The sequence below is a fragment of the Cedecea sp. Ae19-4 genome (assembly GCF_059801165.1).
This window is the reverse complement of record NZ_JBCHWG010000003.1, coordinates 113,816-171,486: the sequence shown is the minus strand read 5'-3', so window position 1 is coordinate 171,486 and position 57,671 is coordinate 113,816. Positions and strand designations below refer to the sequence as shown.

Sequence of the window (57,671 nt, the reverse complement as noted above, 5' to 3'; positions counted from 1 at the left end):
AGCAGGAGCAGGAGCAGGAGCAGGAGCAGGAGCAGGTACGGGCATAGAAGCAGGAAGAGCTTCCTTCGTCTGTATACCCTTTCGCAGAACTTCTAAGTGGCCGGGCTTGCAGTTGAGTCGGTTACTAAGATTTGCCCAACTGTAGCTCTTACCCAATTGCGAAGCTTTGAAAGCTATTCCTGTGTATTCGAAAGAAAAGCCGTTCATTTTACCAGTAGAGGCAATATTGGCCTTCCAGGATACTTCAGCTTCTTCCAGTCGTTTTGTGAAGGTTAAAAGGTCAGGTGTATCTGCCAAACTTTTATCAAGTATCTGTTGGAGAGCTTCTTTGGGGGAAGGAAGGCCAGTCCGTTCTGAAAGCATCTGTTCATTGCGGGAAACCTTTCTTTGCTTCGGTTGCTTTGGTGCTGTCCTGGTCACTGTCAGGTTATGAGTGATTTCAAGTTCACTGATGATCCGGGTGCTGATGAGGTTTTCGTTCCTACCTAAGTAGAGCTTCCCACCGGCCATGTCGATTCTGCTGACGATAATGTGTATGTGCTGACCAGCCGGATCGTCATGAAGCACATAGCAACGGAGATGGGTATCACTGAACCCCATCATCTTCATGTAGTCGTCAGCTATGTTTACCCATTGGTCATTCGATAATGTTTCTCCGTCAGGCAATCGTAGCGAGTTGTGCCAAACTGGTTTTGCGACATCCTGGCGAAGATGCTTGGTGCTGTCGAATTCAGCGATTAGTTCAAGGGCTGAATCACCTAACATGTTCCCGCCAATGACGACTGGATCACTTTTGTGGTGTGCTCCTGGTTTCAATGCATATTGAACAACACCTGCGAAGCATTTCCCCCTTTTAATCTTCTGCATTCCTTTCATGCGAAATACTACCTTACGGACGGATCAGAACCTGTAAGACATGAGCGAAGCTCTTTAATCTGCTTTTTAACAGCGAAGATCTCTGTTTTCGTCAGTTCACTATTACTGCTTTTAGTATCAAGGTGGATTATTAGACGGTTTAGCTTTTGAGATATATCAGACAATGATTGCCAAACTTCTAAATTGATTGCAGGAATGGTCGGAGGAAGCTTTTGAAGTGATGCCATGCGAAGCCATTCACCTTTGCGTTTATCACCACGGCTTGCATTGAGAAGCTCTAACTCTTCTTTATTTAATCGTACACTTACACAGTGTATTCGCAATGATTGAGATTTATTATCGTTAATAGGTTTAAAATTATTTGTATACGACAATGTTATTATTTTACCCATATAAACTCCTTTTTATATGTTTATTCGCTTTAAAGTGAGCAATTCCTTTGCAACACATTATATTTTTATAGTGGAAATGCAATTCATGTCAATGAGTTAGGTTAGACTTTGACTTTCTTTTTCAACCGAAGGGCGAAAAACAAGGGAACTCAAAGAAGCGGAGCTTCGATGAGTTAGCCCTTGCTTGGGAATAAAATTACTTCTTAGAACAAAATTTATTTGCATTGTTTTTTACAAATTCATTTTCGGGAGGGAGATAATCTGTGAGCCTACTTTTTTCTTCAGATATAGATTCCATTTTCATTTGTTTCTTTAAACTATCAATAGTATTTGTAATATATTGCACCTCAGTGCTTTGATATGTATACACTGAATACTCTTTAGTTAACAAATCGCAGAGATCATATAAACATGAATCAAGTAGAGTCTTGGTCTCGGTGTTGTTATAGTCATTTATTTTCTCTTTATTAAGTACCAAGAAGATTTTAAGGGTTTTGCTAATTTTATCTTTCTTAATGCCTAATGGAGAGCTAATCTTTTGGGAAGAGTACGATTCTAGTTCAGGGTATTTTTGAGTTAAACGATTTATTTCCTTTTTTGCATACTCAAATGTGAAGCAAGCAATATTCTTTTCAACTTTTTCCCTATCAATGATAATAAAGATTGGGAAATGATTTTTGGGACATTCCGACTGAACTAACAACTCTTTTTTTAGATATGGAGATATAAAAACTAAGGACTCTGGGACGCAAATTCTAACAATATAAAATCGTTGATTTGACATGATGATATCTCTTGACAAAAAATCGCACCTGTAATTCTTATAATAACATCCCGCAAAGCTATTGACAAATGGAATTTATATATTATTAGATTTACTAAAAGGATAATATATGAGCGAGGAAAACATAAAGGCTAAGATTAATCATTTATGCAAAAAAAGCAAAAAAGAATTTGCATTCCCTAAAATATATATAGATGAAGACAATGACCTGCACTATAACTCTCTAAATAACATATTCATATCGAGTTGTTATATTGAGAGAAACGGTTTATTTTATAACAATAATGAGGTGTTAAAAGATATAGTTGCGTATAAAAAAGAATTAGATATTAGCGATCTATATTTAGAGTTTGATGGCCGGGATTTATCAGTTGTTATATCACCTGAGTATAACAGCATAAGCGAAGATTATTTTAAGGAACTTTGTGCAATGTCATTTACTATCGGTATGATAAATAAGGTTCAACGCGAAACTGATCAGTTAGTTCGTTGTCAAACTACGTTAAACTATTTGAAGCTATTAGATGTTAAGAAAGCATTTATATTAATTCAGTATATTATATTTCACAACTTGATGACAATTTCTGAAGTATTGAATATTTTTAAATTATACCTTTGTTATCTTGATGAAGTATCTGAGTTTTCGAATGTAAATAACATTATGTTTTTGCAAAAAGCTTTATTTTGTCAATTTTCAATCAATGATATATATTTCTTTAGCCCAATAACACAATGAAACTTACTCATATCCTATAACTGTTCAAGCAATCATTGTCTTGATGTTACCTTTGGATTGTGATAACTGCCCGGTTACTGTAAAATTAGTTGTAAGAACACGATTGTTTATAAGAGTGAAGGATAAATTGAACAAAATCAAGGCCATAGATCTTTTTTCAGGTGCGGGAGGCTTTTCGTTAGCCGCTCTGGATCTGGGTATTGAAATTTTAGCTGCAATAGAACTTGATAAAGATGCTTGTGATACGTACAGCAAAAATTTAATTCATAAAAGAGAAAATAGCATAAAATTACTAAACAAAGATATTATGACTATTTCACCTGATGAGTTAATGGATAGCTTACAACTGAAAGAAAAAGAGTTGGATCTAATCATTGGTGGACCACCTTGCCAAGGTTTTTCATCACATAGAATAAAAAATGCTGGTGTTAATGATCCAAGAAACGAATTACTTATTCGCTATTATGATTTTGTTAAAATTTTTCAGCCTAAGATGTTTCTTGTTGAAAATGTGCCAGGTTTGCTTTGGGAAAAACATAAAGACTATTTAAACAACTTTAAAAGGCTTGCCGCTAATAGTGGATATAATATCTTGGGTCCATTAAAGTTGAATGCAAAAGATTATGGAGTTCCTCAAAACAGAAACCGGGTATTTATCTTAGGTCTCAGAGATGATATTTCTATCAGCGAAGGTGATTGGCCACCTTCCCCAACTCATTTCAAAGATAAAAAACCTTATTGGGTTAATGCTTCTGAAATCTTTGAAAAACCTACACCTTCTATTATTGAAAAAATCACTGCTGTTTTAGGGCAAGATGTCGCACAGAAATTAAAATTTAAAAATACGCTTAAAGAAAATAAAAGTGATCCAAATAATATTCATATGAATCATGCTGATTATATGATTGAAAGATTTAGTTTGACACCAATTAATGGCAGTCGGGAAGATGTTGATTTTAGATTGCCTTGTCATTCGAATGGCTATGTTGGTCATAAAGATGTTTATGGCCGGATAAGGCTATCATTACCTGGCCCAACAATAACGACTGGTTGTTTTAATCCTTCAAAGGGCCGTTTCCTACATCCGTGGGATAACCATGGAATTACTGTAAGGCAGGCGGCTAGATTTCAAACATTCCCCGATGATTACATTTTTTCTGGAGGCATCATTAGCCAAGGGAAACAGGTGGGAAATGCTGTTCCTGTAAATCTGGGGAAAATTCTTCTGAAATCTTGTGTTGAAATAATAATCAATAACTCTCAAAGGGATGATAAAAATGCAGATGAGATCTCTTAGCTTCAAAGCGAGAGCAAGGACAATTGAACATCTCGGTAAGGGGCAGATTGCAGATTGCCCAACTGCTGTAAGCGAGCTTTGGAAAAATGCATATGATGCTTATGCAAGAGATGTGGCATTATACACAATAGATGGCGATTACCCTTGCGGAGCCCTTATAGATAACGGTTGCGGAATGTCCTTGCAACAAATTATTGATAATTGGCTTGTTGTTGGCACCGAATCAAAAACGAGAAAGAACACATTAGAAGAAAATGAGCGGTTCGGATTAGGTATCCGAAAAACTCAAGGAGAAAAAGGGATTGGGCGATTATCTGCTGCTTTTCTATCTCCCGTAACTTTTCTTGTTACTAAGAAAATAGATAATAATTATGTTGCCTTACTAATTGATTGGAGGCTTTTCGAAAACCCGTATCTCTCATTTGACGATGTCACTGTTCCATTCAGAGAGTTTGAAAAAATAGATTCTCTCTCTGATGTTTTATCTGGTTTGCTCATTGAACTTAAGAAGAATGTATCCTTTCCCAGCAAAGATGAAGATGAAGATGAAGATGAAGTTCGTCATTTTAATCATCTTCTCACAAAAGCAGCTTGGGAAAAATTCTCAGAAGACGAGAAAGCTGTAAATGAAAAAAGTGACTTTATTACTACTCAAGATAAAATAATTAATTTTTGTGATCAATTTAAAATTGATCCTAGTGTCTTCGTTCCTTGGGAAGAAATCTTAATCAAAGTTGAAAAGATAGACGGTGGTAAACATGGTACCGCTCTCTTTTTATTGGAGCTTGGACGAGATTTGTCATTATTAACCAATGCAGGGGATTTAGCTAAGGATAATGCAGAGTTATCTGATGTTGAACAAAGCTTGGTTGACACTTTAAGGGCATTTGTAAATCCTTATATTTTAGAGGATCTATCATTTTCTTATGAGATATATACAGTTAAGGCCAATGGTTACCATCGTCAAATATTAAAGCAATCGGATGTATTTAGTAAAAGCGATTTTGATGCTTTAGAGCACACTGTTGTAGGCTATGTTGATGAGAAAGGTTGGTTTAGAGGTCGCGTAAAAGCTTTTGGTGAGGATAAGGGCGAAGTAGTTATTCCTGCCAGCATAAGTGTTAATTCTGATTCTGGAGTCGGACCATTTGAAATTCAAATTGGGACATTAGAATTTCTGCCGCAAAATACCTCGCACACCGAGCGAGAGCATACACACTTTGACCTCAAGGCAAAAAAATATGCTGGGCTTATGGTGTTTCGGGATAATTTAAGAGTGTTGCCATATGGACGAGTAGATAATGATTTCTTCCAGATCGAGGAAAGACGTTCATGGAATGCTGGGCGGTACTATTGGTCTAACCGAAGAATTTTCGGATTTATCAGTATCACACAATCAAATAATAAAGAACTAAAGGATAAATCTGGAAGGGAAGGCTTCATTCGAAACCAAGCTGCTAGAGAATTGAAAACATTAGTTTCAGATTTATTAACATCATTAGCGGATAGATTTTTTGGTAGAAATTCCGAAGATCGTAAAGAACTTCTTGAGCAAGTTAAACGTGAAAAGGAATTACGAAAATCAGCACAGCAACAAGCTCGTAAATCTACACAAAAGAGTTTCTCTGAGGCACTAAAAACGCAAACTCCCGTTTTAGATGCTTCGCTTGAAGCTGTAAAAAAATTGAAGACTAAATTAGATAGTAATCAAAACAAGCATGATTATAATTATATAAAAGAAATAGATGCTGACCTTGCTAATTTAGAATCATTGAGAACAGAAATAAAAACTCCAACTAAGCCACCTAAAATTGGTGTATATGAGGAGAGATATAGAAATTATCGTGATAAATACAATGAATTCTCTGCGTATATATTAGAGATGAAATTAATAGTTAATAAATTAGATTCTGAATTAAATAAGTTAGAACCTTCGTTAGTAGGTAAAAATCATCTTGATAAAAATCAAGGGATCATAAATGCCAGATTAACAAAGTTTAGTAATAACATTGATGAAAAAACAAATGCTCTCTTAAAAAAATGGGGAGAAGAAATTAAAAGTGATAGAGCTATATATTACTCTAAAGCTATATCAATAGTTGACTCAATTAACAATAATACTGAGATCGAGAATGTTTTAAATTTACTCGATAGTATTTATATTGAAACAATTGACTCACTAACATTCAAATATCAATCAATAAATAAAGGATTGGAAAGGTTATTTGAAGGAGTAAATTTAGACTCTGCTTTTTCGCTATCAGAAGAAGAGAGAGAGTATTTTGAGGATAAAGCTAAGAGTCTAAATGCTCTGGCTCAGTTAGGTATCAGTGTCGAAATACTCTCACACGAGCTTGAAGAAATGGACTCTATGGTTACACGAGGACTGAATTCTTTGCCTTCAACCGCGAAGGAACATCCCGGTTTCACATTAGCACTGAACGCACATAGATCATTAACACAACAAATAAGATTTTTATCACCTTTGAAAATATCTGGATATCAGTCAAGGCAAAAAATTACCGGGAAAAATATAATGGATTATATCCTGAAATTTTTTGGTGACCGTTTTGAAAGACAACGTATTACCATTGAATTCGGTGATGATTTCAAAAACATATCTATCAATGATATACCTTCACGAATATACCCAGTTTTCACTAATATCATAAATAATGCAATGTATTGGGTTAGTTTGTCCGATAATCGTCTTATCAAAATAGATTTCGTTAATTCTTTGGTTATAATAGCAAATACGGGTCCTGCGATAGATCCAGATGATATCCCTCGTTTATTTGAATTATTTTATAGCAAAAGAGCTAATGGTCATGGTGTTGGGCTTTATTTATGCAGGGAGAATTTAGCTGTAGCACACCACAAGATTTGGTACTCTGACCCAAATGTTGAAGATGACTATTTAATTAAAGATGGTGCTAATTTCGTAATTAAGTTCAATGGAGTGGAGTCATAACATGGCTATAACAACTTATAATTCCCTTGTGCAGAAAACTTTTTGTGATAATGCTATTCGTTCAGTCGTAATGATAGATGACGATTTTATTACTTATTCTGACTCTATTAAAGCACTTAACAGTGAGATGAAACTAGACCCAGCAAAAATTGATTCCTCAAAGCGTGCTGCTACTCTCGAAGAATATTTTCAAGCCAAGAATATGATCTGTGATATTGATAACGGTTCGGTAAACTTTGATGTTGACCGCATCCGTAAGTCAGATTTGGTTATAATGGACTATCATTTAGATAACAATGCACCAGATAAAACTATTACAATTTTAAAAGAATTAAAAAATTCAGATCATTTGAATATGATTGTTATTTATACAAGAGAGGAACTCAAAACTGTTTGGATGCAAATTACTTCTTCTCTGAGAGGGATCGAAAATTGTAATGACAAAATACTTGCAACAGAAAACGATGATTTAATTGAATACTGGCAGAGTATTATTTTACCTGATTTAATTCACAAAGGAGATAGGGCATTAACGAGGGATGAAACTGTACTATATATCCAAGATGACTGCCTATGTAAGCGCATTAAGAGAGTAATACGAAATGATGGAACCCTTACAGAGCAAAATGATATTAATTTTATTGCTAAGATGATTTCTGAATATTCAGTCGCTGAAAATGCCGTCATTCCAGATTATGATACAAAAAGTATGGTTGTAGGGGATACTGCCGGTATTAAATGGATTCAAAGTGGTAACATATTTATCAGTGTTTTCCATAAGGATAAAGATGACCATGAAAATGATGGTGAGAGAATTTGGCAAACACTAAATGAATCATTAATTGAATGGAACCCATCTTATTATCAAATCATCAAATCAGAGATTCAAAATACTATTGAAGCAGAAGCACTTTCTTTCAATAACCATTTGGCTAATGATGGTTATGGGCAGGCTGGATGGTTGAATCAAATATTAAATTCCTCGTCTGACGAAATTAAAAGGAAAAATATTGAGTTTGTTTTTAGTAATTTATCTGAAGAACTTTATGAAAGATTGAAGGGAAATAAATCTTTAGTAGGCTTCATTAATGATGTTTTTGAAACTTATACAACTGATTTTAAAAGCAGTGGAGAAGCGAAATCGTTAGAATATTGTTCAAAACAAATGAATTTACCTGCAAATGCAAGCTCATTTAATGAGATGTATCATGCTTTAAACATGAATCTGTCTTCTAAAAACTTTGAAGAAGGACATATTTCGACAGGTACAATTTTCTTCGATACTGAATCTGAAAAATGGTATTTATGTGTTTCTGCTGCTTGCGATCTTGTCCCTACTCAGGGTAATGATCCACACCATAAAAGATTAAGTCCTCATCGTTTAATTAAGGTGTTAGAACTTTTCAATGCTAACCAGAACAAAGCATTACCTAATGCAGAACAATCCAAATATATTTATGTGATCCATAAGAACACCAGAAAGTATTTATCTATATTCGAAGGCGATAAAACTTTACCAGTAGTTGATTATATGGTTGTTTTAAATCATGGGCGATCTGTTCCTGGGGAAGAAAAAAATATACTCTCGGCGGTATTCTTGAGTAGCATGGATGACAACGTACAAAATGTACCTGTTAAACTGAAATTAAAATCCCAGCTTCGAAGCGGTTATGCTGAACGATACCAAGCTATTGCATCGCAATACAGTTCTAGAATTGGTGTGGATTATGTATCTATGATGCCTTAACACATGAATAGCCGATATGATATAGGGGGAAGTCATATCGGCATTTTTACAGTACCAAGTTATTTCCAATACCCTCCAGAATTTTAATTCTTATCTCTGCTTTAATCTCCTAAGTTTCATTGACTCAAGAGAAAATAGCAATAAGGCTGTGCTATAGATAAATCCTGAGTTAGTCAGTAACCTGAGATTTAAAGCATCGGGCTGCTCACTTAAAAAATGAAATGCATATACTAAATAAATGGCTAATGCTGCCGTTCCAATTGTAGGGCCTATATCACCTCGATCATGGGGTTCCAGTGTGACATTGAACCTAAATATAAGCCATTCAAATCCCCATGTTAAAAAGGCAACCATTAACATTGCAGATAAAAGATATAATATATTTTCTATATTAGGATTTTTTAAAGCTGATTTGTCTTGGAAAAACTCACATGCTGATAGGCCAAAAAATATATAATAAAGTGGCCTGGAACTGAATTTCTCAAAAATCTTAAATATTGTTTCCATATTAATTTATCTCCATTATGATATAAATGGTAGGGCGACTTAGGCTGCAATAGATTTAAATCTTTGAGTTTGAATATAATCACTCCACCACTGCATTAGTATATATCTCTCTTTTAAGTATTCTGCACGATTATAAGCGGCAATTATTTCATCCTTCTTTGAGTGTGCAAGAGCAGCTTCGAGGACATCTGTTCTGAACTTACCGGACTCCTCTGCGGCCGTTCGTGCAATAGATCTCATTCCATGAGCTACAAGCTCACCTCCGAAGCCCATACGGATTATGGCTGCATTAGCTGTTTGTTCATGCATGTGATTGAGTGGAGCCTTTATGCTTGGAAACACCCATTCACGATGTCCACTTATCGCTTTCATTGAATCCAAGACTCGCAAAGCTTCTTTGCTTAGTGGAACTTTGTGAGGCTTCTTCATTTTCATAAACTCAGCAGGGATGTTCCACATTGAGTTGTCAGTATCTATATCAACCCATCTCGCACGAACCGCTTCACCAGGGCGAACCCATGTGAGAAGTTGCCACTCAATCAGTAGCCTTGTTTCTAAACGGATAGAAGCATTGGTTAGAACAACCAGGAAGCGGGGGAGTTCGGAAGGGGGTAATGCTGGCATATTCTGTTTTTTAGGCTTACTGAACCGTTGCCCAAGGTTGTCAGCCGGATTGAATTCGATAAGTTCCTCAGTAGCTGCATAACGGAAAATTTCATTTAATCGGGAAATGATTCGCCGTAAAGTTTCGAGGACTCCTCGTTGCTCAATAGGATCAAGATGTTGCTTTAAGAGTTTGGGGCGGATCTCATTGACAGGAACATGACCTAAGCCGGGAAAGATATTTCTCTCTAGACTTCGCCAGATGTCTTCTGCATGGTCTTGTGAGATACCAGAGGTCTTTACCTTCTCATCTAACCATTTCCTTGCCACGGTTTGGAGAGTGTGTTCAGTAGCATTCTTTAAGGCATTAGCTTTATTGTTGTTATGGACTTGAGGATCAATGCCATTGGCAAGCAAGGAAAGATATTCATCTCGTAAGGCTCTTGCTCTTGCTAGTGTGAGGTGAGGGTAGGTCCCAAGGCTCATTTTGGTTCTTTTCTTACTCACCGGCACAGCATACCTGAAATACCAATTCTTCTTCCCTCCTTTCGAGAGGGGAGCGATTCGTAGGATCAAACCATCACCGTCAAACAAGTTGATTTCTTTGTCGGCTGGCTTGGTGCTTTTGATTTCAGTGTCAGTGAGCTTCTTAGCGATTTTTGCCATTTTGGGACCCTCGGTTTTTGGACCCTTCGTTGTGGGTCCCATTCAGGGTGCCATAAGTGATAGTTCTCAGCAATTCTCACTAGACTACAATAGACGTAAAAAAGCCCGCAAGGCTGGTTCCATGCGGGCTTAGTAGACTTCATTGTACTTTAAACAACTAAAAATTGGTGGAGCTGGCGGGAGTTGAACCCGCGTCCGAAATTTCTACATCCTCGGTACTACATGCTTAGTCAGTCTTTACATTCGCCGGGCAACTGCGGACAGACACGCCATTACCAGACTATCCTGATTAGTTTTAATGCTTCAACCCCAGGCAAGGCATCCACACGATCTCTTTTGGGTTTGACCTCTCTTTGATCCCCGTCTTAAGAGCGGAAGCTAGGGAGAGAGGGCTCAGAGCAGGTTATTAAGCTGCTAAAGCGTAGTTTTCGTCGTTTGCGACTATTTTTTTGCGGCTTTTTACGAGGCCAACCGCCCCTCGGCATGCACCTTGGGTTTCGCAAATCCCGTCGAATCCAGAATCAGCCCCAATGTGTACCGGCGAGTATAACAGATTTATTACGCGCGTGACCAGCCGTCTAAAGAGAAACCCCGCTGAGTGCTAATCGTACAAAATTCCTTCAGCACCAGCGGGATAGATGGTTAATTAACGTTCGCGCAGCGCCTCGCGGGCGCGGTTGAACGGCTTGATCAGGTATTCAACAATGGTTTTCTGCCCGGTTTTAATGTCCACGGTCGCCACCATCCCCGGTGAGATGGAGAAATGGTGGCCGACTTTGTTCACCAGGTAGTCCTGGTTGGTGCGGATAAACACCCGGTAGTAGACGATTTCCGGCTTCACTTTGTCCTGAATGGTGTCCGGGGAGATGGTTTCCACGGTGCCTTCCAGCCCGCCGTAAATAGCGTAATCGTAGGCGGTAATTTTCACCAGCGCGCGCTGGCCGGGGTGGATAAAGGCGATGTCGCGAGGGGAGAGTCGGGCCTCAATCAGCAGGTGATCGTCCACCGGCACAATCTCCATCATTTCGCCGTTCGGCGGAATAACGCCGCCGATGGTGGTCACCTGAATGTTCTTCACGATGCCGCGCACCGGGGAGCGCACGGTCATGCGGTTCACCGAATCCTCACGGCCTTTGATGATGGCGTCCAGCATGTCCACTTCGGCATTGGCCTTCGACAGCGCCTCGCGCGCCTGCACGTAATACTGCGAGCGCAGGTCGGTGATCCTCAGGCCCAGGTCGCTTTTCTGCCGCTGCAGGCGCAGTACTTCCACGTGGCTCGCCGCGCCGCTTTTTACCAGCCGCTGGGTGATATCCAGTTCCTTGTTGACCGACGTCAGCGCGTCCCGCAGCTCGGCTTCGGAGTCATTCAGCTGTGCCCGGCGGGTTTTATACAGCCGGGTTTCGGAGGCGAGGAGGTCCGGGAATGCTTTGAGCGAGTCCGGGAACTTCAGCGGCTGGTCGTTCACTTCCGCGTAAAGCCGGGCGCTGGAAGCCAGAGAGGCGCGGTAGCGAGCCGTGCTTTCGCCGACGTTGGATTCGGAGCGGGTCGGGTCGAGGCGGGCGACAATTTGCCCGGCCTGCACTTTGTCGCCCTCGTGCACCAGCAGCTCTGTGACTATCCCGCCGTCCAGCGACTGCAAAATCTGCTCGCGGGAACTCGGCACTACTTTTCCGGTGCCGGTGGAGACTTCGTCCAGCGTGCCGAACCACGCCCAGACGCCGAACAGAACAAACAGCAGCGTGATGAGCAGGATAATACGGCTCGCCCCGGAGAATTCGCTTTCGCGCTGGATGTCCGGGTCATCCATGGTGACGTCATGCTGACTGGTTTTCATTGTTCCACTCCCGCGGTGGTGTCTGGCCGGCGGCCGGGGCCTGAGCCTGTACCGGTCTTGCGGCGCCGAGCGCCTGCGCCTTCGGTGCATCCATTACAAGCTGGCCGTCTTTCAGCACCAGCACGCGTTCGACCAGTTCGAGCACCGGCACGCGGTGGGTGGCGACGACCAGCGTGCGGTGGCCGAGCCACTGATTCAGCCGCTGAATAAATTCCCGTTCGGTATGGTCGTCCAGCGAGGCGGTGGGCTCATCGAGCAGCACGATGTTGGGCGAGCGCAGCAGCATGCGCGCCAGCAGGATCGACTGACGCTGCCCGCCGGAAAGCCCGCTGCCGCCTTCCATGATCGGGTGATCCAGGCCTTTGGGCAGGTGCTTCACGAAGTTGCTCGCGCCGCTCACGTCCAGCGCCTCGAAGATAGCCTCGTCGCTGGCGTGCGGGGCACCGAGGGTGAGGTTTTCCCGCAGCGTGCCGTAGAACAGCCGCGCGTTCTGGCTCAGGAAGCCGATGTTGCGGCGCAGATCTGCCATGTCGATTTGCGACATCGCGAGATCGTCGAGCCGGGCTTCGCCGCTGGCGAGATCGACCCCACCGGCAAGCGCCTGCAGCAGCGTGGATTTCCCCGCGCCGTTGCGCCCGAGCACGGCAATGCGCTCGCCGCGCTGGATCTCAAGGCGGGCAATGCGCAGCGGAATGCGCGGATCTTCGCTGTGGTATTTGAACTGGGCGCTTTCAAACAGGTAGTGGCCGTGGAGGATGTCCTTGTGGATGAGGTTTTCATCGCGCTGGGTTTCCACCGGCAGCTGCATGATGCTGTCCAGCCCCTGTTTGGCGGCTTTGACCTGCTGCCAGCGGGCGAGCACGCCGCACAGGTTGGCCATCGGGGCAATCATCCTTGAGGCCAGCATGGAGGCGGCGACCATGGCCCCGGTGGTCATTTCACCTTCAATCACCAGCGGGGCACCGAACAGCACCACCACCACAAACACCAGGCTCTGGATGGTGATCCCCCAGCTGATTAAGCCCTGGGTCAGTTCGCGGGTTTTCAGGCCAGACTCGGCGGTAATGCGGATGTAGCTGTTCCACTGCTGGAGGAAGCGGTTTTCCGCCTGCATCAGCTTGATGTCCTCCAGCCCCTGCACGCTTTCCACCAGCACGGCGTTGCGCAGGGTGGATTCGTGGGCGGCCTGGTTGGCCAGCGTGGCGAGCTTTTTCTGCAGCAGCAGGCCAGGCAGCACCATCACGATGGCGGCGACCGGAGCGATCCACGCCAGCTGCGGGGCGATGATCGCCAGCACCCCAACAAACAAGATAAAGAACGGCAGATCGACGATCGTCGAGATGGTCGAGGAAGTGATCATCTCGCGGATTTGCTCCAGCTCGCGCAGCTGAGAAATAAAGCTGCCGGTGGAGCGGGGCACGGCGCTGTTGCGCAGCCTCAGGGCGTGGCTAAAGACGCGATCCGAAATACGCATATCGGCCCGCTTGCCCAGCACGTCCATGATGTTGCTGCGTGTGACTTTCAGAATGAAGCCGAACACCACGGCGATCAGCACCCCGGTTGCCAGCACGTAGAGCGTCGGGTATGACTGAGCCGGGATCACCCGGTCGTATACCTGCATCGAGAACAGGATCCCGGCCAGCGACAGCACGTTCACCCAGAAGGCCGCCAGCATTACCGGGCCGTAAGGGCGAATGTCCAGCATGATCAGCTCTTTCATCCAGTCCGGGCTGAAGCGTGAGATATAGGCGTCGACTCGGCTGTCTTTCAGCGCCGAGAGCGGGCGCAGGGCGGCCACAAAGCGGATCTCCGGCAGCAGCTTGCTGAGCGACTGGCGGTTGGTGTGGCGTTCGTCGTCGAAGTAGCAAATATCCACGGTGTCTTCGCCGTCAAACTGCTCGATCACCGCGATCTGGCCGTTGGCTAAGTCCACCACCACCGGCAGCCGCCACTGGGATATCGCTTTTTCGGTGTTGCCGAGCATATGGAAAGAGAGCCCGGCCTGGCGCGAAAGCTGGGTCAGCGCGGCGACTTTAGTTTTGTCTTTGAACCATGGGGCGTTGGCCTGAATGGTGCCGGGGGAGCAAACCACGCGGTAGTGCCCGGCGACGTGACTGATGGCGTGGGCCCATTGGGTCAGGGCCTGTTCGCTTAAAAACTCCTCATTGGGAGAGGCTGTCTGGCTCATGGCTGAATCTCCAGGGACTGGATGTTGCGGTGTTCCAGACCAAATGCGGTGCGTAATTTGCCGGTGTTATACAGGCAGTTAAGCTGCAGTTGATGGAGCTGGCTCAGCGTTTGTTGTTGGGCGAAGCGCGCCTGGAAGACTTCCTGCTCGGCGTTGAGCACGTCCAGCAGCGGGCGGGAGCCCAGGTCGAGATACTGCTGTTGGTACAGCTCGCGGGTGCGGGCGCTCAGCTGTTCCTGACGCTGCAGCACCTGGAGCGCGGTGGCGAGGCTAATGGCCTGGCTGCGGGATTCCAGCAGCTTCTGGCGCACGTCCAGGCGAACCCGGTCTATACCGGACTGCGCCGCTTCCAGCGCATGGCTGGCGGCGTTGCGGCGTGCCGTCAGGCCACCGCCCTGGTAAATCGGCATTTCGACGCGGATATACGCCGAGTATTGCGTGCGGTTCAGTACTTCGCTGCCGGAATAGTTGTTGTTCAGGTAGTGCTGCACGGACGGCTCCAGCGAGATGGTCGGCGTCATCTGCGAGTTGGCGTAGTCGAGGTTAGCCTGCGCCACGTTGGCCTGCGCCCAGGCGGCAAGGACAGCGGGCACCAGGCGGTCGTCCGGCTTCGCCACGTTACAGCTGTTATTCAGCTTCTGCGGAAAATCAGGGCTGACTTTGTTGAGGCTGGTCCAGCCAAGCTGACTCATCAGCGTCGCCTGGGTGCTGTCGAGGTTGGATTCGTACTGGATCAGCTGCGAGCGGGCGGATTCGATACGCGCGTCGGTTTGCACCACGTCGGACATCGAGGTTGCGCCCTGGTCGTTCCGCTCCTGAGTCAGGCGGCCAATGGCGGTCAGCGCGTCCAGCTGTTCTTTGGCGATGTCGACCATTTGCTGCCAGAGCTGCACCTGCACCATCGCCGAGGCGGTGTCGTGCCCGACGGTGTCAATGCTCACCAGCACGTTGGCCTGGGCCTGGGCTTCCCCTGCGGTTTCCGCGCGGACCTGGCTTGCGACTTTGCCGAAGTCATAGAGCATCTGGGACAGAGAAAGCACCAGCGACGGGCTGTAGCCGCTGTTGGTGTAAGTATTGGTGTAGCCGTTGTTCATCCCGGCGCTGATCTGCGGGTAGTACTTAGATTTGGCGACGTTGATCTGTTCGGACTGGCCGTAAAGTTTGCCTATAGCTTCACGAATACTGGGGTGCCAGGTCACAGAGCGGTTGACCGCGTCGTTAAGCGTTAAGATTCCGGGCGCAGGGGCATTGAGCGGGAGGGCGGTTGGGCCGTCGAGTGAGGGCAGCTCTTGTTGTTGAGCCAGACCCTGAGTCGTAATAGAAACAGGCGTGTCGTCGGCCGAGGCCTGGAGTGAAAACAGACCGTAAGCCAGCCATAACGCAACAGGCTGTAATTTTCCCATATTTTTTCCCTAATAAATGGCACTGCGTTTTTGTCTTATTCCCCGGGCGTCTGTGCGCCCGGGGATTTTTCGCTACAACTATCAGGCAACAATGTGGTTGTTCTGGATCAGCTCATCGAGTGTGGTGTGCACGTTCTCCAAAGTGACAAGAGTGGTTGAGTGGAATGCGCCGGCGGTGCCGTCACGGTCGATGGAGATGACCGTGTTGTTGCCGACGGTAGCCACGCTCAGGTAGTTACCCAATGTTGAGGTCTGCCCATTCCAGCCGACCAGCAGGTCGTGAATGTTGATCTGGTCCCCCTGCGCGAGCGAGAAGTTGTTCCAGACGTCCGATCCATTGCCGCCGGTGCCGTCGTTCGCCCCACCGGCAAGGACGTGGTACACCAGCGTATCGGCGTAGGCCGAAGAACCGTTGATGATGTCCCCGTAGGCAGTACTGACGAACTGCGGGTTCATGTTGATGGTCAACGTGGCGGAGTCTGAATGCCCGTTCTGATCGTTCAGGATGTAGGTAAAGACCTCTTTATTGGTGATGGAGCCCGGTGCCACACCCGCGTTCAGGGTGTAGGTGTAGTTCCCACCGACATCGATAGTCAGGGTGCCGTACTGGCCCTGAATCGTTGCCACCGCGTCGCTGTTGGTCATCGGGTTCAGCGTGGCCGAGCTGCCGTTAGCGCCGGTAATTGTCATCAGCGTATGCACGCTGCCGAGCTGGTCAGCCGCGCCGGCGGAGTCGGTGCCGTCATACAGGTTGCCGTGTACGACGGTACTTTGCGCCGTGAAGCTATCCAGCAGGTTCGAGGTCCCTGTGATGTTCGGCGTGATGGTGATGGTCCCTAGCCCCAGCGGCCCCATGTTCCCAACATAGCTCAGCGTCCAGGTGCCTGAGTGCAGATCTGTGACTGGAATGGTTGCCGTGCCGCCCAGCAGGGCGCTGCCGCTAAAGGTGCCGGTATAGGTGTGACCCAGCCCGTCGCTCAGCGTCCAGCTGACGGACAGTCCACCCAATACCAGACCGGAAGCCACTTTGAACACAATATTGGCCCCGCTAAGCACGGTGTTATCCGCAATGGTGAAGGTACCGCTGCCGTTGCCGTGGGTAGAGGCCAGCAGCGCCGTGTTCCAGGAGGTTTGACCGACCGTAGCGCTCGCGTAAGCCGCGGTGTTCTGCGTCGACGTGATGGCCATAATCGAGCTGACGTCGTTCACGGCATCCACGATATGCGGCGTGGAGGTGATGTTCAGCGACGCGGTACCGGTATCACCGTTTGGCGCGGTGACGGTGTACACGAAGCTGTCTGGCGTATTGATGCTGTCGGCACCCTGGCCGCTGTTCAGCGTATAGGTGTAGTTGCCGTGGGCATCAATAGTCAACGTCCCGAACTTGCCGACGATAGTGGTGGTGCCGGTCGCGGAAACTGCCACGCCGTTCACCGCCGTCAGCAGACTGCCTGCCGGGGCGATATCATCCTGCATCACGTTCCCGGTGGTTGATGCCGCCAGACTGTCGACCGCGTAGGTGTGATCCTGGAGGATATTCAGCGTGTAGCTGGTCAGCAGTGAGACACCGCTCGCGTTCATCAGCAGGAACAGGTAGTCCCCGCCGCCCAGGGTGACGGTCAACTGGCCTGAGGTGCCGCCCAACAGCGGAGCCGTTAGCCAGGTTTTCTGCACCTGGAACTGCTCGTATTGCTGGGTCGCCACGTTGAACTTGTAGATGTACAGGTCGAAGGTGGAGAGCAGCGCCACCCCGCCCACGCTGGCCTGCAGCGTCATGGTGCGCGTCGATCCGTCTGCGACATCAAACAGGATCGGGTTGCTCATGTTAGCCAGCAGGTTGAGGTTGACCACATTCCCCAGACCGACGCTCAGCACCGACAGACCCGTTTGCTGTGAAGCCCCGTGGTCAACGGCGACAACATCGGTGCCGAAGGTCAGCGAACCGGTGTTATCCGTGGCGGTGACCGTACTGGCCGGGGCACCGTTGCCCAGGGTGACAATCAGCTGCGCAGAGTCGCTGATGCCATTTTGGGTAATGGTGTAGGTAAAGTTCTCGGTACGGCCCAGCACCGCGGCTGAGGTGTTGGTTAAGGTGTAGGTATAGCTGCCGTCCTGGTTGATATGCAGGGTGCCGTATTTACCCTGAATATCCAGTCCGCCAGCGCCAACCGTATGGGAGACGCCCTGGCCATCGGTAATAGCCGTGACCACGGTGCCGGTAGGGGCGTTGTCCACAGCCCCACCAGGACCCGGATCGGTAATGACGTTCCCGCTTGAGGTGGTGGTTCCGCTGACCACGCCGGCGCTGGTCTGCTCGACGGTCACCGCAAGGTTGGTCGCTGCACCTGTTGCCAGCAGGCTGGTGTTGTAGCCCAGCACGCGGTATTGCCCTTCGCCCAGTCCGTCAAGGTTCAGGGTAACGCCGGTAGCGCCCAGGGTCAGCAGGTTCAGGAACTGCGGCAGTGAAGAGTCGACAACCGTCGTCCAGGAGTTAGTGGTCGCGTCAAATTTCTGAATAGCGATTTCCAGCGTATTCAGCAATGACAGTACCACGCCGGTGGCGGCGGCATTAATGGTGATATACCCCGTTGCTCCGCTGCCGATGGTAAAGCCGACCTGGGCGGTATTGCTGCCCAGAACCGACGCCACGTTCCCCAGCGCGCCAATCAGTAGGTTGCCATAGCCACTGTAGTGCGAGGTGGTAATGTCTGCGTTGCTGGTCAGCGCCAGATCGACCACGTTGCTGCTGGCCGAAAGTGGCAGAATCGGCGCGGTGATCGAGAGCGATGGAGAGACGTTACCCGCCGCATCCGCGGCAGATATTGACAGCGACTGCCCTTCAATCTGGCGAGTCGGCAGGGTGATGCTGAACGCGCCGGACGCATTCGCCGTGCCGGTGACGGTGATCCCGCCCGGCAGCGTGATGGTCACGGTGCTGTTAGCTTCCGCGACGCCAGTGATCGTCGACCCGTCGGCGCTGATAACCCCGGTTGGGATCAGCGGTGGAATAGTATCGACAATCACCGAGGTCGGCAGAGACGCCCCGCCTGTCCCGTTGGCGTTGGTTGCCGTGGCGGTAAAGGCGTGTACGCCATCACCCAGCGCACCGGTTGGGGTAAACGTCCAGACGCCGCTCGCGTTGGCGGTGACCGTCCCCAGCAGCGCACCGTTGTCGTAGATCTTGACGGTGGCGTTGGCTTCGGCGGTGCCGTTGATCGTCGGCTGGGTGTCATTGGTGCTCTGCCCGTTGCCCACCACGCCGGTTTTCGGCAGAACATCGTCCACGATGCTGGTGATCACCGGCAGCCCTGGCACACCGGTAAACGGCGCGGTGAAGCTGGCGGAAACGCCGATATTTCCGGCGGCATCCTGAGCGAAGGCCAGCAGCGGCTGGGCGCTGGTTTGCGCAGGGGTAAGCGTAATGCTGAAGTTCCCGTTGCCGTCAGCCTGAGCCGTACCCAGAACGGTACCCGTCGCCGAGGTAACGGTCACTTTGCTGTTGGCTTCCGCAACGCCGGTAACAACTGTACCAGTGGCGTTGACCGTCAGACCTGTTGGCGCCAGCGGCGGGACGGTATCGACAATAATACCGGCTGGTACGGACGGAACGCTGACGTTACCCGCCGCATCCGTTGCGGTGACGGTGAACGAGTGGTTGCCCTGAAGCAGAGGCAGCGTTGGCGTGAACGTCCAGACGCCGCTGCCGTTTGCCGTTGTGGTACCCAGCAGCACGCCGTTATCAAAGATATTGACCGTGGCGTTGGCTTCGGCGGTCCCGTTCAGGGTTGGGCGCGTATCGTCCGTTGGCTGGTTGTTGCCTACCGGGCCAGTGATCGGGCCGACATCATCTACCACAGAGGTTATCGCAGGCTGGTTAGGCGCCACGGTATCCACCACGATGGTGAAACCTGCCGTTGGGCTACTGACTACGCCCGCACCGTTGGTCGCGGTGATGGTAAAGGTATGCGAGCCGTTTGCCAGTGCGGTCGGCGGGGTAAAGACCCAAACGCCCAGGGCGTTAGCCGACACGGTGCCAATCAGGTTGCCGCCATCGTAAATCTTGATGGTGCTGTTGGCATCTGCCGTTCCGTTCAGGGTTGGGCGTGCATCGTTAGTGGCCTGGCCGCTGGTTAATGGCCCGACCGTGCCACCGGCGACGTCGTCCACCACAGAGGTCAGCACCGGCGTATTCGACACGCCGCTGGCGATGGTCAGGGTAAAGCCAGCCGAAGGTACGCTGGTGTTGCCTGCCGCATCGGTCGCGGTGACGGTGAAGACGTGCTGGCCGAGAGGCAGCGCCGTCCCAGGCGTGAAGGTCCATGCTCCCAGGGCACTGGCCGTTACGGTGCCAATCAGGTTGCCATTATCGTAAATATTAATAGTGGAGTTAGCTTCCGCCGTTCCGCTGAGTGCAGGCTGGGTATCGTCCGTCGTCTGGCCACTCACCAATGGCCCCTGAACCGGACCAACGTCATCGAAGGCCTGAACCACAATCGGCTGAGTCGGCGCAATGGTATCCACCACCACGTTAAACGCGGCGGATGGCAGGCTGACGTTACCCGCGGCATCCGTCGCGGTCACGGTCAGCGCATGGCCGCCGTTAATCAGTGCGGTGCCAGGCCTGAAGCTCCACGCCCCGCCAGCATCTGCCTGGACGGTGCCAAGCAGAACGCCGTTGTCGTAGACGCTGACGGTGGCATTGCCTTCGGCAGTCCCGGTGAGGACCGGCCGACTATCATCCGTGACCTGGCCGTTGGTCAGATTGCCGGTGATTGGGCCGACGGCATCCGCCACGGTGCTGATGACCGGCGCGTTCGGCGCAATGGTGTCGACGGTCAACGAGAAGCCGTTCGACGGATTACTGACGTTGCCAGCCGCATCGGTCGCGGTCACGGTTAAGGTATGCGCCCCGTTGCCGAGTGCGGCCACAGGGGTCAGCGTCCACGCGCCAGATCCGTTGGCAATAGTGGTGCCGATCAGGTTGCCGTCGCTGTAAACCTTAATGGTGGCACCGGCTTCCGCCGTCCCGCTCAGAGAAGGGCGGGTTTCGTTGGTGGCCTGGCCGTTGGTGATTGGCCCCAGCACCGGCGCGGTATTGTCCAGCACGGTGACGATCACCGGTGGGTTCGGGGCGACAGAGTCAATATTCACGCCAAACGAAGCCGCGTTACTCACGTTGCCAGCGGCATCCGTCGCCGTGACGTTCAGGGTGTGTGTCCCCTGGCCCAGCGGTGCGGACGGGGTGAATGTCCAGGCGCCCAGCGCATCCGCCTGGGTGGTTCCCAGCACGTTATTGCCATCTTTCACCGTGATGGTGGCGTTGGCTTCCGCCGTACCGCTCAGGGTTGGCTGAGTGTCCTTCGTCAACTGGCCGTTGATCAGCGGCAGGTTAGTGCCCGGCTGAGTCTGGTCGTCGATGACCGAAAGAATGACTGGCACTACAGGCGGCACGGTATCGACCACCACGTTGAACCCTGTGCTTGGGCCGCTGACGTTGCCTGCCGCATCCGTGGCGGTCACGGTGATGTTATGGCTGCCATCCAGTAGCGGAACCGTTGGGGTAAAGCTCCAGTTCCCACCCACCGGTACCGTTACGGTGCCGATCACGACGTTTCCGTCCTTGAAGGTCAGCGTGGTCCCGGCCTCGGCTGTACCGCTGAAGGTTGGCGTATTGTCGTTAGTCGGCTGGCCGGACGTTATCGGCTGGGAAGTGATGTCGTTGGTGACGGAGACGACCAGCGGGGCGGCCGGGGCCAGCGTATCGACGTTCACCACAAAGCCGGTGGACGGCAGGCTGACGTTCCCGGCGGCGTCTGTCGCCGTGACGGTCAGGGTGTGAGAACCCTCGCCAAGGTTAGTGCCTGGCGTAAAGGTCCAGATGCCGAGGGCATTCGCGGTGACGGTACCGATGATGGTGCCGTTATCGAGAATGTTCACCGTGCTGCCAGCTTCCGCCGTGCCGCTCAGGGTTGGCGTTGGGTCGTTCGTGGCCTGGCCATTGGTCAACGGTCCGACTACGCCGCCTATTACATCGTCTACCACGGAGACAATCACCGGCTGGGCTGGTGGCGTGGTGTCGACAATGATGGTGTAGAGCGGAGACAGGCCGCTCGTCTCAAGACCGACGGTCTGGCTGACGGCAAAGGTATGCGGGCCTTGAGTCAGCGGGGTGGTGAGCTGATACGTCCATGTGCCGCCGGCGCCGACGGGCACAGAAGTGAACAGCACGCCATCAATGTAAACATGCACCACACCGCCCGCGGAGGCACCAGAACCACTCAGGGTAGGTAAAGTATCATCGGTCGATTTCCCGTTGCCGACGTTACCAGTTATGGCGCCCACGTTATCGTCTACCAGATCGATGGTTGGCGGATGCGGCAGGATGGAGTTGGTTGCGGTGAAGTTAATGCCCGCGCTTTGGTTACCCGCTGGATCCTGAGCAATAGCCGTCAGGGTTGCGCCGGTGGTTTGAGCCGGGGACATCGTAACGGTCCAGGTACCCAAAATCGGGTCAGCCACGCCGGTGCCCAGCACGTTGCCGCTGGAGTCTTTGATGATAACCGTTGCCCCCGGTTCAGCGGTACCGGCTACAAGCGTACCGGTAGGGTCGGTGATCGGCAGCACCACAGGGTTTGGTGGCGGAGTGGTATCGACGTTAATCACAATCGGCGCAGAAGGCCCCACGCTGTTGCCTACGTCATCCACCGCTTTGATGGTAATGCTGTGTGCACCTTCCGGCAGCACGGAAGTGGTGATACTCCATGTGCCATTGGCGGCCACGACACCGGTACCCAGAATCGTGGTGCCATTGGTGTCGTACAGCGTGATTGTGCTGCCGACTTTGCCGGTACCGGTAAAGGTTGGCGTGGTGTCATCGGTGAAGCTGCCGTTGACCAGCGGGGTCTGGATCGGGCCCACGTTATCAATGATTTCCACGACGACCGGCGCGGTGAGCGGCACGGTATCGACGGTCAGTACATAATCGGTGGATGGCCCGCTGACGTTCCCGGCTTTATCGGTTTGTTCGGCGGTGATGGTATTCACGCCGTTGTTGAGCGCGGTATTCGGCGTAATGGTCCAGTTACCCGAGCCATCCACTACCGCAGAGCCTATCGCCGTGCTGCCGTTGTAAAGCGTGACGGTCGCGCCGATTTCACCCGTGCCGTGGAACACCGGCTTCGTGTCATCGGTAATGCCGTTGGTAATTGGCCCGGTCACCGGACCCACGCCGTCATCTACGGTGCCGATAGTCGGCGCTGCCGGCGGCGTTGTGTCTACGGTGATCGCGATCGGGGCTGACGGCAGGCTGATGTTGCCCGCCGGATCGGTCACCTGGACGGTAATGTTATAGGTCGTTTCGGTAAACGGCGTTGACGGGGTCACGCTCCAGGTCCCGTCGGAGCGCACGGTGGCGGTGCCGATCAGGTCGTTCCCGTTGTTGTAGACGTTGATGGTTGAGCCCGCGATGCCGGTCCCGCTAAAGGTTGGCGTGGTGTCATTGGTACTGCCGCCCGGAGCGACGGGACCGACCACCGGAGGCACATTATCGGTCACGACTGGTGCCGATGGCTGAGCCGGAGGCGTCGCGTAAACCGAGAGCGTGAAGCCAGAAGAAGGCATCCCCGTGTTGCCCGCCGGATCCGTTGCCACGGTAGTGAACACGTGCGTCCCGCTGCCCAGCGGTGAGGTTGGGGTGATTGTCCAGCTCCCGGTCGCGTCTACGGTGGCCGTGCCAATTGGCGTTGTCCCCCCGTCGACGTACAGGGTAATAGTGGCCCCAATTTCACCTTTGCCTGAGAACACAGGTTCCGTACTTTGGGTACTGCCGCCGTTAATCAGCGGAGTCTGCGTGTTTGCGACGTTACCCAGCGCCCCGTCGATGGAAGGCGCTCCCGGCGGAGTCGTGTCGATAATAACAATCTGGGTTGCGGCATTACTGGTATTCCCGGCGGCATCGGTCACGTAGACATTGATGGTGTGCGAACCTTCGCTTAGCGGCTGGGTTGGCGTAAACGTCCATGCGCCGCTGCCGTTTGCCGTCACGGTGCCGATCAGCGTGTTGCCATCGTAAATATTCACGACTGCGTTAGCCCCGGCGGTGCCGCTGATAACCGGTTTGGTATCGTCGGTAGAGGTGCCCGGCAGGACTGGCCCGGTGACGCTCCCGACGGTATCCAGAATTTCGCCAATCACCGGCGTGGCCGGCAGCGTAGTAATCAGATTGATGTCCCACGCCGGGGAATGTGCGGTGACGTTGCCTGCGGCATCCGAAGCCGTGACCGTAAAGGAATGTGGCCCGTCCAGCAGCGGCGTGGTTGGCGTAAATGTCCAGGTGCCGTTGCCGTTAACGGTGGTGGTGCCCAGGACGTCCAGTCCGTCGTAAACCGTGATGGTGGAGCCCGGTTCCCCGCTGCCGCTCAGGGTTGGCGTTGGGTCGTTGGTGGCGCCGTTATTGCTGACCGGCCCGGTCACGGTGCCCACATCGTCATACACCTGGGTAATCGTTGGGGCGGTAGGGGCGATGGAGTCTACGTTGATGTTAAAGGCGGCGCTCGGCTGGCTGACGTTGCCTGCGGCATCGGTGGCGGTCACCGTCAGGCTATGCAGGCCCTGGCCAATAGAGGTGGTCGGCGTAAAGGTCCAGGCTCCGCTGCCGTTGGCGTTGACCGTGCCGATCAGCGTCCCGTTGTCGTAGATCTTCACGGTTGAGTTAGCTTCAGCCGTACCGGAGATCGTCGGTTTATCGTCGTTAGTCAGATCGCCGTTGTTCAGGTTACCGGTATGCTCAGGCACATTGTCGACCACGGAACCGATGATCGGCATATTCGGTGGGGTGATATCCGGGGCGGTGACCGGCGCATTCGGGCCGATATTCCCGGCGGCATCCGTGGCGTTCACTTCCACCAGCTGGCCGTTCGCCTGCGGGGTTGTCAGGGTGATGCTAAAGCTGCCGTCCGGTCCGGCAACGGCCTGGCCCAACGGATTGCCCAGCGCGTCGGTCACTTTCACCGTGCTGCCAGCCTCGGCTTTACCGGTCAGTACCGAGCCGTCTTCATTGAAGGTGAGGTTGGTCGGCAGCGCAGGCGGCGTATGATCCTGGGCAATGACGGCGGCAGGCGTACTGACGTTGTTCGCGGCGTCCGTCGCAGTGACCATCAGCGTCTGGCCGTTTAGCTGCGGTGGCGTGAGCGGGGAAATATCAAATGTGCCCGTGCCGCTGGCGATACCAACGCCAATCACATTGCCGTTACCGTCCCAGACGGTGACGGTACTGTCCGGTTCGGCGGTACCGGTCACATGCAGGCCATCAGCGCTCACGGCCAGCCCGGTTGGGGCATTCGGTGGCGTGTGATCCGGGGCAGGAATAGCGGCACCTGGTCCGGTATTACCCGCCGCGTCGGTCGCTTTGGCGGTTAAGATCTCCCCGTTAAGCTGAGGTGGGTTCAGCGTCACGCTGAAGTGGCCGGTACCGTCCGCCGTGGCCGTACCGAGCACGGTGCCGCTGGCGTTTGTGATGGTGACCTTGCTGTTGGCTTCTGCTGTCCCGGTGAGCGTTGTCCCGTCGTTAGAGACGGCCAGCCCGGTAGGCAGTATCGGAGGCGTGGTATCCACGACGACGCTAAAGCCTGAGGATGTTCCGCTGGTGCCGCTGCCGTTGGTGGCAGTAAAGGTGAAGTTGTGCGGGCCATCAATCAGCGGGAGCAGCGGTGTAAATGTCCACGTGCCGCTGGCGTCAGTTGTTGCGATGCCGATAGGCAGGCCGTTATCAAAGACAGTAACGGTGGAGCCCACCTCTGCGGTACCGCTCAGCGTTGGGCGGTTGTCATCCGTTGGTTGACCGTTCGTCAGCGGCCCCTGGATCGGGCCGACATCGTCAGTGACCGAAATCAGAACCGGAATGGTCGGGAAGCCGGAGTTTGACGCCGGGAAGGTGGTATCCGGCCCCATGTTACCCGCCGCATCCTGCACCTGGGCAGTCAGCGTGCCGCCATGCGTTTGGGCCGGGGTGAGGGTCAGGGTGAAGTGCCCGGTTTGGTCAATTTGTGCCGTACCCAGTACCACGCCGTTTGGACCGACAACTTTCACGGTATCACCGGCCTCACCTGTCCCGGTAACGGTTGTGCCGTCCTGGCTCACGGTGTCAATGGTGACCGCCACCGGTGGAAGGGTGTCCACGGTGAAGGTTGGGCCGACGGTCACGCTACTGATGTTGCCCGCGAGGTCGGTCTGCTGCAGCGTAATCGCGTGCGGGCCATCAGCCAGGGCGATAGAAGGCGTAAAGCTCCATTTGCCGTCGCTACCCACGGTAACCTGCCCAATGGGCAGGCCATTATCAAAGATAGTCAGGGTACTGCCCGCTTCCCCGGTGCCGCTGAAGGCAGGTTTATTATCATCGGTAATACCGTTGTTGCCGATAGGCCCAGTGATAGAGCCGACCGTGTCGAGGATCTGATCGAGTACCGGCGGATTCACGACGGTATCGACAATGACGGTGTAGGACGTGGAGCTTCCGCTATCGCCGCGAATATTCGAGGCCGTGGCGGTGAAGCTATGCGGGCCGTCGGGCAGATTGGCGACGGGGGTAAAGGTCCAGATCCCCCCCACGAGCACGATGGTGGTGCCGATCTCTACGCCATTATCAAAGATATGAATCGTCTCGCCGACGACGCCTGTCCCCTGCAGGGTTGGGGTCTGATCGTTGGTTGGCTGATTGTTGGGTACGGTGCCAACGATCGGCGGGACGTCATCAATGATGGTGGTAATCACAGGGATGGTCGGCAGCGGGAAGAACGGCGCGGTGGCTTCTCCCGGCGGGCTGACGTTGCCTGCTGCATCGGTAGCCGTGACCTGGAGGTGACTGCCGTCAAGCTGCGGCGTGGTCAGGGTGATGCTGAATACGCCAGTAATAGGCGCAGCGGTGCCGGTACCAATCACGTTCCCGTTCGCATCTTTGATGGTGACGGTGCTGCCTGCCTCGGCAATCCCCGTCACTATGTCGCCATTAGCGCTGACAAGCAGGCCGGTCGGTTCGGCAGGCGCGGCGGTATCTACAGTCACGGTATAGCTGACTGACGTGCCGCTGTCTCCCCGAACGTTAGATGCCATAGCGGTGAAAATGTAGGCGTTATCCACCAGCGGTGTGGTTGGCGTAAAGCTCCAGGTGCCGTCCAGGCCGACCTTAGTGGTACCGATCTCACTCCCGTTGGCATAGATATGAATGGTGTCCCCGGCTTGTCCACTCCCCTGCAGGGTTGGCGTGTTGTCGTTGGTTGACTGCCCGTTCCCTACGTTACCGGTGACTGGCGCGACGTCGTCAAGAACGCCGGTAATCACCGGCAATACCGGCGGGAGTACGTCCGGCGCGGTCACGTTGGCCGGAGGACTGTTGTTGCCCGCCGGATCGGTGACGACCACGGTCAGTGTCTCACCGTCTACCTGCGGCGTGGTCAGGGTGATGCTGATGTTGCCATTGTTATCGGCAGTACCTGACCCGACGACTACGCCGTTCGGGTCTTTAATGGTGACGGTGCTACCCGCCTCGGCATGGCCGGTAACGATTTCCCCATCCGGGCTAACGGCCAGACCGGTTGCTGGCCCCGGAGGAGCGGTGTCAATGGTGACGGTATACGCCGGGGATGGGGCGGTTTCGCCCCTTTCGTTACTCGCCGTGGCAGTAAACACATGGGAGCCGTCGGCCAGCGCGCTACCCGGGGTAAAGCTCCAGGTTCCGCCGGCGCCTACCACGACCGTCCCAATCTGTACCCCGTTATCGTAGATGTGAATGGTCGTGCCAGCCTGGCCGATGCCGTTCAGCGTGGGAGTATTGTCGTTGGTTGGGGAGTTATTGCCTACGTTGCCGCCGTTAGGCGCACCCGGGTTATCGTTAATTACGCCGGTGATAGCCGGCTCATCCGGCAGCGGGATATTCGGTGCGGTAATGGTGGCACCAGGACTGCTATTACCTGAGGGATCGGTCGCCGTGACGGTCAGTATTTCGCCGGTTATCTGCGGGGTGGTCAAAGTAATAGTGAAGCTGCCATCGGTGCCCGCCGTGCCAGTGCCTATCACGTTGCCATTGGCATCTTTTACCGTAACTGTGGATCCTGCTTCAGCATGGCCGGTCAGGGTATCACCGTCTGGGCTAACGGCCAGATCGGTTGCAGCCGCAGGTGGCACGGTGTCAATGGTGATGGTATAGGCCGGAGAAGTTGCGCTTTCGCCCCTTTCATTTGTCGCCGTGACGGTGAAAGAGTGTGTGCCGTCAGCCAAGGCAGTGCCTGGCGTGAAGCTCCAGGTCCCATTGGCGCCGACCACAACGGTGCCAATCTGCACGCCGTTGTCGTAAATATGCACCGTGGTACCGGCCTGACCGGTGCCGTTCAGCGTTGGCGTGTTGTCATTGGTTGGTGAGTTATTGCCTACGTTGCCGCCGTTAGGCGCATTCGGATGATCGTTCGTGATACCTGTAATGCCAGGTTCGTCAGGCAGCGGAATAGTCGGTGAGGTAATAGTGGCGCCTGGACCAGTGTTGCCAGAAGGATCTGTTGCCGTGACGGTCAGCGTTCCGCCTGTTATCTGTGGCGAGGTGAGGGTGATGGTGAAACTGCCGTCGGTACCAGCAGTACCGGTGCCAATAACGTTGCCACTGGCATCTTTTACCGTGACCGTGGAGCCCGCTTCGGCATTACCTGTAACGGTTCTGCCGTCTGCGGAGACGGCAAGGCCGGTAGGTGCCGGCGGTGGAGTAACGTCTGGTCTGCCAGGATTGCCTGGGTTGCTACCGCTGTCTGAGTGCCCGCCGCCGCCGCTAGAGGCGGCAGCGATCGCACCGCCTGCGGCAACCGCCAGGCCACCCAGCACCCACGGCCAGAGGGCGCCGCCTTCGGCATGTGCGCCGGTGGCGGTCATGATCGCGTCAATATTGGCAATTTGCTCATAGTGAGCTGCGGTTTCTGGATCCTGAACCCACCAAAGCACGCCGTCATGGCCTTCCAACACTAGCTGGTTGCCACCCTGATCGGCAAAGGCGTAGTAGTTTTTGATGGTAATGGTTTCGCCGGAATGGAGTTTGATCACCAGATCCTGGCCTGAACGCGTGTAGCTGGCGACCTCTTCACGTTCAATTTTTAGCTCGACAATTGAAGGGCCTTTTAAGGTGATTTCAGAGGCTTCGACGTTGTTTTTAACGCCGGTTAATTTAGAGATAATTAAAATTGAACGCATTGTTATCACTCCATTCGCGATGAACGTGGTGGTAGTCAGTTGCCCGGCGTAATGTGTTGATTACCGAAAGCAAAATTTTTAGGTGTAAAAGACCCTTCGCGATGTATTGGCGAAAAAAGGCCTGTATCAAAAAATTGATGACAGTGATTGTTAATAAACAGGGCGTTTCCGGTGCGGAATCGAAATTAGTTAATTCTCAGGGTCATAGGCTCGTCGTTTATTAAATAGAGACTATTGATGATATAGACAGGAAAAAATGAAAGCGCAACTTAAGCCATATTTAACACTATGTAAGTCACTCTAAAGTACCAGTGAACGTAGCGGGAACACCCAAACGGCTGAAGCCAGTTCCCATGGTGTATCTCAGGTGCCGTTGTGCTTATTGCATTGAAAGATTTAAGATAAGTTTTAGCCGCGCTTTTGTATTATCCCGGATGAATTGAGACTTCAGGCATAAAAATCCCTGAGTCTGGAAGGGATATAGTGCCTTTTTTGGTGGGGTATTTTGTTTTGTAAAGAAGAAAAATATGGAAGAAGTTATCTATTTTGTGAAGCGTATAAAGATGGTCGCTGAGGCAGGAAATATTATATATCTATGAATTTGTAGTTTTCAGTGAGGAAGATAATTGTGAAGGAAAATAGTATATATTATTTAGTGTCGCTTAACTCATTCAGATGCTCCAATATTTGACTGCGCAATAATAGCTGATAATTAAAAGTGAGTATTTTTTTATACTGGCTCTTCAGAAGAAGAGCCAGTGGAGTGCGGGGCTGAAAGAATCGCCTTAACGGCCGGCGTTTTTCATGATGCGGGCTTTATCTACAGCCCATTCGCGATCCTTCGCATCGGAACGCTTATCATGCTGCTTCTTACCTTTCGCTACGCCGATTTTCACTTTGCACCAGGCGTTCTTCCAGTAGAGGGACAGGGCGACGATGGTATAACCGTCGCGGCTGACGCTACCGAACAGGTTGTCCAGCTCGCGCTGGTTAAGCAGCAGTTTGCGGGTACGGGTAGGATCGCAGACGACGTGGCTGGAGGCGACGGTCAGCGGCGTGAAGTTGGCGCCAAACAGATAAGCCTCGCCATCTTTAAAGATAACGTAGCTGTCGCCGATGTTTGCCTTCCCGGCACGTAATGATTTTACTTCCCAGCCTTGCAGCGCGAGACCCGCTTCAATCTCATCTTCGATAAAGTATTCGTGGCGGGCACGCTTGTTTAGCGCAATGGTGGCTGAGCCTGGTTTGTGTGCTTTTTTCTTAGTCATAGTGCTGCTCAGTATATGTAATCCAGGAGTTCAAAGACACCCCGCGGCCTGCGCGAGGAGGAAGCGCTTATCTTAGCATGAGCGGCAGAGAGTTTTTGTTTGCGCGGTGATAAATGTTATTATTTGTCCGATTTATGACTCCCAGGAATTGTTATGCCGCAGATTAGCCGTACTGCTTTGGTGCCCTACAGCGCCGAGCAGATGTACCAGTTAGTGAACGACGTGAATTCGTACCCGGAATTTTTACCTGGCTGCACCGGTAGCCGGGTGATTGACGCATCGGCTAATCAGATGACGGCGGCGGTCGACGTTTCAAAAGCCGGGATCAGCAAAACCTTTACTACCCGAAATACCCTGACCGACAATCAGAGTATCCTGATGCATCTGGTGGATGGCCCCTTCAAAAAGCTGATGGGTGGCTGGAAGTTCACGCCGCTCAGTGAAGATGCCTGCCGGATTGAGTTCCAGCTTGATTTCGAATTTACCAATAAGCTGATTGAGCTGGCCTTTGGCCGTATCTTTAAAGAGCTTGCCGGCAGCATGGTTCAGGCATTCACTACCCGCGCCAAAGAGGTTTACCGTGCCGCGTGAGATTCAGGTTGAGGTGGTGTACGCTCTGCCGCAAAAACAGTACCTGCGCCAGATTAAGCTTGAGGAAGGCAGCACGGTTGAGCAGGCGATTGTCGCCTCTGGCCTCCTTGAGCTTCGTGACGATATCGATCTGACGAAAAACAAAGTCGGTGTGTACAGCCGCCCGGTAAAGCTGGGGGATAAAGTGAATGACGGCGATCGGGTTGAGATTTACCGGCCGCTGATTGCCGACCCGAAAGAATTACGTCGCCAGCGTGCGGAACGTTCTGCCCAGAAATAACTCTGTGTGAAAGTGACAAAAAAAGGTGCCTCAGGCACCTTTTTTTATGCATCAATCCAGCCTTATTCCCCTTTGGTCAGGGCCGGTTTGTTGTCGATGTTGGTCAGCACGCCGCTGCTGTTAAAGGTCAGGGTCAGCGTCTGCTGAGTCACGTTCTCGTGGCCCGGCTGCTGGCGGAAGACATAGAACCAGGTATTGGTGCCGAACGGATCGGACATCATTGGCGTCCCGAGGGTGTAGGCCACCTGTTGTTGGGTCATGCCCACGCGGAGTTTGGACACATCATTAGGTGCCAGATAGTTACCCTGGTTGATGTCTGGGCGGTAAACCACTCGCTCCAGAGTGGAACAGCCTGCGGTCAACATCAGAAGAACCGCTGCGGCAGCAGTCAGCATTTTACAACGCATAGTGATTTGATTCCTTTTCGGGCCGGAGTAGTGCGTGGCTCATTCGTATTATGCCGATGATAATAGACCTTTAAGCAGTTTAAAACCTCAAGGCGCTCAACTCTGACAGTGGGAGCATAAAAAAGTTGGTTGAAAAGATGGCAGAAAGACGGATTAGCGAGTGGGGTGAGCGTTTTTTACACAATGCACGGTGCAAATACACCGTGCATTGTGGAACCTCAGGCAGCCAGCAGCTCTTTGGCATTGGCCAGCGTGTTGCGTGTCACTTCACTGCCGCCGAGAAGACGAGCAAGCTCCTGTAGGCGAGAACGTTTGTCCAGCGGCTGCATATGGGTTTCGGTCATTTCCCCGTCGGTTTCTTTGCTGACGAAGAAGTGGTGGTGACCGCAGCCGGCAACCTGCGGCAGGTGGGTGACGCACATCACCTGAGTAGATTCGCCTAGCTGACGCAACAGTTTACCCACCACCGCGGCGGTCGGGCCGCTGATCCCCACGTCGACTTCATCGAAGATCAGCGCCGGTGTTTCCATTTTACGGGCGGTGATCACCTGAATCGCCAGCGCGATGCGAGAAAGCTCGCCGCCCGAGGCCACTTTTGCCAGCGGCTGCAGCGGCTGCCCTGGGTTGGTGCTGACGCGGAAATCAATGCGGTCAGCGCCTTCGGCGGTGAGGTGGTTTTCGTTAAATTCGACGTCAATGGCGAGCTTCCCGTGCGGCATGGAGAGCGAATGCATGCTTTCCGTAATCAACTGGCACAGTTCATTGGCATGTTTGGCCCGGCTTTGGTGCAGCGCCTGCGCCACGGCAAGCGCCTGCTGATGATGCTGGGCAACGGCCTGCAGCAACGCTTCCAGCGACCCGGTTTGCTCATCCAGTAACTGCTGTTCATCCAGCAACTTCTGGTGGAAATCGGGTAGCTCTTCCGGCGTGATGTGGTGCTTACGTGCCAGAGAGATCTGACGAGAAATACGCTGTTCCAGTTCATAAAGACGGTTTGGATCCAAATCCAGACGATCGCAGTAATGGCGTAGTTCGTCGCTGGCTTCGGAAATCTGAATGGCGGCTTCTTCCAGCATATCCAGTACGCCAGAGAGCTTGTTATCCATGCCCACCAGTTCACCCATGAGGTGGCGCACGGTATACAGCTGACTTTGTAGATTGCTTTCTTCCCCGTCGGCCAGCACGTCCAGCGCCTGCTGGCTGGTGGAGAGCAGCTGGCCGCTGTTGGCGAGGCGCTTGTACTCTTCATCAATCAGTTCGAATTCACCGGCAACGGGAGAAAACTCATTCAGCTCTTTGAGCTGGTAGTGAAGCAGTTCGGCTTTGGCTGAACGCTCCTGAGCCAGTTGCTGATGCTGCGCCAGAGTACGGCAGCTTTGGTGCCATTCGCGGTAGCGTTCTGCCATTTGCAGTATCAGCGCCTGCTCACCGGCATAGCCGTCCAGCAGCGTTTTTTGATGCTCCGGCTTGAGCAACAGCTGGTGGGCGTGCTGGCCATGAATCTGGATAAGCAACTGACCGAGATCGCGCAGTTGGGAAAGGGGCACGGCGGTGCCGTTGATAAACCCTCTTGAGCGGCCATCGCTGCTGATCACGCGGCGAAGCAGGCATTCGCTGCCGTCTTCCAGCTGGTTTTCTTCCAGCCAACGTAGCGCCGCCGGGGTGTCTTTCAGGGAAAAGCGGGCGCAGAGATCCGCGCGATTTGCCCCAGAACGCACCATATCCGCTTCTGCGCGACCGCCCAGGCACAGGCCCAGCGCATCTATGGCAATAGATTTACCGGCACCGGTTTCCCCGGTAATGGCCGTCATCCCGTGATGAAAGTCTATTTCAAGTTCACGAACGATAGCGAAATTGCTGATGGTGAGTTGAGCGAGCATGACCACTCTCCTGTATGAAAAATCATAACTGTGTTTTCATACAGTATAAACTGGTTTTATATACAGTAAAGTGGCCAGGTGGTTTTTTAGAACAATTTTTTCGACCAGCCGAGTTTCGAGCTTAATGTGTTGAAATAACTGTAGTCTTTCGGGTGGATCAGATTGAGGTGGTAGTCACAGCGGCGAATGAGTACGTCTTCGCCTTCCTGAATTGGCAGCGCAATCTGACTGTCGCAGCTGATTTCAAGGTCACTTCGCATATGGGAAAAACGCAGGCGAATGGTGCTGCTGCTGTTGATGACCAGCGGGCGCGCAGACAGCGTGTGCGGGAACATCGGCACCAGCGTAATAGCATCCAGCGAAGGCGTAAGAATCGGACCACCAGCGGAAAGCGAGTAGGCAGTCGAGCCGGTCGGCGTGGAGATAATCAGCCCGTCAGAGCGCTGTGAAAACGCAAAGATTTCGTCGATATAGACTTCGAACTCAATCATATGCGCGACTTTACCGGGGTGAAGCACCACTTCGTTTATCGCGGTACTGAGGCGCGTAGGCGTATCATGCTGACAGACCTGGGCTTCGAGCAGGAAGCGGCTTTCGGTGATGTAATGCCCTTCAAGAACGTCCGCCAACTGCTGCTGGGCATTGTCCGGGTCAAGGTCGGTCAGGAAACCCAGGTTGCCACGGTTGATGCCAATGACTTTTATGTCATAGCGAGCAAGCACCCGAGCGGCGCCCAGCATATTGCCATCCCCGCCGACGACCACGGCCAAATCAGCCTGCTGGCCTATCTCCGCCAGCGTGCCGGTTTTCACCTGCTTGAGGTTTAGCTCCTGGGCGATTTGCTGTTCCACCATCACTTCATAGCCTTTGGCGCACAGCCAGCGATAGAGCATTTCATGCGTGGTCAGAGCGGTGGGGTGACGCGGATGCCCGACAATACCGATGCAGTTGAAATGTTTGTTCATTATCCTGGTGGTCCTTATTCGCAGACGTTCCTGCGACAATATGACAGGTTCCCTTGAAACCCTGAAACTGATCCCCATAATAAGCGAAGCAGCGAGATGAATGCTAAAAACGCGGAGAATTTCATGAGTAGTAAAGAACAGAAAACACCTAACGAGCAAGCCCCGGAAGATATCGTCATGGATCAGCACGAAGAAGTCGAGGCCGTAGAAGGTGCCGATGTCGTGGATCCGCGCGACGAAGAGATTGCAAATCTGCAGGCTCAACTGGCAGAAATGAAGCAGCGCGAGCGTGAAATTGAGCCGCGCCACCAGGCTGATTTAGCTAACCTGCGTCGCCGTACCGAACAGGATATCGAGAAAGCGCACAAGTTCGCCCTGGAAAAGTTCGTGAACGAACTGCTGCCGGTTATCGACAGCCTGGATCGCGCGCTGGAAGTGGCCGACAAGTCCAACCCGGATTTAGCCCCAATGATCGAAGGCATTGAGCTGACCCAGAAGTCGATGCTGGATGTGGTTCGCAAGTTCGGCGTGGAAGTGGTGGGCGAAACTAACGTGCCGTTTAACCCGGACGTGCACCAGGCGATTGCGATGGTTGAATCAGCCGACGTTGCACCAAATAACGTGCTGATGGTGATGCAGAAAGGTTACACCCTGAACGGCCGTACTATTCGTGCCGCGATGGTTTCCGTAGCCAAAGCCTGATTTATTGCCGAAAGTAAAAAGCCAGCCCGGAGGCTGGCTTTTTTACGTCTATTGCTCAACGCTTTGCCGCAAAGGCTTTACCGGCGTGACGCGCACCTGCTTAATCATGTTGTCCTGTACGTCTAGAATATCGATGTCGTACTGACTGAGCCGGATGCGGGTTCCAGCCGCCGGGATTTCCTGAATCTCTTCCAGAATCATCCCGTTTACCGTGCGGGCGTCGTCTTCCGGCAGCGTCCAGTTAAAGGCTTTATTGAGTTCTCGCACGTTGGCGCTGCCTTCGATAATGACCGAGCCGTCGTTTTGCGGCGTCACTTCTTCCGCAAGCGTAGGGGACATGGACGTGGTGAAGTCACCGACGATCTCTTCCAGAATATCCTCTACGGTCACCAGGCCCTGGATATCGCCGTATTCATCTACCACCAGGCCGACTTTCTTTTTATTGCGCTGAAATTTCACCAGCTGCACGCTGAGCGGGGTGCCTTCAGGCACAAAGTAAATCTCATCGGCCGAGCGCAGCATCACCTCTTTGGTAAACTCTTTTTTCTCGGTCATCAGGCGGTAGGCTTCGCGGACGCGCAGCATGCCGATGGCATCATCCAGACTGTCGCGGTACAGCACTATGCGGCCGTGCGGGGAGTGCGTTAACTGGCGGACGATGGACTTCCAGTCGTCATTAATATTGATACCGACGATTTCGTTCCGCGGCACCATGATGTCGTCGACGCTGACCTTTTCCAGATCCAGGACCGACAGCAGCATATCCTGGTTGCGCCGCGAAATTTGCGAGCGGGATTCATGCACGATGGTTCGCAGCTCGTCTTTGCTGAGGGCGGTGCTAATAATGTTGTCAACCTTGATGCCAACCATGCGCATCAGCAGACGGGTAATAGTATTCAGCAGCCAGACCAGCGGCATCATCAGGAACTGCAGCGGGCCGAGCAGCCAGCTGCTTGGATAGGCGACTTTTTCGGGATACAGCGCGGCGATGGTTTTAGGCAGGACTTCGGCAAACACCAGCACAACAAAGGTTAAAACACCGGTTGCTATTGCCACGCCTGCGTTACCGTAAAGGCGGATGCCGACGATAGTCGCTAATGCAGAAGCCAGAATATTGACCAGGTTGTTCCCGATTAACACCAGGCTGATCAGGCGGTCTGGCTTGCGCAGGAGTTTTTCAACGCGCTTCGCTGCCCGGTTGCCCTGTTTGGCGCGGTGGCGCAGGCGGTAGCGGTTTAGCGTCATCATGCCGGTTTCTGACCCGGAGAAGTACGCGGACACCACCACCATGATGATCAGGGTGACGATCAGCGTGGTGGTTGAGATGTGTTCCAAAAGTGATTTCCTTTAAGAGATTAGCTAACGAACTGCTGCAGGACACGGCTGCCAAAATAAGCGAGGGTTAAAATGCCCGCGCCGGCAACGTTGAACCAGACTACGCGGCGGCCGCGCCATCCTTCATGATAGTGCCCCCACAGCAGAACGACGTAGACAAACCAGGCGAGAATCGACAGCACGGCTTTATCGACGTTTTCCATGCTGAACAGGTTCTTCATGTAAAACAGGCCGGTGCACAGCGTCAACGTCAGCAGGACAACGCCCACCTGGGTGATATGAAACATTTTACGCTCGATCACCATCAGCGGCGGCATTTCCGCGCTGAAGGCCAGCTTTTTGTTCTTTAACTGGTAGTCAATCCACGCCAGCTGCAAAGCGTATAGCGCGGCAATGATCAGCGTCGCATAGGCAAAGAGCGACAGGCCGATATGCACCATCATTCCCGGCGTGGCTTCGAGATGGGTGATAAATTCGTTGGGCATAAAGGTCGCCAGCGCCAGATTTATCAGCGCAAAGGCGTAAACAATCGGTAACAGCAGCCAGCCCCGATTACGAGAGGCGACAATGGTCATTACCGTACAAATCATCAGGCTGACGAGGGACCCTACGTTCAGCAGGCTCAGGTTTTGCCCGCCATCGACGGTAAAGAAGCGCGCTTCCAGCGCCAGCGCATGGCTGACCAGGGCAATAGCGGCGGACAAAATGGCAAAGCGTCGCCATCCGCTGTTCTTCCGCAGAAGACCGGGAATGATCAGCGCCAGGCTGACGGAGTAGGCTACAAGCGCAAGAATGGCGAAAACGGGCATATTAATGTGTCGGTCAAATTGGCCAGAGAACAAAAAAGCCAGTATAACGTTACCTGTCGCCTGCTCCAACCGTTGGATCACACCCGAGGCGGCTTCATGATATAATCCGCCAAATTCAGTTTTGTGTCGCGAGCTGCGGCCCCAGTTACCACGTTAGGCAAAATACCATGTTTGATAATTTAACAGACCGTCTGTCGCGTACCCTGCGCAATATTAGCGGCCGTGGGCGGCTAACCGAAGAAAACGTTAAAGAGACGCTGCGCGAAGTGCGCATGGCGCTGCTGGAGGCGGACGTTGCGCTGCCGGTAGTGCGTGATTTTATCAGCCGCGTTAAAGAAAAAGCGGTGGGGCATGAAGTCAATAAAAGCCTGACCCCGGGCCAGGAGTTCGTCAAAATCGTTCGCGCTGAACTGGTTTCCGCGATGGGCGAAGAGAACAGCAGCCTGAACCTCGCGGCTCAGCCACCGGCAGTTGTGCTGATGGCTGGCCTGCAGGGCGCCGGTAAAACCACCAGCGTCGGTAAGTTAGGTAAATTCCTGCGCGAGAAGCAGAAGAAAAAAGTGTTGGTGGTTTCAGCGGACGTTTATCGCCCTGCGGCGATTAAACAGCTGGAAACTCTGGCCCAACAGGTTGAGGTGGACTTCTTCCCGTCTGATGCGCAGCAAAAACCTGTCGATATCGTTAATGCCGCGCTGAAAGAAGCGAAGCTGAAGTTCTACGACGTGCTGCTGGTGGATACCGCTGGTCGTCTGCACGTCGACGAAGCAATGATGGACGAAATCAAACAGGTTCATGCCGCGATTAAGCCGGTAGAAACGCTGTTTGTGGTCGATGCCATGACCGGTCAGGATGCGGCGAATACCGCGAAGGCCTTCAACGAAGCGCTGCCGCTGACCGGCGTGGTGCTGACTAAAGTGGACGGTGACGCCCGCGGCGGTGCGGCACTGTCTATTCGCCATATCACCGGCAAACCAATCAAGTTCCTCGGCGTGGGGGAGAAAACCGAAGCGCTGGAGCCGTTCCACCCGGACCGTATTGCCTCCCGTATCCTCGGCATGGGCGACGTGCTGTCGCTGATTGAAGATATCGAAAGCAAGGTTGACCGCGCGCAGGCTGAGAAGCTCGCCAGCAAGCTGAAAAAAGGCGATGGCTTTGACCTGACCGACTTCCTTGAACAACTCAAGCAGATGAAGAACATGGGCGGCATGGCGAGCATGATGAGCAAGCTGCCGGGCATGGGCCAGTTGCCTGATAACGTCAAATCCCAGATGGACGACAAAGTGCTGGTGCGTATGGAGGCGATTATCAGCTCGATGACGCTGAAAGAACGCGCACAGCCGGACATCATCAAAGGCTCCCGCAAGCGCCGTATCGCGCAGGGTTCCGGCATGCAGGTGCAGGACGTTAACCGCTTACTGAAGCAGTTTGACGACATGCAGCGCATGATGAAGAAAATGAAGAAAGGCGGCATGGCCAAAATGATGCGCGGTATGAAAGGGATGATGCCACCGGGTTTCCCTGGCCGCTAAGCTCTTTTCGATTGCTTTTTACGCCGAAATGAGTAAAATTTTCGGGCTTTTAATATGACACCGGGCTCCATCCCTCGATGGGGCCCGGCGTTTTATTCACTAAAGAGGATGTTATGGTAACTATTCGTTTAGCACGTCACGGCGCTAAAAAGCGTCCGTTCTACCAGGTTGTCGTTACTGATAGCCGTAATGCACGTAACGGTCGCTTCATTGAGCGCGTTGGTTTCTTCAACCCTATCGCTAACGAGAAAGAAGAAGGCGTTCGCCTGGATCTGGATCGCGTAGCACATTGGGTTGGCCAGGGCGCAACCGTTTCTGATCGCGTTGCTGCGCTGATCAAAGAAGCTAAGAAAGCAGCTTAATCTGTCACGGTGGTCATGATGAGCAAGCAACTCGCCGCACAGGTTCCTGTTAACCCAATTGTGTTGGGCAAGATGGGCTCCTCCTACGGTATTCGTGGTTGGCTCAGAGTGTTTTCCTCCACCGAAGACGCCGAAAGCATTTTTGACTACCAGCCCTGGTTTATCCAGCGCGGCGGTCAGTGGCAGCAAGTACAGCTGGAAAGCTGGAAGCACCACAATCAGGATCTGATCATCAAGCTGCAAGGCGTTGACGATCGGGATGCCGCGAATCTTCTGACCAATTGCGAAATTGTCGTGGATTCAACACAGCTGCCGGCTCTTGAAGCGGGTGACTACTACTGGAAAGACCTTATGGGCTGCCAGGTAGTGACCACTCAGGGCTACCAGCTCGGTAAAGTCATCGACATGATGGAAACCGGCTCGAATGACGTTCTCGTCATCAAGGCAAACCTGAAGGATGCATTTGGCATCAAGGAGCGGCTGGTTCCGTTCCTCGATGGGCAGGTTATCAAGAAAGTCGATCTCGCTACTCAAACCATTGAAGTAGACTGGGATCCTGGTTTTTAAAACTCCGAAATCATACGGTAGTCGCTAGCATAGTGGGGATTGGCTTGTGTTTATTGGTGTAGTTAGCCTGTTTCCTGAGATGTTCCGCGCAATTACCGATTACGGGGTAACTGGCCGGGCAGTAAAAAATGGCCTGCTGAGCATTCAAAGCTGGAGTCCACGCGACTTCACCTATGACCGGCACCGTACCGTGGACGATCGTCCTTACGGTGGCGGACCGGGAATGTTGATGATGGTTAACCCTTTGCGGGAAGCTATCCACGCAGCGAAAGCAGCGGCAGGGGAAGGTGCTAAGGTTATCTATCTTTCACCTCAGGGGCGCAAGCTTGATCAAGCGGGCGTCAGTGAACTGGCAGCAAATGAGAAGTTAATTCTGGTTTGTGGCCGTTACGAAGGGATCGATGAGCGCGTGATCCAAACCGAAATTGACGAAGAATGGTCAATCGGCGATTACGTTCTCAGCGGCGGTGAGCTACCAGCGATGACGCTGATTGACTCAGTCTCCCGGTTTATTCCGGGCGTTCTGGGGCATGAAGCATCGGCAACCGAAGATTCGTTTGCTGAAGGGTTGCTGGATTGCCCTCACTACACCCGTCCTGAAGTGTTGGATGGCATGGAAGTACCGGCAGTGTTATTGTCGGGGAACCATGCGGAGATTCGCCGTTGGCGCCTGAAACAGTCGCTGGGCCGCACCTGGCTTAGAAGACCTGAACTTTTGGAAAACCTGGCTCTGACTGAAGAGCAAGCAAGGTTGCTGGCGGAGTTCAAAAAAGAACATACGCAACAGCAACATAAACATGATGGGCAGGCGTAAGCCCCCTTAACCCCAAAATAGTTGGAGTTGCAGCAAGACGGCAAGCGAGTGAATCCCGATGAGCTTACTTCAGTAAGTGATTTGGGTGAAGGAAAGCAGCCAGCGCAGATGCAGCTTCAAATATGACGGGGAAATATCAGTTTACCCAGGATAAGAGATAAATTATGAGCAATATTATTAAGCAACTTGAACAAGAACAGATGAAACAGGATGTACCTTCCTTCCGTCCGGGCGACTCCGTGGAAGTGAAAGTATGGGTCGTTGAAGGTTCTAAAAAACGTCTGCAGGCATTTGAGGGCGTGGTTATCGCTATCCGTAACCGCGGTCTGCACTCTGCATTCACTGTTCGTAAAATTTCTAACGGCGAAGGTGTTGAGCGTGTATTCCAGACTCACTCCCCAGTAATCGACAGCATTACTGTTAAGCGTCGTGGTGCCGTTCGTAAAGCTAAACTGTACTACCTGCGTGAGCGTACTGGTAAGTCTGCTCGTATCAAAGAGCGTCTTAACTAAGATTCGCTTAGGCGACATCCAAATAAAAGGGCTGCCATCTGGCAGCCCTTTTTTATGGGAAAAAGAAAGCATCGTGCGCTTGTAAAGGTCATCACTCTGGCTGAAAAACATGTGAATTGTGTTTTGTTGTTTGCCCCAAACAGTCGGAAACCACGTTTTTCGGCTGTTTGTCACCGGACGGAAAGGGCTGCCATCTGGCAGCCCTTTTTTATGCTCTAAATCGGCCTTGATTATGGGGCGGTGATGACGACCGCGACGCGGCGGTTTTCCGCGCGACCTTCGCCGGTGTTGTTGCTGGCCACCGGGTATTTCTTACCCAAACCTTGGGTTGTGAGGTTGCTGCGTGGGATGTGAGCACCTTCGGCCCAGGCATCTGCCACGATATTAGCGCGCTTGAGGGAGAGCTGTTCGTTGTAGCCGTCTTCACCGTAGTTATCCGTGTGACCATCCATGCGGGCGTGTTTCAGGCCGGTCGCAGAGAGTTTAGCGGCCATACTCTGGATGGTCTGGTAGCTTTCAGGCTGCAGCTTGTACTGGTTTTTACCAAACAGGATCTTGTCTGACAGTCCAAGTGACCAGCCGTCGTTTGACTCAGAGAATCCGTACGAGCGCATCGCGGCAACCTGTTCAGGAGAGAACGTCGATGGCGGTGCCTGACAGCCAGTTAACAGAAACGAGAAGAGGATTGCCGGTGCAAATAAGCGTGAAGCTTTCATAATGTATCCCTTTGGGGCGGTTTTATTAGCAACTCACGTTGCTTGTGTTTTTCTATGTACATATTGCGATCAGCGGTTTCCATCAGGCTTTCCGCTGAGGTGATATCTTTCGCGAGCGCAACGCCGATGCTTAGGGTCATGGTGACCCAGTGCTCGCCTGGTAAAAGGATCGGCTGCTCGACCATTTCTTTTAACTGTTCCAGCACGGAAGCGGCCTGTTCTTCGCTGTTCACAGAATGAAGCAGCATGGCAAATTCGTCCCCGCCGAGACGGAAGGCGAGGTGGCGCGTATTGGCATACACCTGTAACCGTTTTGCGACTTCAATAAGCACAGCATCCCCGGCCGCATGTCCCCAGGTATCGTTAACAAATTTGAAGTTGTCGCCGTCCATAAACAGCAAGGCGCTGTTCTGGAGTATTTCGGGATCTGCAATCAGTTTATCCAGCGCGGTTCGGAAGGCTGCTCGGTTTGCCAGGCCCGTCAATGAGTCCTGCAGGGCCGTTTTCTGCAGCGAAGCATTTTTCAGCTGAAGCTGTTTTTGCCATTCTTCCATCTCATCAAGCAGGCTGTTGAAGTCCTGGGCAAAGAGGTGAAACTCCTCAATTTTTTCCGGTGATACGCGGCGAGAAAAGTTACGGTTGCTGCGAACGTCGTGGACAACGTCAGTAATATTCTGCAGCGCGGCATCAATATCGCGATGTAAATGACGTGAAATGCCTAATGCGATAACTGACGCGAGTAAAATACAGGCCGTCAGCACGCCTAATGAGAGCCAGACAAACAAAGTCACGGTAGCATCCGTGCCTATCAGCCGCATTTCCCCGATGATTTTCCCGTTATGCCAGATAGGCTGCCTGATCGGATGAGGATATAGCCATCGGGTCACCAGGCCACTCACCATGTCATGCTGAGACGGCTTATCTGCCTGCCAGTGCGTGAGCTCCTGACCATTAACATCTACTACCTTTGCGGCGGTGAATTGCCCTTGCTTGCCCAGCACGGCCAGGGTTTCATTGGCCGCGGTGCCATCACGGAAAACAACGGCGGCTTCCAGGCTATGACTTACAGTCACCGCCAGCAATTCGAGGTTTTTTTGCGCATACTGTTTTAGCGTCAGCATCGAAGCGACGGAAAGCAGCAGCCAGACAGCCAGCATGGCAATAACCACGCTGATTATGCTGATTCTACGCACTACGTAACGTTCCTTTAAACGTTGGACGTGACGGCGTAGTCAAATCCTTATTCATGACTATTATTCCCTGGCCGAGCCAGCAGTAATACATCCGGACTAACCCTGACGCCGCTGCGGCTGAGGGCATCAAGGTTTACCGAAAAAGAAACTGCGTCATTATGAATATTCAGGCAGAAAGCACTGCCAATTATGCATTGTGGGTTCTGCTCGGCAATTAACAATAAAGGCCGGGATTGATAACGTTCTATTAATTGCAACTGCTGTTGTGGTGACTCGTTACCAAAATATATCCCGTCGCAGTTCGCTCGCAATGCCTCGTCTGATGACTGAACGAGGAGGGGTTGATATGAAATATCGTTATTTTTTGTGCTTAGCGTCGTGGCATAGGCTGCCGTTGAAAATATGCAGAGCTTTGGAAGCCCCTGTAGCTGAGGCCAGCGGGTGTAGCTGACAATCCCGGCCACTGTAGTGCGAACTTTGTCGGGCAGCACGGGGCTTGTTGCCTGTGCAGCCTGCATCCTGAATATCGTTAGCGCGAGGACGATAAACGTTAAAAATAACGTCAGCCCGCGGAGTTGAGACGTGGTTTTCACGTGCCACCAGCCCAAAAGCATCCTGGCCGGTGAAGCCAGTCTTTATTATTTATGATGTTGCCTTTGAGCATATCACTCCCACGTATTTCCGTCATTCATTCCCAGGTGTGATGATATTCCTGATTATCCAAAATAATAACGAGAATAACCCTGGAATGATGCTGTAAATCGTTATCGGTTTCCCCACGAAAAACGCACACGTGGGGGATAATATCAGCATAGAAGGTGGAATGAATTTTTACGCGCGCTTTTGTTTAGTCATGCAGGTTTGACCGTAAAATGTGCATTTTTATGTTTTGTGTAATCTTTTATTTACGAATTTGGCGATTGCATGCGGCATTTAATTGGTTGTGTAACGATTGATTTACGTATAATGGATTGCAATCTTTACTGTCGGCGGTTACAGTAAGGCCTCCTCTACGAGGAAACGACTATCGCAAACGAGCTAAATACAGGGCAGACATCATGCAAAAAGACGCGCTTAACAACGTTCATATCTCTGACGAACAGATACTCATCACGCCGGATCAGCTTAAAGCGGAATTTCCACTCACTGCGGCTCAGGAAGCGCAAATTGAGCAGTCCCGCCAGACGATCTCCAATATTATTGCTGGCCGCGATCCGCGCCTGCTGGTTGTTTGTGGACCTTGCTCGATCCACGATCCGGAAGCTGCGATTGAATACGCTCGTCGTTTTAAAGCTCTGTCTGAACAAGTTAGCGATAGTCTGTACCTCGTGATGCGCGTCTATTTTGAAAAGCCTCGTACGACCGTGGGTTGGAAAGGGCTTATCAACGACCCGCACATGGATGGCTCGTTTGATGTGGAAGCAGGGCTGAAAATTGCGCGTCGCCTGCTGGTTGAGTTGGTAAGCCTGGGGCTGCCGCTGGCAACCGAGGCGCTGGATCCCAATAGCCCGCAATACCTGGGTGACCTGTTTAGCTGGTCTGCAATTGGTGCCCGTACCACTGAATCCCAGACTCACCGCGAAATGGCTTCCGGTCTTTCTATGCCGGTTGGTTTTAAAAATGGGACTGATGGCAGTCTGGGCACGGCGATTAACGCGATGCGCGCCGCGGCAATGCCGCACCGCTTCGTGGGCATTAACCAGGCAGGGCAGGTTTGCCTGCTGCAGACTCAGGGTAACCCGGATGGGCACGTGATTCTGCGCGGCGGTAAAGCACCTAACTACAGCCCGGCGGATGTTGCCCAGTGTGAAGTCGAAATGCAGAAAGCAGGCCTGCGTCCGTCCTTGATGATCGATTGCAGCCACGGCAACTCAAATAAAGACTTCCGTCGCCAGCCGGGCGTGGCCGAATCCGCCATTGCCCAGATTAAAGATGGTAACCGCTCTATTATTGGCCTGATGATTGAAAGTAATATCCATGAAGGGAATCAATCATCAGAGCAGCCGCGAAGCGAAATGAAATACGGCGTGTCCGTTACCGATGCATGCATCGACTGGGAAACTACGGACAGCCTGCTGCGTGAGATCCACAAAGATCTGAGCGGCGTGCTGGCGGCTCGTCAGGCATAAGAGGTTTACTATGGTGGCTGAATTGACCGCACTGCGCGATCAAATCGACGAAGTAGATAAAGCACTACTGGATTTGCTGGCTAAGCGGCTGGAACTGGTAGCGGAAGTGGGGGAAGTAAAAAGCCGCTTCGGCTTGCCGATTTATGTGCCGGAGCGAGAAACCTCCATGCTGGCGTCTCGCCGCAAAGAGGCTGAAGCTCTGGGCGTTCCGCCGGATTTAATTGAGGACGTGCTGCGCCGCGTGATGCGCGAGTCGTACTCCAGCGAGAACGACAAGGGCTTTAAAACCCTGCATCCTGCTTTGCGTCCGGTGGTGATTGTTGGCGGCGGTGGCCAGATGGGCCGTCTGTTTGAAAAAATGCTGACGCTTTCCGGCTACCAGGTTCGTATTCTTGAAAAAGAAGACTGGGACAAAGCACCGGCGCTGCTGGCCGATGCGGGCATGGTGATTGTCAGCGTACCGATTCATATCACCGAGCAGGTTATCGCTAAGCTGCCTCCGCTGCCGGCGGACTGCATCCTGGTGGATTTAGCGTCGGTGAAGAATGGCCCGCTGCAGGCGATGCTTGCCGTACATTCGGGCCCGGTTCTTGGCCTGCACCCGATGTTTGGCCCGGATAGCGGCAGCCTGGCAAAACAGGTTGTGGTCTACTGTGATGGTCGTCAGCCTGAAGCCTATCAGTGGCTGTTGGAACAGATTCAGGTCTGGGGTGCGCGCTTGCACCGCTCCAGCGCGGTTGAGCATGACCAGAACATGGCGTTTATTCAGGCGTTGCGCCACTTCGCGACCTTCGCCTATGGCCTGCATCTGGCGGAAGAAAATGTGCAGCTTGAACAGCTGCTGGCGCTGTCTTCGCCGATTTACCGCCTGGAGCTGGCGATGGTGGGCCGACTGTTTGCCCAGGATCCACAGCTTTATGCCGACATCATCATGTCGTCGGAAAGTAACCTGGCGCTGATCAAGCGTTATTATAAACGGTTCGGCGAGGCGATCGGCCTGCTGGAACATGGCGACAAGCAGGCGTTTATCGACAGCTTCCGGAAAGTGGAGCACTGGTTCGGGGATTACGCGCAGCGTTTCCAGAATGAGAGCCGCGTTCTGTTACGGCAGGCAAATGATAACCGTCAGTAGGTGCCAAAAGGTCTTATAATCAAAAGCCAGTGGGAGTTTGCCCGCTGGCTTTTTTGTTTGTCAAAAGGATCCCTGAAATGGCTGAGCCGCAGTTGCTGTTCGACTATACCGGTCACTTACCCGAATGCCCTACGTGGAGTGCAGAAGAAGGCAGCCTCTACTGGACGGATATTCTGGAGAATGAAATCCACCGCTACCATCTGGCCAGCGGCAAACATGACGTTATTCAGTTTTCTGAAGAAGTAGGCTGTTTTGCCTTGCGTGAGTCCGGCGGATTTATCGTGGCGATGAGAAGCGGTATCTGGCTAACCAATAATACTGGGCTGATCGTGGGCAAAGTCTGTGATAACCCGAGCAACCCGGATTTGGCGCGTTTCAACGATGGCGGCACCGACAGGCAGGGGCGTTTTTATGCCGGCACGTTCTGGGGGCCAGGGGATTACAACGGCGCGCTACTTTGCCGGGTGGATAACGATCTGACGCCGCATGTAGTTCAGCATGATATTCATGGCGCAAACGGGCTTGCATTTAGCCCGGACGGCAAATGGATGTATACCTCTGACACGCCCAATGCCGTGATTTACCGCACGCCGCTGGATGAGCAAGGCGAGCCAGGCCGACGTGAAGCCTTCAGGCGGTTTGCCGAAGGTGAGGGCATTCCTGATGGCGCGGCGATGGATTGCGAAGGCTATTACTGGACGGCGTTGTTTGATGGCTACCGCATTGTGCGCATTTCTCCTCAGGGTGATATTGTGGAAGAGCATCGCTTGCCCGTGCGTTGCCCGACGATGGTCTGTTTTGGCGGCGAGGATATGAAAACGCTGTTTATTACCACCACCAGAGAAAACATGGACGAAGATGAAGTGGCCCGATTACCGCTTTCCGGGGCGCTTTTCACCCTCCGCGTTGCGGTGGCCGGAATGGAAAAACTGAAGTTTCGGGAAGTGTGATTTGTGCAGCCCGGTTTTAGCCGGGCTGGCATTGTGATCAGGCCGGGTCGACCGGTACCACGTTTTCGCTTGGGTAGCTGCCGAGCACTTTCAGAGAGCGAGTAATTTCCCCCAACTCGCGCAGCGCCTTACGCATACTCTCATCTTTCAGGTTTGCCTGAATATCCAGATAGAACATCTCTTCCCACGGGTTGCCGTTGATTGGGCGCGATTCCAGCTTAGTCATGATCAGACTGTGGTTGCGTAATACCAGAAGTGCTTCTACCAGGGCACCGGCCTGCTGGCCAGTTGCCATAAGCAATGTAGTTTTCGCTGGTACCTGATCGGACACTTCGACGGCCTTACGGGCCAGAACGATGAAGCGAGTGATGTTCTGGGTCTGGTTCGCGAGGTTACGTTCCAGCACCTGCAGGCCATAAAGTGCGCCGCCGGCTTCGCTGCCCAAAGCGGCAACGCGAGGAGAGTTGGCCTGAGCGACTTTTTCCATCGCGGCAGAGGTACTTTCGGTGTATTCAATTTTCCAGTGTGGATAGCGATTAATGAACTGGCTGCACTGCTGGAAAGGTTGAGGATGACTATAAACCGTTTGGATTTCCTCGAGATCGGTGGAACCGGAAACCAGTACGCAGTGGTCAATCGGCACGGTCATTTCGGCAACAATCGACAGGCTGGTGTGCTGCAGTAGATCGTAGACGTCATTAATGGCCCCCGAACTTGTGTTCTCGATTGGCACGACAGCGTAATCGGCCTGGCCGGTTTCCACCTGATTGAAGATGTCGTGGAATTTGGCACAGCCGCTTTCGATGAACTGCTCAAAGTGGCGCGCGGCATACTGGCGCGCAGCAAGATGAGAATAAGAACCTTTGGGGCCGAGGAAAGCGACGCGGGCAGAGTGAGGGTTCGTTTTGTTCAGGTGCTGCTGCAGCAGAGTTTGCTGGGTCAGAACAGAATCTTCAATAATGAGCTGGAACAGGCGCGTGATGTAGTGGGCATCGAGATGGTGATCTTTACCGAGAGTAATCAGGCGTTCCAGTAAATCTCTTTCACGATCGATATCGCGTACCGGGCGGTGAGAAGCGAGTTTGGCTTTGCCAACTTCAACCGCTAGCAGGCGGCGCTCTGCCAGCAGGGCTAACAGCTTTTCATCCAGCGCGCTGATTTTATCGCGCAGGGCCAGCAACGGATTAATTTCGGTCATAACGCTACCTTTTCGGTGTCCATAAAAAAGCCTCCCGGTTGGGAGGCTTGTTTGTTCGTCTTCGCATTCTTTATCACACGACGAATTGCCTCCCAGTCAGGGGAAGGTAAAAAAGAATGCGAAGAAGAACGGGAAAAGTTTCATGTCAGGTTTCCAGAGGAATCTGAGAGGTAAAGTACCTGCTCTGTTTTCGTTCTGTCAATAAAAAACGCGCCCGGAGGCGCGTTGCGGTGAGTGGAAGGAGAGTGATGTATTACTCTTCGTCAGCTTCTGCTTCTGCGAAGGACACGTCTTTCACTGAACCTGCTGCGCGACGTGCTTCACCTTTGTGTTGCACTTTATTTAACTGCCGCTCCAGTTTGTTGATCAAATCGTTGATAGCCGTATACATATCTTCATGTCTGGCACTGGCTACGAGGTGCCCATTCGGTGTGTTAATCGTGGCATCAGCCACAAAACCTTGAGGCTCTTTGGACAAGATAATATGTGGATTAATGAGATGAGTTTGCCACTTGTCCAGTTTGCTGAGACGGTCGGCGACATGCTGGCGAATAGCTGGGGTGATTTCCATTTGCTTGCTGGTAATGTTCATTGTCATAAATTTACCTCTTGTCTTTGCCGTCTTGGTAACTCCAGCATACCGTTCTTAATGTCAAAATGTGTGATGTAAATCACGTTATTTTGTCACTTTTTGTCAAGGAGACCTTTTTGTGAGGCAGGACAGGATATGTGCTTTTAAGGCTTGTGGTTATCAGAAATCACGTCCATATTGGATGGGATGACCTGACGCTAAACCGTTTCAGTTTTCGCGTCGGCAGATAAAAAAACGGCAGCCGAGGCTGCCGTTTTTCTTGTTATATTGTCGATCAGGTGTTGCTGCTGTTGGCGGCAATGATCTTCGCGACTTTCTCTGCCTGACCCGGCATCTGCAGCTCGCGGTAGGCATTTTCCATCAGCTTCAGGCCATCGCGGGTGGCCTGAGTGTCAGGATAATCACGCAGCATACCTTCTACGCGATTAACTACTGCCACCCACGCGCCGCGTTTCGTGTAATATTGCGCCACGGAAAGCTCATACTTCGCCAGGCGATCTTTCAGGAACACGAGACGTTTAGTCGCATCGGTAACGTACTGGCTGTTCGGGTAGCCGCGCACCAGCTTCGAGAAGTCGTTAAAGGCATCGCGTGCGTGCTGTGGATCCCGGTCGGAACGGTCAACGCCGAAGAAGCCCTGCAGCGCACTGTCATCCAACGCCATGTCCGTCAGGCCACGCATGTAAAGTACGTAGTCGATGTTTGGGTGCGTTGGATTGAGGCGCATAAAGCGATCGATCGCCGCCTGAGCCAGCGGTAAGTCCGCATTTTTGTAGTAGGCGTAGATCAGGTCGAGCTGCACTTGCTGAGAGTACGGGCCGAATGGATAGCGGTTATCCAGCGCTTCCAGTTGCGTTATCGCCGCTTTAAAGTTACCGTCCTGCAGCTTTTGCTGGGCAGTCGCGTAGATCTCAGAAGGCGGATTATCAGGAACCTCATCCTTGGAACTGGAGCAACCAGCCAAAGCCAGGCTCAACGTGGCCGCTGCCACCAGATATTTCATGCGCGTCATGACGTTTGACTTTCCTAAGTAATGTTATTTCCGGGAGAGTTCGTGTTCCGGCTCCCGATAAAGACCAGCTACAATAGCACATTATATTAAACGGCATTGCCGTAAAACCCAACGTTAACGAAAGAAGCTGTCTATGGCACAACTAGTACAACTCACCGAAACGGTGTCCGATTCACAACTGGGTCAACGCTTAGATCAGGCATTGGCCGAATTGTTCCCGGATTATTCGCGTTCGCGCATAAAAGAATGGATTCTTGACCAGCGAGTTACGGTCAACGGCGTTGTCTGGGACAAGCCGAAAGAAAAAGTGTTGGGTGGCGAAAGCGTAACCATCAATGCTGAAATTGAAGAAGAGGTCCGCTGGGAGGCTCAGGATATCCCGCTGAATATCGTCTACGAAGATGAAGATATTCTGGTGATCAACAAGCCACGCGACCTCGTTGTGCACCCCGGTGCAGGCAATCCGGACGGTACTGTGCTCAATGCGTTGCTGCACTATTACCCGCCAATTGCGGATGTGCCTCGCGCGGGCATTGTTCATCGTCTGGATAAAGACACCACCGGTCTGATGGTTGTGGCAAAAACTGTCCCGGCGCAAACTCGTCTGGTTGAAGCCCTTCAACTGCGAGAAATTACCCGTGAGTACGAAGCCGTTGCAATTGGTCATATGACAGGCGGTGGTACGGTTGAAGAACCAATCAGCCGCCATCCAACTAAACGTACCCACATGTCAGTGCATCCAATGGGCAAACCGGCGGTCACTCACTATCGCATTATGGAGCACTTCCGCGTGCATACGCGCCTGCGTTTGCGTCTGGAAACCGGCCGTACTCACCAGATCCGCGTGCACATGGCGCATATCAGCCATCCGCTGGTGGGCGATCAGCTTTACGGTGGGCGTCCTCGTCCGCCGAAAGGCGCATCGGAAGAGTTCGTCAGCGTACTGCGCAAGTTTGATCGCCAGGCCTTACACGCAACCATGCTGCGCCTGTACCATCCTATCAGTGGTATTCTGATGGAGTGGAGCGCGCCAATCCCACAGGATATGGTTGAACTGATCGAAGCTTTACGCGCTGATACCGAAACCCATAAAGACCAACTGGACTGGCTATGACCAAAACGATCGTCCCGCACTGGCCTCTTCCTGAAGGCGTTGCTGCCTGTAGCTCAACCCGCGTGGGTGGCGTTAGCGTCGCACCGTATGACTCGATGAATCTGGGTGCTCATTGCGGCGACGATCTGGCTGATGTTGAAGAGAATCGTCGGCTATTTTATGCAGCCGCAGGCTTGCCTTCGAAGCCGGTCTGGCTTGAGCAGGTTCACGGGAAAACTGTGTTGAAGCTAACGGGCGAGCCATATGCCTCAAAGCGAGCGGATGCTTCTTATAGCAATACGCCGGGGACGGTTTGCGCGGTGATGACGGCGGATTGTCTGCCGGTGCTGTTTTGTAATGAGGCCGGAACTGAAGTTGCGGCAGCGCATGCTGGCTGGCGCGGTTTATGTGAAGGCGTGCTCGAAGAGACGGTAGCCTGTTTCCAGGATCGCCCACAGAATATTCGCGCCTGGCTAGGGCCGGCTATTGGTCCGCAGGCGTTCGAAGTGGGGCCGGAAGTTCGCGAAGCCTTTATGGCGAAGGACGAAAAAGCGGCAAACGCTTTTAGCGCAGCGGGCGAAAAGTACTATGCTGATATCTACCAGCTTGCAAGGCAGCGGCTGGCGAACGTGGGTGTTACGCAGGTGTACGGCGGTGACCGCTGTACCTGGACCGAAAGTGGCGATTTCTTCTCATACCGTCGCGACAGAACAACGGGTCGTATGGCAAGTTTCATCTGGCTGATATAACCTATCGAATCAAGACGATCCAGTGCGTGTCGCTCGCGCTTCATATATTTCAGGTCATTAACCTTGAATAATTGAGGGATGACCTCATTTAATCTCCAGTAGCAAATTTGACCTGTTTATGGGAGGAGTTATGCGTCTGGATCGTCTTACCAATAAATTCCAGCTTGCTCTCGCCGATGCCCAATCTCTTGCTCTTGGGCACGACAATCAATTCATCGAACCTCTGCATCTGATGAGCGCTCTGCTCAATCAGGAAGGGGGCTCTGTGCGTCCGTTACTGACCTCTGCGGGAGTCAACGCGGGCAAATTACGTACCGACATCGAGCAGGCATTAAGCCGCCTGCCACAGGTAGAAGGCACCGGCGGTGACGTCCAGCCTTCTCAGGATTTAGTGCGTGTACTGAACCTGTGCGACAAACTTGCACAAAAAAGAAACGACAACTTTATTTCGTCAGAACTGTTTGTTCTGGCGGTACTTGACTCACGCGGCACTCTGACCGACCTGCTGAAAGCGGCAGGCGCAACGCCAGCCAACGTAACCGCCGCGATTGAGCAAATGCGTGGAGGGGAGAACGTGAACGATCAAGGTGCCGAGGATCAACGTCAGGCATTGAAGAAATACACCGTTGATTTAACTGAGCGAGCTGAACAAGGCAAGCTGGACCCGGTAATCGGCCGTGATGAAGAAATTCGGCGTACTATCCAGGTATTGCAGCGCCGTACCAAAAATAACCCGGTACTGATTGGTGAGCCGGGCGTGGGTAAAACAGCCATCGTCGAAGGGCTTGCACAACGGATCATTAATGGCGAAGTACCTGAAGGTTTGAAAGGCCGACGCGTGCTTGCGCTGGATATGGGCGCGCTGGTGGCCGGTGCCAAATACAGGGGTGAGTTTGAAGAGCGTCTCAAAGGTGTGCTGAACGATCTTGCTAAGCAGGAAGGCAACGTCATTCTGTTTATTGATGAGCTACATACCATGGTTGGCGCAGGTAAAGCCGACGGCGCAATGGATGCCGGGAACATGCTTAAGCCAGCCCTGGCTCGAGGTGAATTGCACTGCGTTGGCGCAACCACGCTCGACGAATACCGTCAATATATAGAGAAAGATGCCGCGCTTGAGCGTCGTTTCCAAAAAGTGTTTGTAGCAGAGCCTTCTGTAGAAGACACCATTGCGATTCTGCGTGGGCTGAAAGAACGCTATGAGCTGCATCACCATGTACAAATTACCGACCCGGCGATTGTCGCGGCAGCTACGCTGTCCCACCGCTATATTGCCGATCGTCAGCTGCCGGATAAAGCCATCGACCTCATCGACGAGGCCGCATCCAGCATTCGTATGCAGATAGACTCCAAGCCGGAAGAGCTTGATCGTCTTGACCGCCGTATTATTCAGCTCAAGCTGGAACAACAGGCGTTGAAGAAAGAATCTGATGAAGCCAGTCAGAAACGCCTCAGCATGTTGAATGAAGAGCTGGAAGATAAAGAGCGTCAGTATTCGGAGCTCGAAGAAGAGTGGAAGGCGGAGAAAGCCTCGCTGTCAGGTACGCAGACCATTAAGGCTGAGCTTGAACAGGCGAAAATAGCAATCGAGCAGGCTCGCCGCGTGGGTGACCTTGGGCGGATGTCTGAATTGCAGTACGGCAAAATTCCAGAGCTGGAAAAACAGCTGGCCGCGGCAACCCAAAGCGAAGGGAAAACCATGCGTCTGCTGCGTAATAAAGTGACGGATGCAGAAATCGCCGAAGTCCTGGCTCGCTGGACCGGGATCCCGGTAGCCAGAATGCTGGAAGGTGAGCGCGACAAGCTATTACGTATGGAAAAAGAGCTTCATCAGCGTGTGATTGGCCAGGATGAAGCCGTCGAAGCTGTCTCTAACGCGATTCGTCGTAGCCGTGCTGGATTGTCCGATCCTAATCGCCCAATAGGTTCGTTCCTGTTCCTGGGGCCAACCGGGGTAGGTAAGACTGAGTTGTGCAAAGCGTTAGCGAACTTTATGTTCGACAGTGACGATGCGATGGTGCGTATCGACATGTCCGAGTTTATGGAGAAACACTCCGTATCGCGGCTAGTGGGTGCGCCTCCGGGTTATGTCGGTTATGAAGAAGGTGGCTATTTGACGGAAGCCGTTCGTCGCCGTCCTTATTCCGTTATTCTGCTGGATGAGGTAGAGAAAGCGCATCCGGATGTGTTTAACATTCTGTTGCAGGTTCTGGACGACGGCCGTCTTACCGATGGGCAGGGCCATACTGTTGATTTCCGTAATACGGTTGTCATTATGACCTCTAACCTTGGTTCAGACTTAATTCAGGAGCGTTTCGGTGAACTGGATTACGGCCATATGAAGGATCTGGTGCTGGGCGTTGTTAGCCAAAGCTTCCGTCCGGAGTTCATTAACCGTATTGATGAGGTTGTTGTCTTCCATCCTCTTGGGGAGCGCCACATTGCTTCTATTGCTCAGATTCAGCTGCAGCGTCTGTACAACCGGCTGGAAGAGCGTGGCTATGGCGTAAGTATCTCTGACGACGCATTGAAGCTCATCAGCGAGAACGGTTACGACCCGGTCTACGGTGCTCGTCCGTTGAAACGCGCTATTCAGCAGCAAATTGAAAACCCATTGGCTCAGCAAATCCTTTCCGGTGAGCTGATTCCTGGAAAAACAATCAAGCTGGAAGTCAAAGACGACCGCATTGTGGCTGTGCAGTAAGTCACTCAACGTAAAAAACGAGCCCATTTGGGCTCGTTTTTGTTTGTAAAACAGCCATTGCTGGCTGGGTTTTATCCTTTTTGCCTGGAAAGTGAGCGGTCAGAAAATTTTTTCAAATTAGGGGTTGTCAGGCTCTGAGAACTCCCTATAATGCGCCTCCACTGACACGGTGAAGCGGCTTCGAAAGCGGCTTCACAACCCGGTAGTCAGTCAGACGAAAGCGAAAATAAACGCTTGACTCTGAAAGAGGAAAGCGTATCATACGCCACCTCGAGTTAGCAAGCGAAAGCGACTGACTCACTGCTCTTTAACAATTTATCAGACAATCTGTGTGGGCACTCGCAGGATTGATATCTCAGCGTCTTCGGATGCAAAAAAATATCAAGTCTTGAAGAGTGACTACTGATTTTATAAACAGTTTTAATTCTTTGAGCATCAAACACTTTTAAATTGAAGAGTTTGATCATGGCTCAGATTGAACGCTGGCGGCAGGCCTAACACATGCAAGTCGAGCGGTAGCACAGGGAGCTTGCTCCTGGGTGACGAGCGGCGGACGGGTGAGTAATGTCTGGGGATCTGCCTGATGGAGGGGGATAACTACTGGAAACGGTAGCTAATACCGCATAACGTCGCAAGACCAAAGAGGGGGACCTTCGGGCCTCTTGCCATCAGATGAACCCAGATGGGATTAGCTAGTAGGTGGGGTAATGGCTCACCTAGGCGACGATCCCTAGCTGGTCTGAGAGGATGACCAGCCACACTGGAACTGAGACACGGTCCAGACTCCTACGGGAGGCAGCAGTGGGGAATATTGCACAATGGGCGCAAGCCTGATGCAGCCATGCCGCGTGTATGAAGAAGGCCTTCGGGTTGTAAAGTACTTTCAGCGAGGAGGAAGGCATTAAGGTTAATAACCTTGGTGATTGACGTTACTCGCAGAAGAAGCACCGGCTAACTCCGTGCCAGCAGCCGCGGTAATACGGAGGGTGCAAGCGTTAATCGGAATTACTGGGCGTAAAGCGCACGCAGGCGGTTTGTTAAGTCGGATGTGAAATCCCCGGGCTCAACCTGGGAACTGCATTCGAAACTGGCAAGCTTGAGTCTTGTAGAGGGGGGTAGAATTCCAGGTGTAGCGGTGAAATGCGTAGAGATCTGGAGGAATACCGGTGGCGAAGGCGGCCCCCTGGACAAAGACTGACGCTCAGGTGCGAAAGCGTGGGGAGCAAACAGGATTAGATACCCTGGTAGTCCACGCCGTAAACGATGTCGACTTGGAGGTTGTGCCCTTGAGGCGTGGCTTCCGGAGCTAACGCGTTAAGTCGACCGCCTGGGGAGTACGGCCGCAAGGTTAAAACTCAAATGAATTGACGGGGGCCCGCACAAGCGGTGGAGCATGTGGTTTAATTCGATGCAACGCGAAGAACCTTACCTACTCTTGACATCCAGAGAACTTTCCAGAGATGGATTGGTGCCTTCGGGAACTCTGAGACAGGTGCTGCATGGCTGTCGTCAGCTCGTGTTGTGAAATGTTGGGTTAAGTCCCGCAACGAGCGCAACCCTTATCCTTTGTTGCCAGCGGTTCGGCCGGGAACTCAAAGGAGACTGCCAGTGATAAACTGGAGGAAGGTGGGGATGACGTCAAGTCATCATGGCCCTTACGAGTAGGGCTACACACGTGCTACAATGGCGCATACAAAGAGAAGCGACCTCGCGAGAGCAAGCGGACCTCATAAAGTGCGTCGTAGTCCGGATTGGAGTCTGCAACTCGACTCCATGAAGTCGGAATCGCTAGTAATCGTAGATCAGAATGCTACGGTGAATACGTTCCCGGGCCTTGTACACACCGCCCGTCACACCATGGGAGTGGGTTGCAAAAGAAGTAGGTAGCTTAACCTTCGGGAGGGCGCTTACCACTTTGTGATTCATGACTGGGGTGAAGTCGTAACAAGGTAACCGTAGGGGAACCTGCGGTTGGATCACCTCCTTACCTAATAGATACAACCCGCGTAGTGCTCACACAGATTGTCTGATAGAAAACGAGCAGTAAAACCTTATAGGCTTGTAGCTCAGGTGGTTAGAGCGCACCCCTGATAAGGGTGAGGTCGGTGGTTCAAGTCCACTCAGGCCTACCAAATTTTCCCCTGTTCTGCGTTGCACCTCAGACTCGCATACCTCAGTATGCGTCGCTAAGTTGCGCCTTGACCAGATGAAAATCATGGTAATCAAAGGTTTTACGAAATCGATGGGGCTATAGCTCAGCTGGGAGAGCGCCTGCCTTGCACGCAGGAGGTCAGCGGTTCGATCCCGCTTAGCTCCACCATCATTTCATGCACCAAAACTTACTTCAGAGTGTACCGGTGACGGTGTACTGCGAAGTATTTGCTCTTTAACAATCCGGAACAAGCTGAAAATTGAAACGACATGTCGTCTCATTCTTCCGTAATAAAGAATGAGGTTAAGACATGTTCGAGTCTCTCAAATTTTCACAATATCGATTGTGTCTTACGAGACATCTTCGGGTTGTGAGGTTAAGCGACTAAGCGTACACGGTGGATGCCCTGGCAGTCAGAGGCGATGAAGGACGTGCTAATCTGCGATAAGCGTCGGTAAGGTGATATGAACCGTTATAGCCGGCGATTTCCGAATGGGGAAACCCAGTGTGATTCGTCACACTATCATTGCGTGAATACATAGCGTAATGAAGCGAACCGGGGGAACTGAAACATCTAAGTACCCCGAGGAAAAGAAATCAACCGAGATTCCCCCAGTAGCGGCGAGCGAACGGGGAGCAGCCCAGAACCTGAATCAGTTTGTGTGTTAGTGGAAGCGTCTGGAAAGTCGCAGGGTACAGGGTGATACTCCCGTACACTAAAATGCACATACTGTGAGTTCGAAGAGTAGGGCGGGACACGTGGTATCCTGTCTGAATATGGGGGGACCATCCTCCAAGG

38 protein-coding genes, 2 tRNA genes, 2 rRNA genes, 1 other RNA gene, 3 pseudogenes and 1 other annotated feature (2 of these 47 running past the window's edge) are annotated in these 57,671 nt (G+C 52.1%); of the genes and pseudogenes, 22 read left to right on the top strand and 24 right to left on the bottom strand.

Annotation, left to right across the window (positions count from 1 at the left end):
- From AAIE02_RS18735 to AAIE02_RS18725, 3 genes are all read right to left on the bottom strand, one after another.
- Positions 1–876: the 5' portion of a relaxase/mobilization nuclease domain-containing protein gene (locus tag AAIE02_RS18735; protein WP_498533027.1), read on the bottom strand. It extends 315 nt beyond the left edge of the window; only the first 876 of its 1,191 coding nucleotides appear in the window; it begins with the start codon at positions 874–876; the stop codon falls past the left edge of the window.
- A gap of 8 nt (positions 877–884) precedes the next feature.
- On the bottom strand, positions 885–1,268 hold the full coding sequence (locus AAIE02_RS18730; RefSeq protein ID WP_001624489.1) for a hypothetical protein: 384 nt from the start codon (positions 1,266–1,268) through the stop codon (positions 885–887).
- 196 nt (positions 1,269–1,464) lie between these two features.
- Positions 1,465–2,052, bottom strand: a complete 588-nt coding sequence (locus AAIE02_RS18725) for a hypothetical protein (RefSeq protein ID WP_099705492.1) — start codon at positions 2,050–2,052, stop codon at positions 1,465–1,467.
- A 109-nt stretch (positions 2,053–2,161) separates the two neighbouring features.
- Between AAIE02_RS18725 and AAIE02_RS18720 the strand changes: the two genes are divergently transcribed.
- The 4 genes from AAIE02_RS18720 to AAIE02_RS18705 all read left to right on the top strand — a co-directional run bounded on the left by AAIE02_RS18720 (position 2,162) and on the right by AAIE02_RS18705 (position 8,803).
- Positions 2,162–2,788 carry a hypothetical protein gene (locus AAIE02_RS18720; protein WP_455311167.1) on the top strand — a complete coding sequence of 209 codons (627 nt, stop codon included), beginning with the start codon at positions 2,162–2,164 and terminating at the stop codon, positions 2,786–2,788.
- Between the two features lie 136 nt (positions 2,789–2,924).
- Positions 2,925–4,085 (top strand): DNA cytosine methyltransferase, encoded by a 1,161-nt coding sequence (locus AAIE02_RS18715; protein WP_455311230.1) that lies wholly within the window; start codon positions 2,925–2,927, stop codon positions 4,083–4,085.
- On the top strand, positions 4,066–7,056 hold the full coding sequence (locus AAIE02_RS18710; RefSeq protein ID WP_134769150.1) for an ATP-binding protein: 2,991 nt from the start codon (positions 4,066–4,068) through the stop codon (positions 7,054–7,056). The genes AAIE02_RS18715 and AAIE02_RS18710 overlap by 20 nt, the downstream gene beginning before the upstream one ends.
- A gap of 1 nt (position 7,057) precedes the next feature.
- On the top strand, positions 7,058–8,803 hold the full coding sequence (locus tag AAIE02_RS18705) for a response regulator receiver domain (RefSeq protein WP_134769151.1): 1,746 nt from the start codon (positions 7,058–7,060) through the stop codon (positions 8,801–8,803).
- A 90-nt stretch (positions 8,804–8,893) separates the two neighbouring features.
- Here the strand turns inward: AAIE02_RS18705 and AAIE02_RS18700 are convergent, their stop codons facing one another.
- From AAIE02_RS18700 to smpB, 9 genes and pseudogenes are all read right to left on the bottom strand, one after another.
- Positions 8,894–9,310, bottom strand: a complete 417-nt coding sequence (locus tag AAIE02_RS18700) for a hypothetical protein (RefSeq protein ID WP_498533026.1) — start codon at positions 9,308–9,310, stop codon at positions 8,894–8,896.
- A gap of 39 nt (positions 9,311–9,349) precedes the next feature.
- Positions 9,350–10,579 carry an integrase domain-containing protein gene (locus AAIE02_RS18695; RefSeq protein ID WP_005130445.1) on the bottom strand — a complete coding sequence of 410 codons (1,230 nt, stop codon included), beginning with the start codon at positions 10,577–10,579 and terminating at the stop codon, positions 9,350–9,352.
- 165 nt (positions 10,580–10,744) lie between these two features.
- Positions 10,745–11,108, bottom strand: a transfer-messenger RNA (tmRNA) gene (ssrA, locus tag AAIE02_RS18690).
- A 117-nt stretch (positions 11,109–11,225) separates the two neighbouring features.
- Complete coding sequence (locus AAIE02_RS18685) at positions 11,226–12,389, bottom strand: HlyD family type I secretion periplasmic adaptor subunit (protein WP_166869139.1); 1,164 nt, start codon at positions 12,387–12,389, stop codon at positions 11,226–11,228.
- Positions 12,390–12,396: 7 nt separating this feature from the next.
- Positions 12,397–14,604, bottom strand: coding sequence for a type I secretion system permease/ATPase (locus AAIE02_RS18680; RefSeq protein ID WP_498533025.1), 2,208 nt, complete (start codon positions 14,602–14,604; stop codon positions 12,397–12,399).
- The gene (locus tag AAIE02_RS18675; RefSeq protein ID WP_498533024.1) at positions 14,601–16,007 is read right to left on the bottom strand and encodes a TolC family outer membrane protein; all 1,407 of its coding nucleotides are present in this window, start codon (positions 16,005–16,007) and stop codon (positions 14,601–14,603) included. The genes AAIE02_RS18680 and AAIE02_RS18675 overlap by 4 nt, the downstream gene beginning before the upstream one ends.
- Before the next feature lie 81 nt (positions 16,008–16,088).
- Positions 16,089–28,760: pseudogene (locus AAIE02_RS18670) on the bottom strand (BapA/Bap/LapF family large adhesin); the annotation flags it as partial.
- Between the two features lie 120 nt (positions 28,761–28,880).
- Positions 28,881–29,231 (bottom strand): annotated as a pseudogene (locus AAIE02_RS18665) (BapA/Bap/LapF family prefix-like domain-containing protein); the annotation flags it as partial.
- A gap of 785 nt (positions 29,232–30,016) precedes the next feature.
- On the bottom strand, positions 30,017–30,499 hold the full coding sequence (gene smpB / locus AAIE02_RS18660; RefSeq protein WP_008458185.1) for an SsrA-binding protein SmpB: 483 nt from the start codon (positions 30,497–30,499) through the stop codon (positions 30,017–30,019).
- Between the two features lie 153 nt (positions 30,500–30,652).
- Between smpB and AAIE02_RS18655 the strand changes: the two genes are divergently transcribed.
- Together AAIE02_RS18655 and AAIE02_RS18650 are read left to right on the top strand one after the other, a co-directional pair.
- On the top strand, positions 30,653–31,090 hold the full coding sequence (locus AAIE02_RS18655) for a type II toxin-antitoxin system RatA family toxin (RefSeq protein ID WP_008458184.1): 438 nt from the start codon (positions 30,653–30,655) through the stop codon (positions 31,088–31,090).
- Entirely contained in the window at positions 31,080–31,370 is a 291-nt protein-coding gene (locus AAIE02_RS18650; protein WP_336983819.1) for an RnfH family protein, read from the top strand. The genes AAIE02_RS18655 and AAIE02_RS18650 overlap by 11 nt, the downstream gene beginning before the upstream one ends.
- Before the next feature lie 62 nt (positions 31,371–31,432).
- On the opposite strand, the gene bamE is transcribed toward AAIE02_RS18650, so the two are convergent.
- From bamE to nadK, 3 genes are all read right to left on the bottom strand, one after another.
- A complete protein-coding gene (gene bamE / locus AAIE02_RS18645; RefSeq protein WP_008458182.1) occupies positions 31,433–31,777 on the bottom strand; it encodes an outer membrane protein assembly factor BamE in 345 nt (114 codons plus the stop codon).
- A 218-nt stretch (positions 31,778–31,995) separates the two neighbouring features.
- On the bottom strand, positions 31,996–33,657 hold the full coding sequence (recN, locus tag AAIE02_RS18640) for a DNA repair protein RecN (protein ID WP_498533023.1): 1,662 nt from the start codon (positions 33,655–33,657) through the stop codon (positions 31,996–31,998).
- Positions 33,658–33,743: 86 nt separating this feature from the next.
- Positions 33,744–34,622 (bottom strand): NAD(+) kinase, encoded by an 879-nt coding sequence (gene nadK, locus AAIE02_RS18635; RefSeq protein WP_166995720.1) that lies wholly within the window; start codon positions 34,620–34,622, stop codon positions 33,744–33,746.
- Positions 34,623–34,745: 123 nt separating this feature from the next.
- Here nadK and grpE point away from each other — a divergent pair, with 123 nt between their 5' ends.
- The gene (gene grpE / locus AAIE02_RS18630) at positions 34,746–35,324 is read left to right on the top strand and encodes a nucleotide exchange factor GrpE (protein WP_008458175.1); all 579 of its coding nucleotides are present in this window, start codon (positions 34,746–34,748) and stop codon (positions 35,322–35,324) included.
- Positions 35,325–35,372: 48 nt separating this feature from the next.
- Here the strand turns inward: grpE and AAIE02_RS18625 are convergent, their stop codons facing one another.
- Together AAIE02_RS18625 and AAIE02_RS18620 are read right to left on the bottom strand one after the other, a co-directional pair.
- Complete coding sequence (locus tag AAIE02_RS18625) at positions 35,373–36,659, bottom strand: HlyC/CorC family transporter (RefSeq protein WP_039286882.1); 1,287 nt, start codon at positions 36,657–36,659, stop codon at positions 35,373–35,375.
- Positions 36,660–36,679: 20 nt separating this feature from the next.
- A complete protein-coding gene (locus tag AAIE02_RS18620) occupies positions 36,680–37,468 on the bottom strand; it encodes a cytochrome C assembly family protein (RefSeq protein ID WP_008458173.1) in 789 nt (262 codons plus the stop codon).
- A gap of 167 nt (positions 37,469–37,635) precedes the next feature.
- Here AAIE02_RS18620 and ffh point away from each other — a divergent pair, with 167 nt between their 5' ends.
- The 5 genes from ffh to rplS all read left to right on the top strand — a co-directional run bounded on the left by ffh (position 37,636) and on the right by rplS (position 41,252).
- Positions 37,636–38,997, top strand: a complete 1,362-nt coding sequence (gene ffh, locus AAIE02_RS18615; protein WP_008458172.1) for a signal recognition particle protein — start codon at positions 37,636–37,638, stop codon at positions 38,995–38,997.
- A gap of 113 nt (positions 38,998–39,110) precedes the next feature.
- Positions 39,111–39,359, top strand: coding sequence for a 30S ribosomal protein S16 (rpsP, locus tag AAIE02_RS18610; protein ID WP_038479704.1), 249 nt, complete (start codon positions 39,111–39,113; stop codon positions 39,357–39,359).
- 18 nt (positions 39,360–39,377) lie between these two features.
- The gene (gene rimM / locus AAIE02_RS18605) at positions 39,378–39,926 is read left to right on the top strand and encodes a ribosome maturation factor RimM (RefSeq protein ID WP_008458170.1); all 549 of its coding nucleotides are present in this window, start codon (positions 39,378–39,380) and stop codon (positions 39,924–39,926) included.
- A 46-nt stretch (positions 39,927–39,972) separates the two neighbouring features.
- Positions 39,973–40,740, top strand: a complete 768-nt coding sequence (gene trmD, locus AAIE02_RS18600) for a tRNA (guanosine(37)-N1)-methyltransferase TrmD (protein WP_008458169.1) — start codon at positions 39,973–39,975, stop codon at positions 40,738–40,740.
- 164 nt (positions 40,741–40,904) lie between these two features.
- A complete protein-coding gene (gene rplS, locus AAIE02_RS18595; protein ID WP_008458168.1) occupies positions 40,905–41,252 on the top strand; it encodes a 50S ribosomal protein L19 in 348 nt (115 codons plus the stop codon).
- Positions 41,253–41,482: 230 nt separating this feature from the next.
- On the opposite strand, the gene AAIE02_RS18590 is transcribed toward rplS, so the two are convergent.
- From AAIE02_RS18590 to yfiR, 3 genes and pseudogenes are all read right to left on the bottom strand, one after another.
- Positions 41,483–41,968 carry an OmpA family protein gene (locus AAIE02_RS18590; RefSeq protein ID WP_008458166.1) on the bottom strand — a complete coding sequence of 162 codons (486 nt, stop codon included), beginning with the start codon at positions 41,966–41,968 and terminating at the stop codon, positions 41,483–41,485.
- Positions 41,965–43,216: pseudogene (gene dgcN, locus AAIE02_RS18585) on the bottom strand (diguanylate cyclase DgcN/YfiN). Before dgcN ends, AAIE02_RS18590 begins: the two are co-directional and overlap by 4 nt.
- Complete coding sequence (gene yfiR, locus AAIE02_RS18580; protein WP_442892791.1) at positions 43,209–43,775, bottom strand: regulatory sequestration protein YfiR; 567 nt, start codon at positions 43,773–43,775, stop codon at positions 43,209–43,211. The pseudogene dgcN and the gene yfiR overlap by 8 nt, the downstream one beginning before the upstream one ends.
- 444 nt (positions 43,776–44,219) lie before the next feature.
- On the opposite strand from yfiR, the gene aroF reads away from it, so the two are divergent.
- From aroF to AAIE02_RS18565, 3 genes are all read left to right on the top strand, one after another.
- Positions 44,220–45,290, top strand: a complete 1,071-nt coding sequence (gene aroF, locus AAIE02_RS18575; protein ID WP_008458162.1) for a 3-deoxy-7-phosphoheptulonate synthase AroF — start codon at positions 44,220–44,222, stop codon at positions 45,288–45,290.
- A 10-nt stretch (positions 45,291–45,300) separates the two neighbouring features.
- Entirely contained in the window at positions 45,301–46,422 is a 1,122-nt protein-coding gene (gene tyrA, locus AAIE02_RS18570; protein WP_008458161.1) for a bifunctional chorismate mutase/prephenate dehydrogenase, read from the top strand.
- Positions 46,423–46,499: 77 nt separating this feature from the next.
- Positions 46,500–47,372 carry an SMP-30/gluconolactonase/LRE family protein gene (locus tag AAIE02_RS18565; RefSeq protein ID WP_498533022.1) on the top strand — a complete coding sequence of 291 codons (873 nt, stop codon included), beginning with the start codon at positions 46,500–46,502 and terminating at the stop codon, positions 47,370–47,372.
- 37 nt (positions 47,373–47,409) lie between these two features.
- Here AAIE02_RS18565 and pheA read toward each other — a convergent pair whose 3' ends face one another.
- The 4 genes from pheA to bamD all read right to left on the bottom strand — a co-directional run bounded on the left by pheA (position 47,410) and on the right by bamD (position 50,174).
- Positions 47,410–48,570: a bifunctional chorismate mutase/prephenate dehydratase gene (pheA, locus tag AAIE02_RS18560; RefSeq protein ID WP_166995730.1), complete on the bottom strand. Its 1,161-nt coding sequence runs from the start codon at positions 48,568–48,570 to the stop codon at positions 47,410–47,412.
- Between the two features lie 20 nt (positions 48,571–48,590).
- Positions 48,591–48,715, bottom strand: a sequence feature (Phe leader region).
- A complete protein-coding gene (gene pheL / locus AAIE02_RS18555; protein WP_193216298.1) occupies positions 48,667–48,714 on the bottom strand; it encodes a pheA operon leader peptide PheL in 48 nt (15 codons plus the stop codon). (Overlaps the previous feature by 48 nt.)
- 108 nt (positions 48,716–48,823) lie before the next feature.
- Complete coding sequence (raiA, locus tag AAIE02_RS18550) at positions 48,824–49,168, bottom strand: ribosome-associated translation inhibitor RaiA (protein WP_008458158.1); 345 nt, start codon at positions 49,166–49,168, stop codon at positions 48,824–48,826.
- 268 nt (positions 49,169–49,436) lie between these two features.
- Positions 49,437–50,174 (bottom strand): outer membrane protein assembly factor BamD, encoded by a 738-nt coding sequence (bamD, locus tag AAIE02_RS18545; RefSeq protein WP_008458157.1) that lies wholly within the window; start codon positions 50,172–50,174, stop codon positions 49,437–49,439.
- A 133-nt stretch (positions 50,175–50,307) separates the two neighbouring features.
- Between bamD and rluD the strand changes: the two genes are divergently transcribed.
- The 7 genes from rluD to AAIE02_RS18510 form a co-directional block, all read left to right on the top strand.
- The gene (gene rluD, locus AAIE02_RS18540; RefSeq protein ID WP_008458156.1) at positions 50,308–51,288 is read left to right on the top strand and encodes a 23S rRNA pseudouridine(1911/1915/1917) synthase RluD; all 981 of its coding nucleotides are present in this window, start codon (positions 50,308–50,310) and stop codon (positions 51,286–51,288) included.
- Positions 51,285–52,016, top strand: a complete 732-nt coding sequence (gene yfiH, locus AAIE02_RS18535) for a purine nucleoside phosphorylase YfiH (protein WP_166995732.1) — start codon at positions 51,285–51,287, stop codon at positions 52,014–52,016. The genes rluD and yfiH overlap by 4 nt, the downstream gene beginning before the upstream one ends.
- Positions 52,017–52,146: 130 nt before the next feature.
- On the top strand, positions 52,147–54,720 hold the full coding sequence (clpB, locus tag AAIE02_RS18530; protein WP_498533021.1) for an ATP-dependent chaperone ClpB: 2,574 nt from the start codon (positions 52,147–52,149) through the stop codon (positions 54,718–54,720).
- A gap of 447 nt (positions 54,721–55,167) precedes the next feature.
- Positions 55,168–56,707 (top strand): 16S ribosomal RNA (locus AAIE02_RS18525).
- A 68-nt stretch (positions 56,708–56,775) separates the two neighbouring features.
- Positions 56,776–56,852: transfer RNA gene (locus AAIE02_RS18520), tRNA-Ile, on the top strand.
- Between the two features lie 112 nt (positions 56,853–56,964).
- Positions 56,965–57,040, top strand: a tRNA-Ala gene (locus tag AAIE02_RS18515).
- Positions 57,041–57,246: 206 nt separating this feature from the next.
- Positions 57,247–57,671 (top strand): 23S ribosomal RNA (locus AAIE02_RS18510); it runs 2,482 nt beyond the window's last position.
- The 16S and 23S rRNA genes sit together here with 2 tRNA genes alongside, the layout of an rRNA operon.

Excerpts from the sequence above, each read along its gene's own strand:
- AAIE02_RS18730 (WP_001624489.1), bottom strand. The coding sequence starts at position 1,268 with ATGGGTAAAATAATAACATTGTCGTATACAAATAATTTTAAACCTATT.
- AAIE02_RS18725 (WP_099705492.1), bottom strand. The coding sequence starts at position 2,052 with ATGTCAAATCAACGATTTTATATTGTTAGAATTTGCGTCCCAGAGTCC.
- AAIE02_RS18720 (WP_455311167.1), top strand. The coding sequence starts at position 2,162 with ATGAGCGAGGAAAACATAAAGGCTAAGATTAATCATTTATGCAAAAAA.
- AAIE02_RS18710 (WP_134769150.1), top strand. The coding sequence starts at position 4,066 with ATGCAGATGAGATCTCTTAGCTTCAAAGCGAGAGCAAGGACAATTGAA.
- AAIE02_RS18705 (WP_134769151.1), top strand. The coding sequence starts at position 7,058 with ATGGCTATAACAACTTATAATTCCCTTGTGCAGAAAACTTTTTGTGAT.
- AAIE02_RS18700 (WP_498533026.1), bottom strand. The coding sequence starts at position 9,310 with ATGGAAACAATATTTAAGATTTTTGAGAAATTCAGTTCCAGGCCACTT.
- AAIE02_RS18695 (WP_005130445.1), bottom strand. The coding sequence starts at position 10,579 with ATGGCAAAAATCGCTAAGAAGCTCACTGACACTGAAATCAAAAGCACC.
- AAIE02_RS18685 (WP_166869139.1), bottom strand. The coding sequence starts at position 12,389 with ATGGATGACCCGGACATCCAGCGCGAAAGCGAATTCTCCGGGGCGAGC.
- AAIE02_RS18680 (WP_498533025.1), bottom strand. The coding sequence starts at position 14,604 with ATGAGCCAGACAGCCTCTCCCAATGAGGAGTTTTTAAGCGAACAGGCC.
- AAIE02_RS18675 (WP_498533024.1), bottom strand. The coding sequence starts at position 16,007 with ATGGGAAAATTACAGCCTGTTGCGTTATGGCTGGCTTACGGTCTGTTT.
- smpB (WP_008458185.1), bottom strand. The coding sequence starts at position 30,499 with ATGACTAAGAAAAAAGCACACAAACCAGGCTCAGCCACCATTGCGCTA.
- AAIE02_RS18655 (WP_008458184.1), top strand. The coding sequence starts at position 30,653 with ATGCCGCAGATTAGCCGTACTGCTTTGGTGCCCTACAGCGCCGAGCAG.
- bamE (WP_008458182.1), bottom strand. The coding sequence starts at position 31,777 with ATGCGTTGTAAAATGCTGACTGCTGCCGCAGCGGTTCTTCTGATGTTG.
- recN (WP_498533023.1), bottom strand. The coding sequence starts at position 33,657 with ATGCTCGCTCAACTCACCATCAGCAATTTCGCTATCGTTCGTGAACTT.
- nadK (WP_166995720.1), bottom strand. The coding sequence starts at position 34,622 with ATGAACAAACATTTCAACTGCATCGGTATTGTCGGGCATCCGCGTCAC.
- grpE (WP_008458175.1), top strand. The coding sequence starts at position 34,746 with ATGAGTAGTAAAGAACAGAAAACACCTAACGAGCAAGCCCCGGAAGAT.
- AAIE02_RS18620 (WP_008458173.1), bottom strand. The coding sequence starts at position 37,468 with ATGCCCGTTTTCGCCATTCTTGCGCTTGTAGCCTACTCCGTCAGCCTG.
- ffh (WP_008458172.1), top strand. The coding sequence starts at position 37,636 with ATGTTTGATAATTTAACAGACCGTCTGTCGCGTACCCTGCGCAATATT.
- rpsP (WP_038479704.1), top strand. The coding sequence starts at position 39,111 with ATGGTAACTATTCGTTTAGCACGTCACGGCGCTAAAAAGCGTCCGTTC.
- rimM (WP_008458170.1), top strand. The coding sequence starts at position 39,378 with ATGAGCAAGCAACTCGCCGCACAGGTTCCTGTTAACCCAATTGTGTTG.
- rplS (WP_008458168.1), top strand. The coding sequence starts at position 40,905 with ATGAGCAATATTATTAAGCAACTTGAACAAGAACAGATGAAACAGGAT.
- AAIE02_RS18590 (WP_008458166.1), bottom strand. The coding sequence starts at position 41,968 with ATGAAAGCTTCACGCTTATTTGCACCGGCAATCCTCTTCTCGTTTCTG.
- yfiR (WP_442892791.1), bottom strand. The coding sequence starts at position 43,775 with ATGCTTTTGGGCTGGTGGCACGTGAAAACCACGTCTCAACTCCGCGGG.
- aroF (WP_008458162.1), top strand. The coding sequence starts at position 44,220 with ATGCAAAAAGACGCGCTTAACAACGTTCATATCTCTGACGAACAGATA.
- tyrA (WP_008458161.1), top strand. The coding sequence starts at position 45,301 with ATGGTGGCTGAATTGACCGCACTGCGCGATCAAATCGACGAAGTAGAT.
- AAIE02_RS18565 (WP_498533022.1), top strand. The coding sequence starts at position 46,500 with ATGGCTGAGCCGCAGTTGCTGTTCGACTATACCGGTCACTTACCCGAA.
- pheA (WP_166995730.1), bottom strand. The coding sequence starts at position 48,570 with ATGACCGAAATTAATCCGTTGCTGGCCCTGCGCGATAAAATCAGCGCG.
- raiA (WP_008458158.1), bottom strand. The coding sequence starts at position 49,168 with ATGACAATGAACATTACCAGCAAGCAAATGGAAATCACCCCAGCTATT.
- bamD (WP_008458157.1), bottom strand. The coding sequence starts at position 50,174 with ATGACGCGCATGAAATATCTGGTGGCAGCGGCCACGTTGAGCCTGGCT.
- rluD (WP_008458156.1), top strand. The coding sequence starts at position 50,308 with ATGGCACAACTAGTACAACTCACCGAAACGGTGTCCGATTCACAACTG.
- yfiH (WP_166995732.1), top strand. The coding sequence starts at position 51,285 with ATGACCAAAACGATCGTCCCGCACTGGCCTCTTCCTGAAGGCGTTGCT.
- clpB (WP_498533021.1), top strand. The coding sequence starts at position 52,147 with ATGCGTCTGGATCGTCTTACCAATAAATTCCAGCTTGCTCTCGCCGAT.